This window comes from Azospirillum brasilense (assembly GCF_007827815.1).
Taxonomy (GTDB): domain Bacteria; phylum Pseudomonadota; class Alphaproteobacteria; order Azospirillales; family Azospirillaceae; genus Azospirillum; species Azospirillum brasilense_C.
The window spans coordinates 109,904-165,895 of sequence record NZ_VITH01000008.1 but is presented as its reverse complement, the minus strand read 5'-3'; the positions used below and the strand labels follow the sequence as shown (position 1 = coordinate 165,895).

Genomic DNA, 55,992 nt, shown 5'->3' with positions numbered 1-55,992 from the left:
AAGTTCGTCGCCGACCCGCACGGCGTCGTCCCGGCGGTCGAGCAGATGATGGCCTACGCCAAGGAGATCGGCTCGGCCGAGGGCACCATCCCGGTGGCGGAGGCCTTCGACTTCCGCTTCTACGACGCGGCCGCCGGCAAGTAAGCGCGATGCGTCAACCGCTGAAGCTTCACAGCTCCATCGCCCTGTCGGCGCTCGGTGTCGGCGCTTTCCTGCTCGCCTGGGAAGCGCTGGCGCGCAGCGGCGTCGTGCCCGCCGGGCTGCTGCCGTCGCCCAGCGCGGTGCCTGGCGCCTTCCTGGCGGAGTTCCGGTCCGGCACCTGGCAGGCGATGGTCTTCGCCAGCCTGTCGCACTATCTGTCGGGGCTGGCGCTCGGCACCGTCCTGGGCATCACCTTCGGCACGGCGGCGGCGACCTGGGGCGTCTGGGACGCCTTCCAGGCCTGGGTGGTGCGCATGCTGCGTCCCATCCCGTCCATCGCCTGGATTCCTTTCGCGATCATCTGGTTCGGCGTCAGCAAGTCGGCGGCGACCTTCCTGATCGCGCTGACGGTCTTCTGGATCAACTACTACGCCACCTACAGCGCGGTGCGCGGGGTGGACAAGGACCTGATTGAACTCGGGCACGCCTTCGGGCAGGGCGGGCTGATCCCGCGCCTGTTCAAGATCGTCCTGCCCGGCGCGCTGCCGGGCATCCTGTCCGGCGTGCGCGCCGGGCTGGGGCAGGGCTGGATGACCGTGGTGGCGGCGGAGCTGTTCGGCATCTCCGGCCTGGGCGCGCGCATGTCCGACGCCTCCGGCCTGCTCGCCACGCACATCGTCGTGCTCTACATGGTCACCATCGCGGCGCTCTACGGGGTGTGCGACTTCCTGTTCATGCAGGTTCAGCAGCGGGTGCTCGCGTGGCAAAAGTGAACGGCGCAAAAGTGAACGGCTCCGCTGTGATCGATTTGAAGGGCGTCGCCATCGGCTACGGCGCCGAGGCCCCGCCGGTCCTGGTGGACGTCGATCTGTCCATCGAGCGCGGCAGCTTCGTCGCCATCGTCGGGCCGTCCGGCGTCGGCAAATCCACGCTGCTGCGCGTCGTCGCCGGGCTGCACACGGCGCGCGCCGGTGCCGTCACCATCCACGAGACGAAGAAGCCCGGCCACCGCCCGGTCAGCCTCGTCTTCCAGGACGCCCGTCTGCTGCCTTGGCGGCGGGTCGCCAAGAACGTCCGCTTCGGGCTGGAGGGTCTGCCGATCTCCACCACCGAGCGGGAGGAGCGGGTGGCCGCGGCGCTGCGCCTCGTCCGTCTGGACGATTACGGGCGGCGCTGGCCCTACGAGCTGTCGGGCGGCCAGCGCCAGCGCGTCGGCATCGCCCGCGCCCTGGCCGTCGATCCCGACATCCTGCTGATGGACGAGCCGTTCGGCGCGCTCGACGCCATCACGCGGCACGGCCTGCAGGACGAGTTGCTGCGCATCCACCGCGAGACGGGCAAGACCGTGCTGTTCGTCACCCACGACCTGGAAGAGGCGGTTCATCTCGCCGACCGCATCATCGTGCTGGGCGGCAGCCCGGCGCGCATCGTCCAGGACGTCCGCAACGAGCCGGGCCGCGAGAGCGGCGGCTTCCGCGAGCAGGTTGAGCAGCTGCGGTCGGGGATCGCGGACAATTACAGCATTTGAGGGTAGGGGTGGTCGTGTCGAGCCCCCCTCCCGGCCTCCCCCCGCTCCGCAGGGGGAGGAGAAAAAGCCCTCCCCTGCGAAGCGGGGGAGGGTTTGGGTGGGGGCTCGACGCGACCACTTACGGTCTACGGTGCCACCCTTCTCACATCCCGCGCCGTCAGATGCACGTTCGCATCCGGGTCGAGCTTGCGGTCCATGATGCGGGCCTCCACTGCCTTGTCGAAGACCGGGCGGTTCAGGCAGACATACTGAAGCGCCTCGTCTGGCTTCGGCAGATGGCCGGCGAGGGTTTGCAGGGCGCGGCGCGGGACGAACACCCGCCCGTGATACTCCCCGACCTCCACCGCAAACTCCACGGCGTCGGCTTCCTCGTTCCAGGACGGGTCGTCGGGGAACACGAACAGCGGCATCACACCCTCACGCAGAACACGTCTCAGTCCAGAATGTAGGTAACATCGTAGCCGCTGCGCTTGAAGCGGGTCTTCAGCAGCGTGCCCTGCGCGTCGAACCACAAATCGCGCTCCACGTCGCCGGAAATACGGTGATGCTGCGCCGGCACCGCCCGCCCGCCGACCGTCAGCGTCTCGGTGCCGACGAGGTCGGTGCGCACGCGGTAGGGCTTGCCGTCGATGACCGAGAACAGGGTGGGGCGCTTCAGCACCTCCGGTGTCCACAGCGTGAGGGGCAGGGCGTCGGCGCCGGCTTGGTCAACCTTGCCGTCCACCGTGACGGAATAGCCGCCGCCGGTCCGCATCATGCGGATGGCGTGAGGCGTGCCGTCATCGTCGGTCTGGGCGCTCATCGATTCGAGCGTCCGGCCTTTCCAGACCTCCTCCCGCTTGTGGTCGTAGCGGAAGTTGATGAACAGCACCTTCACGCGCGTCGAGGCGGTGACCGCGACCTTGGTCACGTCACCCTGCGGCTCCAGCCGGACGGTTTCCGACCCTACCGGATCGTCGCCCATCAAAATCCGGTAGGTCAGCGTGCGCGGCTCGGCGGCGTGGGCTGCGGCCGTGGACAGCAGCAGGCCGGCGGTCGCCAGCGCCGCGCGCAGGGCGTGCGTCATGAATCGTTCCCTCCCTGTGTTCGCCCTTTGTGGTCGTTGTGCGGCGGCGGCTTATGGTGCCGCCGTCCGTTGCCTTCGCTCAGTCGTCGAGAAGCTGCGCCAGCTTCATGGCGACGCCCATCGAGCCGTCCACCTTCAGCTTGCCCATGGTGAATGCCAGCATCGGGTTCAGCCTCCCGTCCATCAGCTTCTTCAGATTTTCGGCGGAGATGCGGATGGTGCAGTCGGGATCGTCGTCCCCGGCCCCCTCCCGCGCGATGGCGACGGGCGTCTCGCGGGCGTTGACCCGCACCGCCTCGCCGTCCTCCAGCGCGAAGCGGACGTCGGCCTTCAGGCTGCGGAAGCTGGTGGAGCGGGACTGGAGTTCGCGCAGGATGTCCTCAACCATGGATCCGTCTCTCTCCCCTGGATTCGTGTTCGTCGGATCTTGACAGTAGGCGGAGTTTACGTTTACGTCAACGTCATAACCAAAAGGTTTCCGGCGCCTCAACGATCCGGAAACCATCAAATCAATCGAGGGGAGTGAAACCATGCAGACCGCCGCCGCGCCCGGACTCCGAACCCCCCGCACCGCCTACCGCCGTCGCTTGTCCTGACCGCCGCGCAGCCGGGAGGATCGGAGATGACCGAGAATCTTGCGCGCCGGGGCAGCATCGGCGACGACACGCCGGCCCATCCCTGGCTGGCCCGTTACCCCGAGGGCATCGCCTGGGACCAGCCGATCGCCGTGACGCCGCTGGCCGAGCTGTTCGAGGAGGCCGCCCGCCGTTACGCCGACCGTCCGTGCCTGGACTTCCTCGGCCGCCGCTACCGCTACGCGGAGGTGCTGGGGCTGGTGAACCGGGCGGCCAAGGGCTTCGCGGCGCTGGGGGTGAAGCCGGGTGTTCGGGTGGGGCTGTGCCTGCCGAACACGCCGACCTACGTGATCGCCTATTTCGCGATCCTGAAGGCCGGCGGCACGGTGGTGAACTACAACCCGCTCTACGTCGAGCGGGAGCTGGAGCATCAGATCAAGGATTCCGGGACCGAGATCATGGTCACGCTCGATCTGAAGCAGATCCACCCGCGCATCGAGGCGATGCTGGACCGCACGCGGCTGAAGACGGTGGTGGTCTGCCGGATGGCCTCCATCCTCTCTCCGGTGAAGAGCGTGCTGTTCCGCGTGCTGAAGCGCAGCGAGCTGGCCAGCATTCCCCAGGACGGGCGGCACGTGGATTTCGACGCGCTGCTGGCCAACGACGGGGCGATGCCGCCGGTGCGGCTGGACCCGCGGCGCGACGTGGCGGTGCTGCAATACACCGGCGGGACCACCGGCGTGCCCAAGGGGGCGATGCTGACCCACGCCAACCTCGTCGCCAACGCGCGGCAGGTGCAGGCTTGGTTCCCCGGCATGGCGCTGGGGGAGGAGCGGATGCTCGCCGTCCTGCCCTTCTTCCACGTCTTCGCCATGACGGTGATCCTGAACATGGGGCTGGCGGCGGGGGCGGAGCTGGTCATGCTGCCGCGCTTCGACACGCTGCAGGTGCTGAAGACCATCGCGCGGCGCAAGCCCACGCTGCTGCCCGGCGTGCCGACCATGTACAAGGCGTTGCTGGGCCATCCGGACGTGGCGCGCTATTCGATGCGGTCGATCCGCTACTGCATCTCGGGCGGGGCGCCGCTGCCGATGGAGTTGAAGCGCCAGTTCGAGGAGGCGACCGGCTGCGTGCTGGTCGAGGGCTACGGCCTCAGCGAGGCGTCGCCGGTCTGCGCCTGCAACCCGCTGACCGGGGTCAACAAGGAGGGCTCCATCGGCCTGCCTCTGCCGGGGATCATGGTGCAGATCCGCGCGCTGGACGATCCCGACCGCGTGTTGCCGCCCGGTGAGAAGGGGCAGGTCGCGCTGTCCGGTCCCAACGTCATGGCCGGTTACTGGAACCAGGATGAGGAAAGCCGGCGCACCGTCGTCGGCGGCTGGCTGTTCACCGGCGACGTCGGGGTGATGGACGAGGACGGCTACGTCTTCCTGCTCGACCGGCTGAAGGACCTGATCCTCTGCGGCGGCTACAACGTCTATCCGCGGGTGATCGAGGAGGCCATCTACCAGCACCCCGACGTGGTCGCCGTCTGCGTCATCGGCATCCCCGATGACTACCGCGGCCAGAGCCCGAAGGCTTTCGTCCAGCTCCGGCCCGGCGCCAGCCTGACCGCGGAGGAGTTGAAGGATTTCCTGCGCGACAAGATCTCGCGGATCGAGATGCCCAAGCGGATCGAGTTCCGCACCGAGTTGCCCAAGACGGCGGTCGGCAAGCTGTCGAAGAAGGAACTGATCGCCGAAAGCCTGCAGAATCCGGAGGAGTGACGGAGGAAAGGCGCGCGGCTTTGTCACATCGCGGCGTGTGTGGTAGGAACGGAGACGCCGTCCGGCGGCGTGGAGCGAGCGGCCTTCGCTTCCCACACGCCGCCGCGGCGCGACGTGACGGAAGGCGTGCCCCCCACCATGGAACAGCTCTACACGGTCAATCAGTTGGCGGAGGAACTGGGCATCACGCCGCGCGCCCTGCGCTTCTACGAAGTGAAGGGGCTGCTGTCGCCCAACCGCCTGGGCAACAACCGGGTCTACACCAAGCGCGACCGCGCCCGGCTGAAGCTGATCCTGCGCGGCAAGCGGCTGGGCTTCTCGCTGGCGGAGATCCGCGAGTATCTGGACCTCTACACCGTCGACGGCGGGGTGGAGCAGCTGAAGGTCCTGCAGAAGCGCATCGACGCGCGGCTGAAGGATCTGGAGCAGCAGCGCCAGGACCTCGAAGCGACCGTGGGCGAACTGCGGGAGATCGAGGCCCAGGTGCAGGCCGCGCTGGACGAGCGCGGATTGGCGTCCAAGAGCGCCTGAGCCGGTGCGGTCCCATCCGCCCGGCCAAGCCGGAGGGGGTGGGGTTATGAATCTGCTGTTCCGCCTGATCGCCGTCATCCTGGCCGCCCTTGCGAGGCGGGCGGTGGGGTTCCTGGAACCGGCGCGGCTGCGCTTCCGGGTCTGGCCGACCGATCTCGACCTCAACCTGCACATGACCAACGCCCGCTATTTCAGCGTCATGGACCTGGGGCGCGTCGATCTGATGCTGCGCTCCGGCATGGGGCGGTCGATCCTGCGCCACCGCTGGCAACCGGTGATCGGTGCCGCCAACGTGCGCTTCCGTCGCCCGCTGGCGCCCTTCCAGCGCTTCGAGCTGGCGACCCGCGTGCTGTGCTGGGACGATAAGTATTTCTTCATCGAGCACCGGGTGGAGACCGCCACGGGCACGGCGGCGCTGGCCGTGGTGCAGGGCGCCTTCGTGGCGCGCGGCGCCGTGGTTCCCCCGGCGGACATCCTGGCGATCCACGGCGAGCACCGGGACTCGCCGCCCATGCCGGATGCCGTGGCGGCGTGGCGCGAGCGGCCGCTGGCGCCCTGACCCTTGCATCCCGCCATCCCGTTGCACTATGGCTGGCCGGACGCGGAAAGCGAAAAGCCGGCAAAGCGGAAGGGCAAGGGGCATGGGCGCACACGGAATCAACGGCATCGACCATCTCGTCATCGTCGTCCGCGATCTGGAGAAGGCGCAGGACGCCTACCGCCGCATGGGCTTCACCATCGCGCCGAAGGGCCGGCATGGCGAACTGAAGTCGGCCAACCACACCCTGATGTTCGGGGCGGGCGACTATCTGGAACTGCTCGCCATCGAACAGCCGCACCCCTTCACGGCCTTTTACAGCGACGTGCTGAAGACCCGCGAGGGCATCGCCGCGGTGGCGCTGAAAACCGACGACGCGCGGGCGGCGCAGCGCCTCCTGGTCGAGGCCGGCTATCCGGCGGGCGAGCCTGTGGAGTTCGGCCGTCCTGTCGAGCTTCCGGGCGGTGCGCAACCGGCGCGCTTCACCACGACCGCGATCGACGGTGTGCCGGACTGGGGCGGGCGGGTCTTCCTGTGCCAACACCACACCCCCGACGTGGTCTGGCGGCCGGAGCTGATCCAGCACGACAATTCGGTGACCGGCCTCGCCGCCCTGGTCGTCGCCGCCGACGATCCCGACACCACCGCCGCCTCCTACGCCCGACTGTTCGGCACAGCGGTGGAGACGCGGGGGCCGGCGCGCGTCGTGCCGACCGGCAGCGCCCCCATCGTGGTGGCCGATCCCGCCGCGCTGCATTGGGGCTGGACCGGCGACCCGGCGCTGACGGTCAAGCGCCCCTTCCTGGCCGGGATGGTGCTGACGGTGGCCGATCTGGAGCGCGCCCAGCAGGCGCTGCAAAAGAGCAAGTTTCCGACCGTCGTCGGCAACGGCGTGCTGCGCGTCTCGTCCGCCAGCGCCTGCGGCGCCATGCTGGCCTTCGCCAAGGAGTTCGACCTCGGCGCGCTGATCCCGTAAACCCGCCGTCCGGTTGTCATAACGGAATCATATTGCTGCACTGCGTCCGCTCCGTTGGACAGGACGCCGTCGCGGGCGCACATTCCCTTCTTGCGTGCATGTTGCGGCGCATCATGGGGACGGACCGACGTGGCGGACGGCGATTTCGGCAGGGTTCAGATCGAGCCGGCGGGGCAGGGTGCGGCTGAACCGGGAATGGCGGCGGGCTATCTCGTCGCCGGGACGCCCGCCTACAAACGGGCGAGCCGCATCCTCTTCGTTGCCGGCTTTTCCACCTTCGCCGCGCTCTACTGCGTGCAGCCGCTGATGCCTGAGTTCACGCGGGACTTCGGCGTCACGCCGGCGCAGTCCAGCCTCGCTTTGTCGGTGTCCACCGGCGTCCTCGCCTTCGCGCTTCTGATCGCCGGGGCGGTGTCCGACCGCTTCGGGCGCAAGGCGATCATGGCGCTCTCGCTTCTCGCCTCCGGCACGCTGGGCATCAGCGGCGCGATGGCGCCGGACTGGGCCTCGCTGCTGCTGGTGAGGGCGCTGGAAGGGATGGCGCTCAGCGGTCTTCCCGCCGTCGCCATGGCCTATGTGTCGGAGGAGGTGGACCCGCGCTCCGCCGGGGTCACCATGGGTCTGTACATCGGCGGGACGGCGCTCGGCGGCATGTCGGGGCGGGCGCTGACGGCGCTGGTCGCCGACGTCGCGTCCTGGCGCATGGCGATGGGGGTGATCGGCACGCTGGGAATCGCCGCCGCACTGGCGGTGTGGTTCGCGCTTCCCGCCTCGCGCCATTTCCAGCGCCGGCCGGCGGGCATGCGGGAATTGGCGGAGGCGTGGCGTGGACATTTGATGGACCGCGGGCTGCTCGCCCTGTTCGCCATGGGGTTCCTGTCCATGGGGGCCTTCGTCACCGTCTTCAACTACATCGGCTTCCGCCTGCTGGCGCCGCCCTTCGACCTGCGCCCGGCGGCGGTCGGTGCCGTTTTCACGGTCTACCTCTGCGGAGTCGTCAGTTCGCCGCTGTTCGGCGGGCTGGCGGTGCGGCTGGGGCGGAGCAGGGTGCTGGCGGCGGCGGCGATGATGATGGCGGCCGGTCTGGCGTTGATGACTCCGGACAGCCTGTGGACCATGACGCCGGGAATCGCCCTGTTCACCTTCGCCTTCTTCGGGGTCCACACCATCGCCTCCGGCTGGATCGGGCAGCGGGCGCCGGTCAACCGCGGACAGGCCTCGGCGATCTACCTGTTCTGCTACTACATGGGTTCGACCATCGCCGGGACGCTGGGCGGCGTGTTTTGGTATGCCTTCGGCTGGGCCGGAGTCGGCGGATTCGTCGGGCTCCTGCTGGTGGTCGGACTGGTTGTTTCGCTGGGCTTGGCGGTCCGCCGCTGATTCATTCAATGCGCGCATACCGAGGTATGGTTTCAACCGTTTCGGTTGCGCCGCGCGCCGCTTCGTCCCATGCTGGGTGCATCTGCACAGCGAGGCGGCCATGGCCCGTTTGTCCGTCTACAGCGACACCGATCCCACCGTTACCGAACTCTCCTCCGCTGACCCGGCGCTGGTCACCGCGCATCTGGCGCTGGCCGGGGTGCTGTTCGAGCGCTGGCCGGCGCCCCAACCCATTCCCGACGCCGCCGACACCCGGACGGTTCTGGAGGTCTACGCCGCACCGGTGGCGGCCCTGAAGGAGGCGCGCGGCTTTCAGTCCGCCGACGTGGTTCGGATGCCGCGCGGACTTCCGGACGCGGCGGACCGCCGTGCCGCCTTCCTCGCCGAACACACCCATGACGAGGACGAGGCCCGTTTCTTCGTGCGGGGTGGCGGCGCCTTCTACCTGCACATGGACGAGAAGGTGTTCCGCATCGTGTGCGGGGCCGGCGACCTGCTGAGCATCCCGGCGCGGACGAAGCACTGGTTCGACATGGGGCCGGACCCGGAATTCACCGCCATCCGCTTCTTCACGCGCCCGGACGGCTGGGTGGCCTCCTTCACCGGTGACGTGATCGCCGACCGTTTCCCGAAGTACGAGCCGGAAACCGGTGCCGTTCCATGACGCGCCCCCGATGACCCGGCCGCCGTTACCTTTCGCCGCAGCCGGTTGCGGGCGAAAAGCGACGCTGTTACAAGGCCTTCGGTATCGGCGCCCAGTCGTTGGCCGCTCGTCCCCCGCTTCGGAGGCTCCATGACCACGGATGGCCACTCCGTCCCGTGCACGGGCAACGGCTTCATCGACGCGGCCCACAGGTCGCTGATGGAGCATGTCGTGACCATCCGCAGCGCCTGCGCGGCCGGCGCCACCCGCGACTCCATGGTTCCCCGCTTCAACCGCTTCGCGGACGAGATGCGCATGCATTTCGACCATGAGGAGGTCATCATCCGCGCCGCCGGATTCGCCGCGTGGGAGGAGCACGCCGGCCATCACGCGATGCTGGACCAGCAGTTCGGCCGCCTCATCGACTATGTGCGCGACTGCGACGTCACCACCGATTTCCTGTGCACGGTGGCGGGCACGCTGGACGCCGCGCTGTGCGGGCATGAGATCCGGCACGATGGCGATTACACCGCGCTGGTGCGCAACGCGTCCTTGGCCCCGGAGGGACGGACCCTGATCGCCTGGAGCAGCGCCTTCGAGGTCGGGGTGGGGCCGCTCGACGCGCAGCACCGCCAGCTCGCCGACCTCATGAACGAGCTGGACGCGATGAGCCGCCACGGCGCTCCGACCGCCGAATCGCTGGACCTCCTGGGGCTGCTGCACGACCATGTGCACGCCCATTTCGCCATGGAGGAGGGTGTGCTGCGCCGGGTGGCGCCCGGCCGCTTCGTGGCCCACCGCAACCATCACCGGCTGCTGGAGGGTCAGTTCGCCCGCATCCGCCAGCAGGTGGAGAGCGGCCGGCTCGACACCGGCGTCGCGGTGCGGGGATTCCTGCGCTTCTGGCTGATGGACCATGTGCTCGGCTCCGACCGTCCGGCTTTCGCCGAGACGGCGGACGCGGCGCCGCGCTGACCGCCGCCATCGTTGCGATCCCGGGCCGATCCCGGGCCAATCCCGACCTGTCATCAAAAAATCACTTGAATCGCTGGGGAAAAAGCGTAATTCATCGGGGACGACGCACTCGCACGTGCCAATGGCCCTCTGTGGTTATGCAACGACGTACCGCGTCCTTTTTGGCAGAACCGGTCATCAGTGGGCCGGTCCCGAGAGGGAGGTAGGCATGTTGGCTCTCCACGGCAGGGCTCTCAGACGGTAGCCCATAGCCGGACATCGACGCTTTGAACCTGCGGAGCTGTTAGCCCGCTCGTGAGCGTTTGACCCGGCTTTTCCCCGTCGCCTTTCACCACAACCCGAATTCCGATCCGCGGCTTTGATGGCCGTGATGGATTCCCGTCTGTTCGCTGGACCGCCCCGCGCCGGGTGGCCCAGGGTAAGGAGTGCGCCATGGGCTTCATCCGTTCCCGTTCCGCCGTCGCCCCGCTGCGCCGCGGCGTTTCCGTTTCCGCCCCGTCCTTCGGCGCTTCGCCGGTGTCGGACCGCCGCACCTCCGTCCATCAGGCGGTGGCGCTGGCCCGGCCCGAGGAGCCGATGCACTGCATCCGTCCGGGCGTCCTGGCCGACACCGCGTCCAGCTTCGTGGCCGCCTTCGACGCCGCGGTGTCGGGCGACGTGCTGTACGCCGTGAAGTGCAACCCGGAGCCGGCGGTGCTGCGCGCCCTGTGGGCCGGCGGCGTGCGCCACTTCGACGTGGCTTCGCCCGGCGAAATCCGCCTGATCCGCCAGATGTTCCCGGACGCGGTGCTGCACTACATGCACCCGGTGAAGGGGCGCGAGGCGATCCGCACCGCCTACCAGCAGTACGGCGTGCGCGACTTCGTGCTCGACAGCATGGAGGAGCTTCAGAAGATTCTGGAGGAGACGGGCGACGCCCAGGACCTCGGCCTCGTCGTGCGGCTGGCCCTGCCGAAGGGGAACGCGGTCTACGACCTGTCCGGCAAGTTCGGCGCCCCGGCGACGGAGGCGGTCGAGCTGCTCCAGGCCGTGCGCATGGTCGCCCCGAAGGTCGGCGTGTCCTTCCATGTCGGCTCGCAGATGCTCGACCCGTCCGCTTACGAGCGGGCGCTGGAGCTGGCCGGCCGCATCATCGCGGAGTCGGGCGTGGTGATCGACGTTCTGGATGTCGGCGGCGGCTTCCCCGTCTCCTACCCGGGCGTCACCCCGCCGCCGCTCGGCGACTTCATGGAGGCCATCGCCCGCGGCGTGGCGAAGCTCGACCTGCCGGCCCACTGCCGCGTCTGGTGCGAGCCGGGCCGCGCGCTGGTCGCGCCGGGCGTGTCGCTGGTCGTGCAGGTGGTGAAGCGCCGCGGCAACGAGCTGTTCATCAACGACGGCGTCTACGGCGCCCTGTCGGACGCCGGCGTTCCCGGCTTCCGCTTCCCGGCCCGCATGATCCGTCCGTTCGCGCCGATGGGCGACGAGCCGGTGGAGGCCTTTGCCTTCTACGGCCCGACCTGCGACAGCGCGGACCGCATGAACGGCCCGTTCCACCTGCCGGCGGACATCCGCGCCGGCGACTGGATCGAGCTGGGCCAGCTGGGGGCCTACGGCTCCTGCCTGCGCACCGCCTTCAACGGGTTCGACCAGGCCCGCGTGGTCGATGTTTCGGACGCGCCGCTGCTGGAAACGCCCGGCTACGTCCTGAAGAGCTGCGTGGCATAAGTCCCGCATCGCGGGAAAGCTGTGGATATCCCTAAAAAATCACCGTAAACCATCGTTGGTCCGACACCCTCCGCCTTTGCAAGAGGCGCGGGGGTGTCGGGCTGTATTTCTGTCACGCCAACCACGGGGGACCGTCTTAGATGACCCTGGACACCAAGCACATCACCTTCACCGGCCGCATGGTCATTGTCGGCTTCGGATCGATTGGCCAGGGAGTGTTGCCCCTGATTTTGCGCCACATCGGAATCACGAAGGACCAGATCACCATCGTCACCGCCGAGGAGCGCGGTCATGCCGAGGCGGATGAGCTTGGCGTCAAATTCATCAACCTGCCGCTGACGAGGGAGAACTACGCCCAGGTGCTGGAGCCCATGCTGGGCAAGGGCGATTTCCTGGTCAACCTGTCGGTGGACGTGTCGTCCGTCGCCCTGTTCGAGTTCTGCCACAAGGTCGGCGCGCTCTACATCGACACCTGCGTCGAGCCGTGGGCCGGCGGTTACACCGATCCGTCCCTGTCGCCGTCGCTGCGCTCCAACTACGCCCTGCGCGAGACTGCGCTGTCGCACCGCGCCACCTATGAGGGCGGACCGACCGCCGTCCTGACCCACGGCGCCAACCCCGGCCTCGTCTCGCATTTCGTGAAGCAGGCGCTGCTCAACGTCGCCGCCGACACAGGCGAATCGACGGAGGTCCCGAAGGACCGCGCCGGCTGGGGGGCCCTGGCCGCCAAGCTGGGCGTCAAGGTGATCCACATCGCCGAGCGCGACACCCAGGTGTCCAACGAGCCGAAGAAGGTGGGCGAGTTCGTCAACACCTGGTCGATCGACGGCTTCGTCGGCGAGGGTTGCCAGCCCACCGAACTCGGCTGGGGCAGCCACGAGAAGCATTTCCCGGCCGACGGCCGCCGCCACGAGTTCGGCTGCGACGCCGCCATCTACCTGATGCGTCCGGGCGCTTCGACGCGCGTGCGCACCTGGACCCCGCTGGAGGGGCCGTTCCACGGCTTCCTCATCACCCACAGCGAGGCGATCTCCATCGCCGACTACTACACCCAGCGCGATGGCAACCACGTCACCTACCGCCCAACCGTGCATTACGCCTATCACCCGTGCGACGACGCGGTGAAGTCGGTGCACGAACTGGCCGGCAAGAACTGGTACATGCAGCCGAGCCAGCGCCTGATGATGCACGAGATCGTCAGCGGCACCGACGAGTTGGGTGTGCTGCTGATGGGCCACAAGAAGGGCATCTACTGGTTCGGTTCCCGCCTGGGCATCGACGAGGCGCGCGCCCTGGTGCCCTACAACAACGCGACCTCGCTCCAGGTCACGGTGGCGGTCCTCGCCGGCATCGTCTGGGCGCTGGAGAACCCCAACCGCGGCATCGTCGAGCCGGACGAGATCGACTTCCAGCGCATCCTGGAAATCGCCAAGCCCTATCTCGGCGAGCTGGTCGGCGCCTACGGCGACTGGACTCCGCTGCAGGACCGCGAGCGGCTGTTCCCCGAGGACATCGATCACGACGATCCCTGGCAGTTCAAGAACTTCCGGGTCGCCTGAGGCCAGGTTGCCTGAGGCCAGGTTGCTTGAGGACGGTTCGTCTGAACAGGAAAGGGGCTCTTCGGAGCCCCTTTTCCTTTGGCGCGGTCAGAGCGTCAGCGCCAGCAGCAGCGCGCCGGCCACCAGGGCGATGCAGGCCCGCCGGTAGAGGTGAAGGGCGCGGGTGATGTCCTGCGCGGTCGCGGCGGTGCGGCCCGGCCCCATCCAGGCGTCCTCGATCCGCACATCGCCATAGACCCGCGGCCCGCCGAGCCGGAGGTCGAGCGCCCCGGCCATGGCCGCTTCCGGCCAGCCGGCGTTGGGCGAGCGGTGGCGGTGGGCATCGCGCCGCACCGACCGCCAGGACTCGGCGGCGTCGGCCCCCTCGGTGAAGCGGGCGGCGACCCAGATCAGCAGCGCCGACAGGCGGGAACCGGGCAGGTTGACCAGATCGTCCAGCCGCGCCGCCGCCCAACCGAACGCCTCGTGCCGGGGGGTGCGGTGACCGATCATGCTGTCCGCGGTGTTGATCGCCTTGTAGAGCGCGATCCCCGGCAGCCCGCCGACCAGCAGCCAGAAGGCCGGGGCGACGACCCCGTCCGAAAAATTCTCCGACAGGCTTTCGATGGCGGCGCGGCTCACCCCATGCTCGTCCAGGCTTGCCGGGTTGCGGCCGACGATGCGCGACACCGCGTCGCGCGCCGCCTCCAGCCCGCCCTCGCGGAAGGCGGCGGCGACCGCGGCGACATGGTCGTGCAGGCTGCGCTGCGCCAGCAGCGTGGAGGCCAGCGCCGCCTCCAGCAGGCCGCCGAGCGGCAGATACCGGCACAGCCCGGCCACCGCCGATGCCGCACCGCCCACCACCAGCAGCAGGACGACCAGGGCCAGCACCCCTGCCGCCTTGCGGACGGCGAAGGAATCGCGACCGCGGTTGAGCGCGCGGTCGAGTTGGGCGATAAGCGCCCCGATCCACACCACCGGGTGGCGGATTTGGGCGTAGAGTGCGTCCGGGTAGCCGGCGGCGGCCTCGATGAGGAGAGCGGCGGCGAGCACGGACGGATGAAGCTCCACGGGATGGAATCCTCTGGGGAAGGGAAGGGGCGGGATGATGGCGGAATCGGCGGCGGGGTCCAAGAGGATCGTCCAGGAGAGGATCGTCCGGATGGAAATCATTCATGGCGGCGACCTCGACGCCGCACGGGCAGCCTTTCCCGGCGCGCCAGAGCCCTGGCTGGACCTGTCCACCGGCATCAACCCCTGGCCTTACCCGCTGCCGCCCATCTCGGCCGAGGCCTGGGCGCGCCTGCCGGGGCGGGCCGCCGAAACGGCGCTGCGCGAGGCCGCCGCCGCCTTTTACGGCGCGCCGTCGCCGGACCGCGTCCTGGCGGCGGGCGGCTCCCAGGCGCTGATCCAGATTCTGCCGCGCCTGCGCCGTCCGGGAGCCGTCGTCGTGCTCGGGCCGACCTACGCCGAGCACGCCGCGGGTTGGGTCAAGGCCGGCCATCGCGTGACGGAGGTGGAAACGCTGGACGCCTGCGACGGCGCCGACGTGGTGGTGATCGTGAACCCGAACAACCCGGACGGCCGCATCGTCCCGCCCGAAAGGCTGCTGGCGCTGGCGGAGCGGCAGGCGGCGCGGGGCGGCTGGCTGGTGGTGGACGAGGCCTTCGCCGAGGTCGCCCCGGAGTGCAGCGTGGCGTCGGTGGCCGGACGGCCCGGGCTGGTCATCCTGCGCTCCTTCGGGAAATTCTTCGGGCTGGCCGGGGTCCGGCTCGGCTTTCTCCTTGGCGAACCGGCGCTGCTCCGGGACGCGCGCGCCGCCGTGGGACCCTGGGCGGTGTCGGGGCCGGCGTTGGCCGTCGCCACCGCGGCGCTGTCCGATGCGGAATGGATCGCCGCCACCCGTCGCTGTCTCGCCGACGCCGCGGCCCGCTTCGACGAGTGGTTGGTGGATGCCGGCTTGCGCGTCGCCGGAGGGACGCCGCTCTTTCGTCTTATAGACGATCCGCGGGCGGCCGGGCTTTACAACGCGCTGGGCCAAGCCGGGATTCTGGTCCGCCGGTTCGACCATCGGCCGGAGTGGCTGAGGGTGGGACTTCCGGCGGACGGGGCGGCGGAGGGGCGTGTGAAAGTTGCATTGGAAACATTCGAAAATTGATGGATTTTGCGCTCAAAATAGGCGATCACCACCATAGCGCGACAAGATGGCACACAGGGGCAAAAAGGCGCATCGGCTAACGTACTCCTGGTTTGCCCTATCGTGGCGCAAGAATCTTCCATGACGCTGTGGGGGCCATGCTGGATTCGGTCGGTTCAATGAGTCCTTCTGGGGATGCGGAGGAAGCCCGGGCAACGCTGTGGCGTGCGTTCGACACGCTGCCGTCGGGGGTCTGCGTCACCACGGACACGGGGACCATCCTGTATGCCAATCCGGCTCTGCACGCTCTGTTGCGCTATGCGCCCGGTGGCCTGACCGGCTGCGACCTCGTGGCGCTCGAACCGGAGGAGGCCATTCTTCCGGCTTTGCCGGACGCGTCGGGGGAAAGGCCGCTGCGGTGCCTGGATGGCCGAACCGTCTGGGTGTCCGAGTCGGTCGGCCCCCTGACCAGCCCGCTGGGCGAGCGGCAGTCGCTGCGCGTCTTCACGGACGTCACCCACCACCGGCAGGCCCAGGCCGCCCTGCGCGACCAACTCCTGATGAAGGAGGTGCTGTTCGAGACGCTGCCGGTTCCCGTCTTCGTGAAGAACGCGGCGGGCGAATACACCGATTGCAACGACGCCTTCGAACGCTACACCGGGCTGGAGCGCCGCAGCATCGTCAGCAAGACCGCCTTCGCGGTGATGGACCCGCGCATCGCCGGGGCGCACGCCGACCAGGACCGCGAACTGACCGTCACCTGGGGGCAGCGCAGCTACGAGGAGGCGGTTCCCTTCGTCGGCGGCACCACCCGCCTGTCCAGCCTGACCAAGGCGGTCTTCTGCGACAGCGCCGGAAACCTCGGCGGCATTGTCGGCGTGATCCACGACCTGACCGAGGGGCTGCCCAGCGAGGAGCGGCTGCAGGCCATCCTGGAGCAGAGCCCGATCGGCGTGTCGGTGTCGCGCCGCGACGACGGCAAGATCATCTTCGTCAACACCCGCTTCGCCGAACTGATCGGTTTGACCCGCGAGGACCTGATCGGCCGGCAGGCCCGCGACTATTATCTCGACCGCCACCAGAGGGAGCGGGTGATCGATCGCCTGCGCTCCTTCGGGTCGGTGACCAACATGGAGGTGCAGTTCCGCCGGGCCGACGGATCGTCCTTCTGGACGCTGTTCACCGTCAATCAGGCGGTGATCCAGGGCGTACAGGTGAATCTGGCCTGGATCTACGATTACACCGACCGCCGGAACATGGAGGAGGCGCTGCGGGACATGGCCTCCCGCGATCCGCTGACGGGCATCTACAACCGGCGGTCCTTCATGGAGCTGGCGCGTTCGCAGCTCGCCCGCGCCCACCGCTTCAACGAACCGCTGTCGGTGTTCGTGCTGGACGTCGACCATTTCAAGCGCATCAACGACAGCTACGGCCACGCCACCGGAGACGACGCCCTGCGTATGGTGGCCGGCGGCTGTCAGGCCATCCTGCGTGAGTACGACATCCTCGGCCGGCTGGGCGGCGAGGAGTTCGTGGTCGTCCTGCCCGGCGCCACCGCGGAGGAGTCCCGCGTGGTCGCGGAGCGGGTGCGCCGCCACCTGTCCCGCATGGCGATTCCGGGTCCCGAAGGCCGCTTCCACCTGACCAGCAGCATCGGCATCGCCGCTCTGGACAGTGCTTACGACACCCTGGAAAAGGCGATTCACCGCGCCGACCTCGCCCTTTACCGGGCCAAGCGCGAGGGGCGCAACCGCGTCGTCGTCTACGAACCGGGCATGTGAGCCGCTGTATTCCCGGCGGTGAGTGGTACAATTTGTCGCAGCTGGCGACGGTCCGTTTTTAAAGCCAACCGATTATTACGTACGCTATGAGTCATTAGCAAAACTTATTACCAACGGTCGGGTTGGTGACCTGTTTGTCAGGTGTTTGAGAGGCGGACGGTCATGGCGGTCGGCATAGACGGCACACACGGTGGCTTGACCGGGCAGGAGCGGACCTTTCACCGCGACGAGATCATCGTCTCGAAGACCGATCTCAGGGGCTGCATCACCTACGCCAACGATGTGTTCCTGCGCATCAGCGGGTACGGCGAGGCGGACCTTTTGGGACGGCCGCACAACATCGTCCGCCATCCGGACATGCCCCGCTGCGTCTACAAACTGCTGTGGAGCCGCATCGAGGCCGGGACCGAGATCTTCGCCTATGTGATCAACCGGGCGAAGAACGGCGACCATTACTGGGTGTTCGCCCACGTCACGCCGGTCTTCGGCAATCCCGACAACGGGAACGGGCGGACCATCACCGGCTACCATTCCAGCCGGCGCGTTCCGACGCGGCCGGCGGTGGAGGCGGCTGCTGGCCTTTACGCCGCGCTGCGCGCGGAAGAGGCGCGGCACGCCGACCGGAACGCGGCGATGACGGCCTCCGGCGCCATGCTGGAAAAACTCCTGCGCGACAAGGGCACGAGCTATGACGAGTTTGTCTTCAGTCTCTAAATCGCTCGCCGTCATCGCTCTGGTCGCCCTGCTGTCGGCGGCGCAGGCGGTGCACGGTCTTGCCACCGGCAACGCCGCCGCCGCCGCGCTGGGCCTGCTGGCGCTCCTCCCCTGTCTTGCCGCGATCCGCTGGCTGAGGCTCACCAACCGGACCATCCGGAAGGCCATGACGGTGATCGCCGCGGCGGAGAAGGGCGACCTTCAGCCGCGCATCCTGAACATCCACGGCAACAGCCCCATCGCGGACATGCTGCGCACCATCAACCGCCTGCTGGACCGTGTGGAGTCCTTCGGCAAGGAGGCCAACGCCGCCATGCAGCACGCGGCGGAGGGGCAGTATTACCGCCGCATCGTGATGACCGGCATGGTCGGCGAGTTCGGGGCCTATTCCCGCCAGATCAACGACGGGCTGGCCGCGATGGACAGCAAGAGCCGCGAGTTCGTGGAAAGCGCCACCCGCATCGGCGCCAACATCAAAGAGGTCGCGCAGAGCCTGTCGGCCAGCGCCGCCCAGCTCGAAGCCTCCTCCACCGCCATGACGGCGACCGCGGCCACGGCCAGCGAGCAGTCCTTCTCCGCGGCCTCGGCGGCGGAGCAGGTGTCGTCCAACGTGGACGGGGTGGCCGCGGCGACCGGAGAGGTGTCGGGCGCCATCGGCGAGGTTGCCCAGGGCGTGTCCCGCACCGCCGATCTCGCACGCAGCTCGGTGGAGAAGGTGCGGGAGGCGGACTCCACCATCCGCTCGCTGCTCGCCGCCTCCGACCAGATCGGCGCGGTCGTCCAGCTCATCAACGACATCGCCAGCCAGACGAACCTCTTGGCGCTCAACGCGACGATCGAGGCGGCGCGCGCCGGCGAAGCCGGGAAGGGCTTCGCCGTGGTGGCGACCGAGGTGAAAAATCTCGCCAACCAGACGGCCCAGGCGACCGAGGACATCACCGCCCAGATTTCCCAGGTCCAGTCGGTGACCCGCGCCACGGCGACGGTGATCCAGCATGTCGGGGGCATGATCCACGACATCGACGAGATCGCCGTCGGCATCGCCAGCGCCGCCGAACAGCAGAGCGCGGCCATCGACGAGATCAGCCGGTCCATCCGCGAGGCGTCGGCCGGCGTGCGCACCGTGGCCGACGCGGTGACCAGCGTGTCCTCGGGCGCCCAGGACGCCAGCGCCGCCGCCAGTCAGGTGCTTTCGTCGGCCGGCGAGCTGGCGCGGCGCGCCGTGACTCTCAACGGCGACATCGACAGCTTCGTCGCGCGTGTCTGCGGCGGTCAGCGCTGAGCAACGGCGAGGTCGGGCGGCGAGGTCGGGCGACGCGGCCGTCAATGCAACCGGCCACTTGGGCGAGTCGCGTATCTGCAGGAATTGAGGGCAGCGGCCCGACGACCCTAAGCCACACTCCGGATGTTTCGGGGGGGTCAGGTCGTCCCGGAGCCGCCCGTCCGAGGTCCGCCCTTCCAAGGTCCAATCGTCTCCAGCGCCACCCGGTCATCCTCCGTCGAGGCGGCGGCGCGCGCGCTGTCCTTGGCGGCATCCCTGGCGGCGTCTTTCAGGGCGGCCTCCAGACGCTGGATGCGATCGCCGTCGATGCCGGCGGCATCCCGGCGGCGGGCGGCGGCGACCAAGTCGTCGGCCAGCGTCGAAGCCTCGGCAAAGCCCACATTGCCGGCCGAACTCTTCAGGATGTGGGCCGAGCGCTCCACCGTCGTGAAGTCGCGATTCCGGGCCGCCACCCGGAGCTGGTCGAGATGGCCCGGCGTCTCGCGGCGGAAGATGTCCATCAGCAGCGCGAAGCCTTCATCGCCGATCGCGTCGCGCAGATCCCGGCGCTTGGCATGGTCGATCCGCGGCGGTGGGCCCGTCTCCGGGCGCGGCTCCGGCGGGTCCGGCTCGTCCGGTTCCGGGACATTGGTCCACCGGGCGACGGTGTGCAGAAGCTGTTCGGCCACGATGGGCTTGGCCAGGTAATCGTTCATCCCGGCGGCCAGGCAAACGGCCTGATCCCCCTCCATGGCGTTGGCGGTCATCGCGACGATCGGCACGACCGCCGCCGGTCCGCCCATCCGGCGGATCGCCATCGTCGCCGCCAGCCCATCCATTTCGGGCATCTGGACATCCATCAGGACGAGGTCGTAGGGCAGGGCGGCGACGGCGTTGACCGCCTCCAGCCCGTTCGACACCGAATCGACCGCGTGGCCACCCCGGCGCAGCAGGGCGAGGGTCACCTGCAGGTTCACCGGATTGTCCTCCGCCACCAGGATGCGGCGCCGGAGGGGACCGGAAAGAGCCGATCCGGACAGGGCCGCGGCGGGCGCTGCCCGCCCGTTGCCTGGGGGGGGCGCCGCGGTCCGTGCCTTCTGCGGGAATGCCTTGGGCGGCGAGGCGAACAGGCGTGAGATGGCGGTGCGCAACGCCGTCGCGCGGATCGGCTTGACGATCCGCACTGTCACGCCGGCGGCGTTTCCCTCCGCGTCCCCCATGCGGTGGGAGGTGGCCAAGGCCAGGGGCAGGCCGGCCAGCGCCGGTTCGGCGCGAATGCGGACGGCCAGCTCCGGCCCGGTCAGGCCCGGCATGCAATGATCGAGAATGGCGGCGTCGAACGGGCGCCCCTCCGCGCTGGCGTCCAGCAGCCGGCGCAGGGCGTCTCCTCCCGTGGCGACGGCTTCGGTTTCCAGCCCCAGCGCGGCGAGTTGGCGGGCCAGAAGGTCGCGGTTCACCGCCAGATCGTCCACCAGAAGAACACGCCGTCCGGCCCAGGCGCCCGGCTCTTCCGCCTTGGGTGCGGTTTCCGCCGCCGCGCCGCGCCACAGGGGAATGACGGCCCAGAACACGCTGCCCTCTCCGGGCATGCTGTGGACGCCGATCCGTCCGCCCATCAATTCGGTGAGGCGTTTGCAGATGGCGAGGCCCAGCCCCGTGCCGCCATGGCGCCGGGCCGACGAGCCGTCCACTTGGCTGAACATGGAGAACAGACGCTTGTGGTCGGCCGCGGCAATGCCGATGCCGGTGTCCCGAACCTCGAAGCGGACGGTCACCGGCCTGTCCTGCGGAGTTCCGCCTCCGCTGTCGCCCGCGTCCGCTCCGTCCGCCTCGGGAAACAGGCTGTTCGGCTCGACCGACAGCACGATGGTGACGCTGCCCTGATCGGTGAACTTGACCGCGTTGCCGGCGAGATTGATCAGGATCTGGCGCAGCCGTCCGGGATCGCCCCGCAGCGGGCCGTGCAGGGCCGGCGGGACATAGCTTGCCAGCTCCAGCCCCTTGGCGGCGGCGCGCGGGGCCAGCAGTTCCACGACGCTCTCGACCAGCGGCACCGCTTCGAAGTCGGTGATCTCCAGCGTGAGGCGACCGGCGTCGATCTTGGAGAAGTCGAGGATGTCGTTGATGATGGTGAGCAGCGATTCCGCGGAGTCGCGAATGGTGTCGGCGTAACCGCGCTGCTCCTCGTCGAGGCTGGTTTCCTGGAGAAGCCCGGCCATGCCGATCACCCCGTTCATGGGTGTTCGGATCTCGTGGCTCATGGTCGCCAGGAACTCCATCTTGCTGCGCTGCCCGGCCTCGGCCTTCTCCTTGGCCTCGGTCAGCGCCCGCTCCACCCGCTTGCGCTCCGACAGGTCGCGGAAGAAGGCGGCGAAGACGATGCCGTGCTGCGTCTGCACCTCGGCCAGGGACAGGTCGAGGGGAAACGCCTCCCCGTTCATCCGCAGGCCACTCACCTCGCGGGAGAAGTTCGGACCGATCCGCCGGGCGCCCGCGGCGATGGCCTCCATGATGCGGTTGTGGGCCGTGTGGTGATGCGGCTCCATCAGCTCCTGGACATGGCGTCCGAGCAGGCCGCCGGGCGGGTAGCCGAAAATCCGGTGGGCCGCGCTGTTGGCGGATTCGATGACGCCGTCCGCGCGCACCGTCAGGATGCCCTCCACGGCGGTTTCCAGAAGCGCGTTGAAACGGGCGTTGCCGTCCTCCAATTGCGCGTCCTTGCGGCGCAGCAAGGTCAGCACGGCGGTGAACAGCAGGATGACCAGCCCGGAGCCCAGCGAGACGACCGCGATCTCGAGCTGGTTGGTCCACCAGCCGGCCAGTTCCTCGTCCTCGCTGCGGCTGACCACCAGCACCAGCGGCCAGACCGGTGTGGCCCGGTAGGCGGTGATGCGCTCGACCCCGTCCGGGGTGGTTTCGTGGAACACGCCGCCTTCCGACACCGGAAGCTGGGTCCGGAACAGCTCCATCCCCGCCATCGGCGTGCCGGTGCCGTCCGCCCCGTCCGCCCCATCTTGGGGAAACCGGGTCAGCAGCAGGCCGTCGCGTCGGTAGAGCGACACCGTTCCGTGCAGCCCGTTGCGCACCGCACGGAAGACGCCCTGCAGATACTCGGGGTTGACCGAGGCGACCGCGACCGCAAGAAGCGTCCCATCCGCGCCACGGATGGCCCGGCTCATCGGCAGGACCCATTTGCCCGAGCGGTCCTCGGCGGCCCCGGCCGGGGTCAGGAAACGCCCCCGCACCGGGCTCCCGACATGGAGGCTCCTGCTCTGGCCGGACAGGTGGGCGCGGAACAGGTCCGTCTCCGCGAAGGAGGTGCCGAGCAGGCGGGAATCCTCGGTGGTCGCCACCAGGACGCCCCGGCGATCGAGGACCGAGAAACCGCGGATGTGCGGCGACCGGCGCAGCCGGTCCTGAAGCAAGGGGCCCAGCGCGCCATCTTCACGGCCTTGGACCGGTGGGCCATCGAGCAGTTGCCCGAGGATCACCGCGTCGCCCACCGACGCGAGCGTGATGTCAACCGTCTGCACGGTGCGGCTGACCGAAGCTTCCAGGGCGCTTGCCAGATTGTCGATGTTTTCCGCAGCTTTCTTCAACGTCAAGCTGCGGTCGGCATGAATGTCATAGGTGAACTCGAACAAAAGAGCCGTCAACGATAAGAAAGCCAATGCAAGAAGGGCGCCCCGATGCTGCAGCAGGGCAAGCTTGGCCATCACGCGCGGCTCCGTGGGGAGTGATGAGTTCGCGCGAATCTTAACAGCGGGCGGGCGAAGCGCAAGCCCGCGCTGTGCAGACGGGGGGCAGGGTGCTATCCTGCCGCAGTGTGAGCCGGATTTCGGGGGGATAGGGCTGTGCGGCGTCTTTCCATCGCACTGTCGGCGGTGGCGTTCCACGCCGCCCTCCAGTCCATGATCCTGTTGGGCGGCACGGTGCCGGCCCGGGCAGAGGCGCGGTTCGACCGGGTGCAGCGCACAGGATTGATGCGCGTGTGCATCTGGCCGGACTATTACGCCATTTCCTTTCGCAATCCGTACAGCGGCGAGTTGCAGGGCCTGGATGTCGACATGGCGCGGGCCTTCGGCCAGGACCTGGGCGTGCGGGTCAGCTTCGTGGAAAGCGGTTTTTCAACCGTCGCCGCCGACCTGCTGGGCGACCGCTGCGACATCGGCATGTTCGGAATCGGCGTCACGACCGAGCGCTCTGAACGGATCGCGTTCAGCCAGCCCTATCTGCGCAGCGGCATCTACGCCGTATCCTCCCAGACGCACCCGCGCATTCTGCGCTGGGACGATCTGGACCAGGACGGCATGGTGGTGGCGGTTCAGAAGGGCACCGTCATGGACGACTACGCCAGCCGATCCCTCCGCAAGGCCAGCATCCGCATCGTGTCCGGCCCCCAAGAGCGGGAGGAGGAGGTGCAGTCGGGACGCGCCGACGCCTTTTTGACCGATTATCCCTACGGCCGCAGGGTGCTTACCGTCCACCAATGGGCCCATCTGATCACGCCGGACGTGCCGGTCCAGCCCACGCCCTACGCCTATGCGGTGGCGCCGGGTGACCCGGTGTGGCTGGACCGGGTCAATCGGTTCGTCGAGGCGGTCAAGCGCGACGGGCGGCTGGAGGCCGCGGCCGCCCGGTTCGGCCTCACCCCCATCGTGGCGCGGGACTGACGGTCAGATCTCGACCTGGGTGCCCAGCTCCACCACCCGGCCCGGCGGGATGCAGAAGAACTCCGTGGCCGACAGGGCCGTCTTCGACAGCAGGATGAAGGCGGGTTCGCGCCAACCCGGCAGGCCGGTCGACCGCGATGGGATCAGAGTCTCGCGGCCGAGGAAGAACGACGTCTCCATCATGTCCAGATGCAGGCCGAAGCGGCGGCACCGCTCCAGCGCGCGGGGAATGTGCGGCTGCTCCAGATAGCCGAAGCGCAGGACGACCCGAAAGAAGCCCTTGCCCAGCTTCTCCACCAGAACGGCGCGGTCCGGCGAGACGCGCGGCACCTCCTCCATGATGACCGTCATGACGACCACCCGCTCGTGCAGCACCCGGTTGTGCTTGATGTTGTGAAGCAGGGCGTGGGGGACGACGTCGGGGTTGCCGGTCATGAAGACGGCCGTCCCGGCGACGCGCTGCGGCGACTGCGGCGTGACGCGCTGCAGGAACAGGTCCATCGGCAGGGCGTCGGCGTAGAGCCGTTCCGCCAGGATGCGGCGGCCGCGGCGCCACGTGGTCATCAGCGTGTAGACCGCCGCCGCGATCAGCAGCGGGAACCAGCCGCCGTCCGGCACCTTCAGCAGGGTCGCCCCGAACAGCGCGAGGTCGATCACCAGCAGCAGGGAGAAGGCGGTCACCACCAGCAGGGGGTTCCAGCGCCACAGCCGCCACGCCACCACCGCGGCCAGGATCGTGTCGATGGCCATGGCCCCCGTCACCGACACGCCGTAGGCGGCGGCGAGGTTGCTGCTGGAGCCGAAGCCGATCACCAGGATCACCACGCCGATCAGCAGCAGCCAGTTGTTGCGCGGGATGTAGACCTGCCCGACCTCATGCTCGGACGTGTGGCGGATCTCGCGGCGCGGCAGGTAGCCGAGCTGCACGGCCTGCCGGGTCAGCGAGAAGGCGCCGGAGATCACCGCTTGGCTGGCGATGACCGTGGCCGCCGTCGACAGCAGGACCAGCGGGAGCTGGGCCCAGTCCGGCGCCAGATGGAAGAAGGGGTTCTCCAGCGTCTCCGGCTGGTGCAGCAGCATGGCGCCCTGTCCGAAGTAGTTCAGCAGCAGCGCCGGCAGGACGAGGTAGAGCCAGGCGATGCGGATCGGCGCCCGCCCGAAATGGCCCATGTCGGCGTAGAGCGCCTCGGCCCCGGTAACGGCCAGCACGACGGCGCCCAGCGTCAGGAAGGCCACCCAGCCGTGGTCGACGAACAGCGCCGCCCCGTACAGCGGGTTGAAGGCGCGCAGCACGTCCGGCCAATGCATCACCTGCATCAGCCCCAGCACCGCCAGTGTGGCGAACCACACCCCCATGATCGGGCCGAAGAAGATGCCGACCCGTCCGGTGCCCTGCCTCTGGAACAGGAACAGCAGGGTCAGCACCGCCAGCGTGATCGGGACGATGTAGGGCGACAGGGACGGGGTGACGACCTTCAGCCCCTCGACCGCGCTCAACACCGAAATGGCCGGGGTGATCAGGCTGTCGCCGTAGAACAGCGCCATGCCCAGGATCGCCAGGGCCATGATGGCCCGGTTGCCCGCTCGGGAGCTGAGCCCGCGGTGGGCCAGGGTTCCCAGGGCCAGCACGCCGCCCTCGCCCTTGTTGTCCGCCCGCATCACGAGCAGGACGTATTTCAGCGTCACCACGATGATGAGCGCCCAGGTCGCCAGCGACAGGATGCCGAGGATGGTGGGCTCGTCGAGCGGCAGGCCGGTGTGGGTGAAGGACTCCCGCATGGTGTAGAGCGGGCTGGTCCCGATGTCGCCGTAGACGACGCCCAGCGCCCCCAGGACAAGGGCGGGCATGCGGTTGGCCTGAGGGGAATGGCCCGGGGGAGCGGGAGCGGAGGTGGGGGCGGTGGCCGGAGCGGCGCCGTTCGGTCCGTCGCCGGTTTGCTGATTGGCGCTGTCCATGGTGGTCCGTTCGTTCGGATCGCGGTCCGGTGTTGGAAGTCCCTCCTTGCGGGCGGAACGCTTCGGCCGCGAACCTTCTCCTTACATCAACCGCTCACCACAAGACCATATGGTTCCGGTGGTGCAGGGGTGCCAGCCGCAGCGTGCAAGGCGGCGCCCGCCGTCGCCACTGATCCTCCCCCAGAGCCGTGTTAGCCGGTTCTGAGTGGAACAAAAAATGAACATCGTCCTTGTTGTTCATGTTTTGTTCTGTTAGGTTTTTCTCCATCGGCGAAGACGTCGAGCGTTTCACCGGCGCCCGTCGCGGCGCGGTCCACCGACCAAGGGAGAGTGCCATGTCGATCCTGGTTTTCCTGCGTGAGCTTGCCGGCCTGACGGCCCTGTTCGGCACCCTGTTCGTCTGGACTCTGCTGGGACACGCCGCCGGCTTCTGAAGCACGGGACCACCCGAAAGGAGTCGCCATAAGGGTGGGACCTCCTCCGGATAATAATCCGAAATCCCAGGCAGCCCTTGGCGACGCATCGCTTACATCCGGAATGCGTTCACCGCAGCCGCCGGGCACCTTCACCGGGGCGGGGCGGGCGGCGCGATCAGACCACCGGCCTCGGCCGGCTGGTGACGACAACGCGGAATTCTGGGATCGGGACGGATGCGAAACTTCTTTCGGAAGCGGCGGGCGACCGCCGATGCGGATGACCGGATGTCCATGGGTGGCGGCATCACGGGTGGTGGAGCGGCCGGACCGGGCGCCACCCCGGGCAATGCGGCTCACGGCCATCCGCCGATGCAATCCCAGAGCCCCCTCGCGGGCCGTCCGGCACCGCATCTGCGCCCGGTCGGCGGAGCGGCGGGCACCGGGACTGGTGGCGGGCTGGGCGGTGGGCTGAGCGAGACGATGCGCGGCCCGTCGGGGCTGCGGCACGATCCGCTGAACAGTCCGCTCGGTGGCGGTTTGGGTGGCCAGCGCGGCCAGGCTCCCGCCGACACGGATCTTCCACGCTTCACCATGACCGTCAACGGCGGCCTGCGCGGACCGGGGGCGGTCGGTGCGCCGGCCATGCTGAAGGGGCTCACCCCCGAACTCAACGGTCTGCTGCGCGAAGCCTTCACGCCGACACGGCCAAAGCAGCAGCTCAACTCGCTGTTCATCGGCCGGACCGACACGCTGAAGCGCATCATCTCCGCCATCGAGGAGGAGCGGGCGCACGTCATCCTGTTCGGTGACCGCGGCCGCGGCAAGACCTCCGTCGCCAACGCCATCGAGAAGATCGCTGGCCAGGCCGGCTACCTCTCGCTGAAGCTGACCTGCAGCGCGGAGCTGAGCTTCGAGGACATCTTCCGCCATTTCCTGAAGAAGATCCCCTCGACCTATTACCGGTCGGGGATCGACAACCCCTTCGCCTCGCGCCGCAGCTTCACCAGCTTCAACGAGCTTCTGCCCGAGGGCGGGTTCAGCGTGACGGAGCTGAACGAGGTCCTGTCGGGCATCCACGCCACCCATGTGTTGCTGATCCTCGACGAGTATGACCGCGTCACCGACGAGGACTTCCGCAACAAGCTGGCGGAGCTGTTCAAGAACCTGACCGACAGCTCGATCCCGGTGACCTTGCTGGTGGTCGGCGTCGCGGAGAATCTGGACCAGCTTCTGGGCAAGCATCCGTCGATCCAGCGCTCGCTGGTGCCGGTGCATCTGCCGCTGATGACCGATGTGGAAATCGGCCGCCTCATCAACGCCGGGGCCGAGAACGCCGGCATCGCCTTCGCGCCGGAGGCCGTGGACCGCGTCTGCGAGTTCGTCCGCGGTCTGCCCTACTACGCGCAGCTTCTCGGCCTGCACGCCGCGCGCAGCGCGGTCAGCCGCGGCTCGACGGTGGTGGAGCGGGACGACCTTGCCTACGCGGTCACCCGCTGCCTGCAGGAGGCGGAGCGTGGCATCGTCGACTCCTACGCCCGCGCGCTGGCCGCCGAACGCCGCGCCGAGCTGGAGGACGTGCTGCTGGCCTGCGCCCTGTGCCCGGCGGACTCCTACGGGACCTTCGACCCCAAGGAACTGGCCGGCCCGAACGGCGCTCCGCCGACCAAGGAGGCGCTCGGCATCCTGGAACGGCTCTGCCGTGAGGAGTACGGCGGCGTGCTGGCTCCGGTGGTCGAGCCGGGCTGGACCCGCTACCGCTTCCGCAACCAGATGATGCGCCAGTATGTGCTGATGCGTCAGGCCCACGAGCGCGGCCAGATCTGACCGTCCATCCACGGCAGTCCGGTCCGGGGAGGCCCCTTTCCGCCGTCAGGCGGGGAGGGGCCTTCGTGCGTTTGGGCGTGCGTTTGGGCGTGCGTTCGGGCACGCGGTCCGGCGCCCGGCGGCCGCAGGGTCGTCAGCGCGAATCGAGCAGCATCGCGGCGAGGACCGCGCCGGCGACCAGCGCGCACAAGGCGAGCACGATGGCGAGGCTGCGCAGGAACTGGCGCATCTCCCCCTGCTTCCAGGCGCTTCGGGCAAGAAGCAGCAGGTAGCCGGCCGCCGCCGCGCCGATCATCGTCCACATCGAACCACGCACCGCGTCCATCAAGAAGCTTCCCGCCGCATGGTGTTATGACCTACGGCGAAGGGGCGGTGGCGATCATAGGACGGGCATGGCAAGGGGCGGATGCGCTTCTTCGGCATGAGTGCCTCCTGCCCGTTTGGGGTCGGGAACTTTTGGCAACTCCCATGAACCGGCCCGTCCCCATGCGCACCCAAAACGTGCGCGCTCCCGCAAGAAAGTGGTAGAGAAATCCTCAAAGTATCCATTCGATTGGGGATGCTGTGTACTTTAAAAGAGATGCAGTAATCCATGATTAAAAGTAGCTTTGCGCATATGTCCAATGCGTTCTTCTTTTAATCCCACAGAGTGGTACCGTGTTGCACGACACAGGGGTAAGGTCATCCAAAATATCGGCACGTCAATGCCATCGGTGGGGCACGGGTGGGGAAACCTCGGGTGATTGGTAACCTACAAGATTGCCCAGGGAGTCAGAGCAATTTTCCAAAAATCGCGGGAGCTGACCAATGGAACCAGTGCGTGCTTTTCTGATCGACTCCAATAAGCTGTTCCGCGAAGGCCTGAAGAGGCTTCTCGACGATTCACCCTTCCAGATCGCCGCCGAGGCGGGGAACCTGCGCGAAGCGCTGAACTCCGTGGAGAACGGCCTGCGGCCGCAGCTCATCCTGCTCGATCTGGTGAATGGGGGTGAGGAGGAGGCCGACGGCATGCGCCGCCTGCGCGCCCAGCTTCCCGATGCGCGCATGGTCATCCTGACCAGCGACCTGTGCACCCGCCGCCTCGCCAACGCGCTGGAGGCCGGGGCCGACGGCTACCTGATGAAGGACTTGTCGTCCGACGCGCTGGCCCAGTCGCTGCGCCTGGTGATGATGGGCGAGAAGGTCTTCCCGACCCATCTCGCGGCCCTGCTGATCTCCGGCCGGGTGAACGGGAACGGCACCGACATGCCGGTGTCGCGCAAGGGCCTGTCGCAGCGGGAGGTCCAGATCCTGCGCTGTCTGCTGAACGGCGACAGCAACAAGATGATCGCCAACCATCTGAACATCACCGAGGCGACGGTGAAGGTCCACCTGAAGAGCCTGCTGCGCAAGATCAACGCCTCCAACCGCACGCAGGCGGCGATCTGGGCGCTGAACAACGGCATCGGCGGCGAGTTGGCCGGGGCCGGCGCGGTGACCGCGGCGGCGGCCCACCAGTAACCGCTCTCCCGCGGTCATCTCCACCGGTGCAAGACGCCGGACCGGCCCGCCACACCCGTTTCGGGAGGCGGGCCGGTCCGGCGTTTGCGCGTCTGGTCGCCACCACGGCCGGCTCTGAGGAGGGCTCGGGTCGCGTTGGCAAGGTGGGGCCCGGAGAGACGCCGACAGGCGGACAGAAAATATCCCGGCACGGTGGCCGGGATTCTTTCGGTTTCAGGGGTGAAGCGCGTCTGACGTGACGTCAGGACGTGCCCGTCCGGTGGGCCGGGGCCGCGTGCATGTGCGGCGGAACCATGCCTTCCCGGGCGGATTGCAACGCGCCCTGCTGTCGCGCGGCGAAGACGCCGGCTTCCGTTCTGTTGCGGAAGTGCAGCTTGGACAGAACACTGCGCACCATCGACTTGATGACCGCCTCGGACAGATCGAGCTGGTTGGCGATCGTCCGGTTGTTCAGCCCCTGGCCGAGCAGGCGCAGGGTCTCGAACTCCGGTTCCGACAACCGCGGCAGCAGCGTCAGCCGGATCTCATCGACGCCCAGCCGGGACAGGAACTGCTTGGGCATCAGACAGTGCCCCTCCAGCCCCAGGTCCAGCAGTTCGTTGATGCGGTCCACGTTGATGTCCTCGAACACCCACGCATCGGCGAAGGCCAGGATGTGTGCGGCGTCCAGCAATTCCCGCGACGACAGCACCACGACGATCCGCGACCGGCGTGACAGCCGCAGATAGACCATCGGTTCGTTCTCGCGCAGCGCGGTGAACTGCTGAAGGCCGATCAGGATCGCATCGGGCGTCAGCGTGCTCTGCGTCAGTTCCGATATGTCGTGGAAGACGGTCACACGATGGCGACCGGCCCGGTCGAGCGCCTGCACCACGGTGTCGGTGAGGGAATTGTTGTCGAGAATCAGGCAGACGTGCATTGGGGTCACCGCGTTGCGGGTCGAGTGCGATGCTTTCTCTTGGGCGTACTCATGGTTCATGTGCATGGGTCAGCTCTGTTTGGAGGAGGCATCCACGGCAAGCCCTTGTCGGGCATTATCGCCGCCTGTGTTTTAGGCTTGTCTCGTGCTCTCTATCCGTCGGCGCTCTGTGTCTTCGCTTAAGTGATTTCGTTTAAAGACTGCATCGAATTTCTGGTATATATCCATCAAACCTGGAAAAAAACTTGACACTGTGACAAACAGTTTATAAATTAGTCGTGTAACACGTAAATCAAACGATAGATGATCACTCAAGATCGTCAAGCGCATCTGAATGGCGACCGGATCGCTCCAAGCGATAACTCTTTTGTGACGAGCCACACTGAAAGGCCAGTACAGGTGTGTGTCGCAAAGTGGGGCATTCGTGCAGGAAAAGCGCCGGCCATTCGTACAAGATGACGCACCGATCGGGTAGGTTTTCACGCAATTCGATCATTGGTGCTAACCCTCTGCGCGTAATGGGTGTTTTGTCACCGGTCGTCACTGCCGTCCTCGTCTCGAACAACCAAAGCTGGAAAAAATTCCGCTGCCGCTTTCTTTCGTGCAGAGATATAGACGCAAGGTCATAGTTCGTGTTTTGTTCAGTCGGCCTTCGCTGTAGGGGGCGGCGGTTCCCGGCCGCAAATGACCTATGGCCCTTGTCCGGATATTGCCCCTCTTCCGAATGTGGTAGCAGTTCTTCAAGCCACAGGGCGAAAGGGTTGGTGGATCGCCAATGGGGTGGCCCGGTTAGTCCGGGTTGGGCTGATCCGAAGCAACGGGAAAAACGAAGGCGGACGGGGCCATGAAAATTCTGATCGGTGACGACCATCTCCTTTTTCGTGAAGGCCTGCGCCGTCTTCTGGAGCAGCTTCACGGGGACGCGATCTTTGTCGAGGCAGGCACTTTCGACGAGGTGCTGCAGCAATGCAGCGTTGGAGGCGGGTTCGACGTGGTGCTGATGGACCTGCACATGCCGAACTGGCCGGGCTTCGACGGGCTGCGCGAGGTGCAGAGCCGCCAGCCGGGCGTTCCGGTGGTGGTGATCTCCGCCTCCGAGGCGCTGAGCGACATCCGTGGCGCGCTCGACCATGGGGCCACCGGCTACATTCCGAAGTCCAGCAGCGTCAAGGTGATGATGGGCGCGCTGAACCTCGTCTTCTCGGGCGGCATCTATGTGCCCCCCGGCGCGCTCACCGCCGCGACCGCGGCCTCCGACGCGGCACCGCGCCGTGGCCGCCTGGACGGGGCGGACCGCAGCGCCTACGGCCTGACCCAGCGCCAGCGCGAAGTCCTGGATTGTCTGCGGGCCGGCAAGTCGAACAAGCAGATCGCCTATGAACTCGGCCTGTCCGAGGGCACGGTGAAGATCCATGTCACGGCGATCTTCAAGTCGCTGGGCGTCAAGAACCGCACGCAGGCGGTGATCGCCGCCGCCGCCATGGCCTCGTAAGGGACCGGAATCGAACGCAGCGGGGCAGGGCAGGGCACAAGAAAAACGGGTTGGGGACCGGCAGGGCCGCGAGCAGGCACGAACAAGGTGCCGCCGCGGCCTTTTCGATTCCGGCTTTCGCCTCACCTCTTATACTCGCGTTCAAAGCCGCGCCAGCGGCGTGCCCATACGGGCCCAAACGGAGGACAGACAGCGATGGCGGCGGAAACCCCGGTGTGCGACTTCGGCCGGAAGGCGGAGGATTTCAGCCTGAAGGGAACCGATGGAAAGACCTACAGCCTGGCCGACGTCCAGGGGCCGAGCGGCACGCTGGTCATGTTCATCTGCAACCATTGCCCGTACGTGAAGGCGGTGATCGGGCGGATCGTCGAGGAGGTCGACGCGTTGCGGCCTCACGGCATCGGCGCCGTCGCCATCATGTCGAACGACACCGACGCCTATCCCGACGACGGCTTCGAGAACATGAAGCGCTTCGCGGCGGAGCACGGCTTCACCTTCCCCTACCTGCTCGACGAGACCCAGGAGGTCGCGCGGGCCTACGGTGCCGTCTGCACGCCCGACTTCTTCGGCTTCAACGCCGACCTCTGCCTGCAGTATCGCGGCCGGCTGGACGCCTCCAAGCGCGAGCCGATCCCCGACGCGCCGCGCGAGCTGTTCCACGCGATGGTCCGCATCGCCCAGACGGGGCAGGGGCCGACCGACCAGATCCCCAGCATGGGCTGCTCGATCAAATGGCGGAATCCGACCTGATTCCGCCCAAAGCGCGGCCTTAATACCCGGAGGGCCGCCGTTGCGCCTTGACCGCGTGCGGCACCCAGTGCTATCCGGCCCTTTGAACCATCAGAACCGCCCGCCGCAGCCGCGCGCGGGCGCAATCCCCGCTGTAACGGTTTTCGTGCCGTAGGATGCCGCTGTAGAGCCATGAGCGATATTTTCCGCGAAGTCGACGAGGATCTGCGCCGCGACCGCATGGAGCGCGTCTTCAAGCGCTACGGCGGCATCATGCTGGCGGCCGCGCTGGCGGTCGTCGCCGCGACGGGCGGCACGGTCGCCTGGCGCAACTGGCAGCAGTCGCAGAAGGAAAGCGGGACGACGGCCCTGGCCGCCGCCCTGTCGCAGGCCGCCCAGGGGCCCGACAAGGGCGTCGAGGCGCTGGCCGCCTTCGCTGGCAAGGCCGATCCCGGCATGGCCGCGCTCGCCCAGCTGAACGCCGCCGCCCTGCTGGCCCGCGAGGGCAAGACGGCGGAGGCCGTGGCCGTCTACGACAAGCTGTCCGGCACCGCCGGCGCCGCTCCGGTCTACCGCGAGCTGGCGGCCCTGCTCTCGGTGATGCACCAGCTCGACTCCGGCGATCCGGCCCAGCTCCAGGCGCGGCTCCAGCCGCTGACCGCCGACGCCAACCCCTGGCGCTTCTCCGCCCGCGAGATGAGCGCCGTGCTGGCCGCCCGTGCCGGGGACAAGGACAAGGCGCGGACCCTGTTCCAGCAATTGGCCGACGACTCGCAGGCTCCGGCCGGCGTCCGGTCGCGCGCCTCCGATCTCGCCACCCTCTACGGCAAGAGCTGATGACCCGCATTCCCATGGCCGCCCCGGCCGCGCGCCCGACCGCGCACCCCACGGCGAAGCGCCGCTCCCTGCGCACCGCCCTGCTTTCCGCCCCGCTGCTGGCCGTGCTGCTCAGCGGCTGCGACACCGTCAGCGGGTGGTTCGGCAAGACCCCTGATCCGCCCCTGCCGGGCGAGCGGGTGTCCGTCCTGACCCGCGAGCGCAAGGTCGAGGTCGACCAGCGGCTGGTCGGCACGCCGGTCGCCCTGCCGACCGCCGTGGCCAACCCGGCCTGGGCGCAGCCCGGCGGCACGCCGGAACACGGCGGCGGCAACCTCGCTCTGTCGGCCACGCCGGCCGAGGCGTGGCGCGGCGACGTCGGCACGGGGGCCAGCAGCTCCCGTTCCCTGCTGGAGACGCCGATCATCGCCGACGGCCGCATCTTCGCCATGGACGCCGACTCGCACGTCGCCGCGCTCGATGAGCGGACCGGGCGCCAGCTCTGGCGGATCGATACCAAGCCGGAGAAGGAGCGCGGCGGCGCCAGCGGCGGCGGCGTCGCCTACGCCGACGGGCGCGTCTTCGCGGCCACCGGCTTCGGCGAGGTGGTGGCGCTCGATCCCGCCAACGGCTCGATCATCTGGCGCAAGCGCGTTCCGGGTCCGGTGCGTGGCGCACCGACCGTGGAGGGCGGGCGTGTCCTCGTCCTGACGCTGGACAACCAGCTCACCGCCCTGTCCGCCTCCGACGGCGCCGTCCAGTGGTCGCATCAGGGCATCCTGGAGACGGCGGGCCTGCTGGGCGCCGTCAGCCCGGCCGCCTCGCCGACCCTGATCGTCGCCCCTTACTCCTCCGGCGAGCTGTACGGTCTGCGCCCGGAGAACGGGCGCGTGGCGTGGCAGGAGAGCCTGGCGGCGATCCGCCGCAGCGGCGCCCTGAGCAGCCTCGCCGACATCCGCGGTCTTCCGGTGATCGACCGCGGCGTCGTCTATGCGATCGGCCATTCCGGCCGCATGGTCGCCATCGATGAGCGCATCGGCATCCGCCTGTGGGAAGCCGAGATCGGCGGCACCCAGACCCCGTGGCTCGCCGGTGACCATCTGTTCGTCGTCACCAACGATTCGGAGCTGGTCGCCCTGACCCGTCAGGCCGGCCATGCCCGCTGGGTCACCCAGCTCGCGCAGTTCACCGATCCGGAGGACAAGAAGGGGCCGATCACCTGGTCCGGTCCGGTTCTGGCGGGCGGCAAGCTCTACGTCACCGGGTCGAACGGGCAGATGCTCGCCCTGTCACCCGCCGACGGGCAGGTTCTGACCCGCTATTCGCTGCCGGCCTCCACCTATTTGCCTCCGGTCGTGGCGAACAACACCCTATATGTCCTGGGCGAGAACGGTACGCTGGTGGCGTACCGCTGATCGCCGCCCCTGGTTCTTTATAAGGCCCCCGGCCCGATGTCCTTTACCGTTGCTCTCGTCGGTCGGCCGAATGTCGGCAAATCGACTCTCTTCAATCGTTTGGCCGGCAAGAAGCTGGCGCTGGTCGACGACACGCCCGGCGTGACGCGCGACTGGCGCTCGGCCCCCGCCCGCGTGGGCGGGCTGTCCTTCACCGTGGTCGACACCGCCGGCCTGGAGGACGTCACCGACGACAGCCTGGAGGCGCGCATGCGCCGCCAGACCGAACGCGCCCTGGAACGCGCCGACGTGGCGCTGTTCATCGTCGATGCCCGCACCGGCATCACGCCGCTGGACCGCCACTTCGCGGCCCTGCTGCGCAAAAGCAAGACGCCCGTCATCCTCGTCGCCAACAAGGCCGAGGGCAAGGTGGGGATGACCGGCCTCTACGAGGCTTTCGAGCTTGGCCTGGGCGATCCCCTCGCGCTGTCGGCGGAGCATGGCGAGGGCATGGCTGATCTGGTCGAGGCCCTGCTGCCCTACGCGCCGCCGGAGCCGGTGCCGGTCGAGACGGCCCCGGCCCCCCTCAAGGGGGAGAATGGCGAGGAACTGCCCGTTGGCGACCAGCCGGAAACCGACGAGGAGCGTGCCCGCCCGATCCAGATCGCGATCGTCGGCCGCCCGAACGTCGGCAAGTCCACCCTGCTCAACGCCCTGATCGGCGAGGAGCGCGTGCTGACCGGCCCCGAGGCCGGCATGACGCGCGACGCCATCAGCGTCGATTGGGAGTGGCGCGGCCGCAAGTTCCGTCTGGTCGACACCGCCGGCATGCGCCGCCGCGCCCGCGTCGACGCCAAGGTGGAGAAGCTGGCCGTCGCCGACGCCCTGCGCGTCGTCCGCATGGCGCAGGTCGTTCTCCTCGTGGTCGATGCCAACCAGATCCTCGACAAGCAGGACCTGACCATCGCCCGCACGGTGGTGGAGGAAGGCCGCGCCCTGGTCATCGCCCTGAACAAGTGGGACGCCGTGGACGACCGCGCCATGGCCCTGCGTCAGGTCGAGGACAAGCTGCAGGCCGCGCTGGCCCAGATCAAGGGCGTCGAGGTCGTGACCATCTCTGCCCTGCAGGGCAAGAAGCTGGACACGCTGCTCGATTCGATCCTGTCCACCTACGCGCAGTGGAACCGCCGCATCCCGACCGCCCAGCTCAACCGCTGGATCGAGGGCGTGCTGGATCACCACCCGCCACCCTTGGTCGAGGGCCGCCGCGTGAAGATCCGCTACGCGACGCAGGTGAAGACGCGCCCGCCGACCGTGGCGCTGTTCGTGAACAAGCCGCTGGACCTGCCGGAAAGCTATCAGCGCTACCTGATCGCGCATCTGCGCGACACGTTCGAACTGCCGGGCGTGCCGGTGCGGCTACTGCTGCGCAAGCAGAAGAACCCGTACGCGGACGACTGAGCCGTCGCTCACGGCCCCCACCCAAACCCTCCCCCGCTGACGCAGGGGAGGGCTCAAACTTCTTCACCCCTGCGCCGACACGACCTCTCCGTGGCGGGTGCAGGATGCCTCCGCCAGAGCCACGAAGGCCTCGGCGACGTCGTCCGGCTGGGCCAGCTTGGTCTGGTCCTCGCCGGGGAAGGCCTGCATGCGCAGCTTGGTCGCCACAATGCCGGGATCGACCAGATTGACGCGCAGGTTCGACGAGGCGATTTCCATCGCATAGGTCTTCACCATCATCTCCAGCGCCGCCTTGCTGGCCCCGTACGGGCTCCAGTAGGGGTAGGGCGCGTTCGCGGCGCCCGACGTCACGAAGATGGCGCGTCCCGCGTCGGACGCGCGCAGCAGGCGGTCGAAGGAGCGGATCAGGCGGAAGTTGGCCGTGACGTTCACGTCCATCACGCGCTGCCACAGCTTCGGATCGTAATGGGCGACCGGCCCGAGCGCTTCCAGAACGCCGGCGTTGCTGACCAGGATGTCGAGCTTCCCGAAGCGCTCGAAGATCGAGTAGCCGAGCTGGTCGATCTTGTCGAACTGGCGCAGGTCCAGCGGGACCAGCGTGGCGTTGCGGCCGGTGGCCTGGAAGATCGCGTCGTCGGTCTCCTCCAGGCCGCCGACGGTGCGGGCGGCGAGGATGACGTGGGCGCCTTCGGCGGCGAAGCGCTTGGCGACGGCGGCGCCGATGCCGCGCGAGGCGCCGGTGATGAGGGCGGTGCGGCCGGAAAGACGGGACATGGCGGCGACTCGACGATGTTCGGTAGCGGGATTGGCAAACGGGCCGGTCCGCTGGGTTGCGGCCGGCCCGTCGCGGCGGTGGTCAGGCGGTCAGGCGCGGATGCGGACGTTCGCCTCGACCGGCGGATGGTCCAGCGCGTCGGTCAACGCGATGGGGTAGTCGCCGGTGAAACAGGCGTCGCAGAAGGTTAGCTTCTGGGGGTCGCGGCGCTCCGCGCCCATGGCGCGGTAGAGGCCGTCCAGCGAGATGAAGGCGAGGCTGTCGGCCTGGATGAAGTCGCGCATCTCCTCCACCGACATGCGGTGGGCGAGCAGCTTGCTCTGCTCCGGCGTGTCGATGCCGTAGAAGCAGGGGTGCGAGGTCGGCGGGCTGGAGATGCGCATGTGCACCTCCTTCGCCCCGGCGGCGCGCACCATCTCGACGATCTTCTTGGAGGTCGTGCCGCGCACGATGCTGTCGTCCACCAGCACCACCCGCTTGCCCTCGATCATGGCGCGGTTGGCGTTGTGCTTCAGCTTCACGCCCAGATGGCGGATCTGGTCGGTCGGCTCGATGAAGGTGCGGCCGACATAGTGGTTGCGGATGATGCCCAGCTCGAAGGGCACGCCGCTCTGCGTGGCGTAGCCGAGGGCCGCCGGCACGCCGCTGTCGGGAACCGGCACCACCACGTCGGCCTCGATCCCCGATTCGCGGGCCAGCTCGGCGCCGATCCGCTGGCGCGCGTTGTAGACGGAGGAGCCCTCCATCACGCTGTCGGGCCGCGCGAAGTAAATGTATTCGAAGATGCAGAAACGGCGGCCCTGCGGCTGGAAGGGGCGCAGGCTCTGCACGCCCTGCTCGTTCAGAACGACCATCTCGCCCGGCTCGACGTCGCGCACGTAATCGGCGCCGACGATGTCGAGCGCGCAGGTCTCGCTGGTCACGATGTAGGTGTCGCCCAGCTTGCCCAGGACCAGCGGACGGACGCCCAGCGGGTCGCGCACGCCGATGACCTCGTTCGGGGTCAGCGCCACCAGGGAGAAGGCGCCCTCGACCTGCCGCACCGCCTCGATCAGCCGGTCGACCGGCGAACCGCCGCGGGCGATGGCCATCAGATGGACGATGGTCTCGGTGTCGGTGGTGGACTGGAACAGGCAGCCGCGGCGAACAAGCTGGCGGCGCAACGTGTGTGCGTTGGTCAGGTTGCCGTTGTGGGCCAGCGCGAAGCCGCCGAACTCGAAGTCGGCGTAGAGCGGCTGGACGTTGCGGATCGTCGTGTCGCCCGTGGTGGCGTAGCGGACGTGGCCGATGGCCTGCGGGCCCTTCAGCTTGCCGATAATCGCTTCCGACGAGAAGTGATCGCCGACGAGGCCCAGGGTGTGCTCCAGATGGAAGCGGTCGCCGTCGTGGCTGACGATGCCGCAGGCTTCCTGGCCGCGATGCTGCAGCGCGTGCAGGCCGAGCGCGGTGATGGCCCCCGCCTGCGGATGGCTGTGGATGCCGAACACGCCGCACTCCTCGCGCAGCTTGTCGTCGTCGAACGGATGCGTCGTCAGCATCGGAAGATCCTCGTCATACACAGCATCACCAAAGGGCATTGCCCCGGCGGCCTCTTTGCCAGCGGGGCGTTACTCACAGGCACTCTGCACCATGCGGCGTTCAGCGTGCGTTCTGGATCAGTCGCTCAAGGTCGCCGCGGTCCCGGTCCTTATAGCCGGTATCGGATGGCGACGCACCACCGGTCTTCGGCGCGCCGGGAACCGGCGTGGACAGGCGGTCCAGGGCCTCCTTGGCCTCCACCGCCTGCCGCGCGCGCTCCCGCGCCATGTCCATCTGGCCCAGCCCGTCCTTGCGCAGCGAGTCCGGCATCACCTCGTAGATCATGGCGGCGCCGGACACCAGCATCGGCCGGGTCTTGGCGCTCTGCAGCCACGCCGGATGCTCCGCCGGGTTCGGCACCAGCCAAGCGAAGAAGAGATAGGCGACGGAGGCGAGGATTGCACCCTTGAGCAGGCCGAAGACGAAGCCGAGCGAGCGGTCGAGCGCCGAAAGGCCGGAATTCTGCACCCCGCGCGACACGACGCGGCCCAGGATTGTCAAAACCACAAGGCTGACGACGAACAGCGCCACCGCCGACGCGGCGTAGGCGGCCATCTCGACGTGGATGTAGGTCTGGGCGATGGGCAGAACGTGGGGCAGGGCGTTCAGCGTGATCAGCGCGGCACCGACCCAGGCGGCAACCGACAGCACCTCGGCCACCATGCCGCGGGTGAAGGCCAGCAGGGCCGAGAGCAAAAGCACCACGATGACGGCCAGATCCGCCGGGTTGATCGGGAAGGTGTCCATAACGCCGCTACGCCTCGTGCGCTTTCGCTTTAGATTCTTGTCTCAATCCCGGCCGCGTGGCGGACGGGGTCCCGATCCGGCCTGGAACAGCGGCAGCAATTCGCTGAGCTGCTGCAACTCGACCGATTTCAGGCCGGTGTCGCCGCGCCCCGGCTTCTTGCCGTTCCGTCTAGCCGGAAAGATCGCCGTTGAAAACCCCAGCTTCGCGGCTTCCTTCAGCCGGGCGTCGCTCTGGCCCACGGCGCGCACCTCGCCCGACAGGCCGATTTCGCCGAAGACCACGGCGTCGGCGGGCACCGGCTCCCCGGTCAGCGAGGAGACCAGCGCCGCGGCGACCGCGAGGTCGGCCGCCGGCTCGGTGATGCGCAGCCCGCCGGCCACGTTGAGATAGACGTCGTTGGCGCCGATCTGCACGCCGCAACGCGCTTCCAGCACCGCCAGCACCATGGCGAGCCGCGCCGAATCCCAGCCGACCACCGCGCGCCGCGGCGTTCCGAGCGGGGAGGGGGCGACCAGCGCCTGGACCTCGACCAGCACGGGGCGGGTGCCCTCCATGCCGGCGAAGACCGCGGCGCCCGACACGTCGCCGCGCCGCTCCGCCAGGAACAGGGCGGAGGGGTTGGCGACCTCGCCGAGCCCGCCGTCGGTCATCTCGAACACGCCGATCTCGTCCGTCGCGCCGAAGCGGTTCTTCACCGCGCGCAGGATGCGGAACTGGTGGCCGCGCTCGCCTTCGAAATAGAGGACCGTGTCCACCATGTGCTCCAACACGCGGGGGCCGGCGATGGTGCCTTCCTTGGTGACGTGGCCGACCAGCAGCAGGACGCAGCCGCGCCGCTTGGCGACGCGGATCAGCTCCTGCGCGGAAGCCCGCACCTGGGCGACGGTGCCGGGGGCGCTGTCCAGATTGTCCACATACATGGTCTGGATCGAGTCGATGACGACCACCTCCGGCCCATCGGTGCCGTCCAGCGAGGCGACGATGTCGCGCACGCTGGTCGCCGAGGCGAGTTGGACCGGTGCGGCGGCGCAGCCCAGGCGGACGGCGCGCAGGCGGACCTGATCCACCGCCTCCTCGCCGGAGACGTAGGCGCAGCGGTGTTCCTGCGACAGCCGGGCCATGGCCTGGAGAAGAAGGGTCGACTTGCCGATTCCAGGGTCGCCGCCGATCAGGATCGCCGATCCGGGGACGAGGCCGCCGCCGCAGACGCGGTCGAACTCCTCAATGCGGGTCATGCGGCGCGGCGGCGCCTCGCTGGACCCGGCCAGCCCGACGAAGTCCAGCCGGCGCCCGCGCGCCACGCCCAACCCCTTGGGGGCGGCCTCCGGCGCGGCTTCCTCGACGAGGGTGTTCCATTCGCCGCAGGCGTCGCAGCGGCCCGCCCATTTCGGGAAGGAGGCGCCGCAGGCCTGGCAGACGTAGCGGGTGGTTGGCTTTGCCAAAGGTCCAGCGATGAGTTGGGCGATGGAATGGGGTAAGCGCCCCACATATAGCAAGCTGACGTTCTAAATCCTATGGCAGAGGTGATAAAAAGCTGGGGCTTTTCTCGGCCGTTCCGGTGATAGGTTCTGTCCCGGAATTCACGATGAACAACGGATGTGAGGTGACACGGTGGCGGACAAGGACGCGCGGAAGATCCCGCTGCACGGCCCGGAGGAGTTCGAGGCGATCCGCAAGGCCGGGCGGCTGGCCGCGGCGACGCTCGACCACATCACGCCCCAGGTGGTGCCGGGAGTCAGCACGGGCCATCTCAACCGGCTGATCGAAACCTTCATGCGGGACAACGGCGCCATCCCCGCGACCCTCGGCTATCAGGGCTATCCGGCGGCGAGCTGCATCTCGCCGAACCATGTGGTGAATCACGGCATTCCGTCCGACGACAAGACGCTGGTCGACGGCGACATCGTGAACGTCGACGTGACGGTGATCCTCGACGGCTGGTACGGCGACACCAGCCGCATGTTCTTCGTCGGCGACAAGATCGGGGTGAAGGCGCGCAAGCTGGTCGACATCACCTACAAGGCGATGATGGCCGGAATCGCTCAGGCCAAGCCGGGCAACCACCTCGGCGACATCGGCCACGCCATCCAGACGCTTGCGGAATCCCACCGCTACGGCGTGGTGCGCGACTTCGGCGGGCACGGCATCGGCCGGGTGTTCCACGACGCCCCCCACGTCGACCATTTCGGCAAGCGCGGCACCGGCGTGCTGCTGGTTCCGGGCATGGTCTTCACCATCGAGCCGATGCTCAACGCCGGCAAGCCGGACGTGAAGATCCTGTCGGACGGCTGGACCACCGTCACCCGCGACCGCTCCCTGTCCGCCCAGTTCGAGCATCAGGTCGGCATCACCGAGACGGGCTGCGAGATCTTCACCCTGTCGCCGGCCGGCTACACCCAGCCGCCCTACGAAACCGCGGCCGGAGCCGCTGCGGCATGAGCGGAGAAGAGCTGAAGCCCTGGACCGTGCTGGACCGCCGCACCCTGCTCGACGCCGGCCCCTTTGTCCGCGTGCACGCCGAAACCATCGAGACCCCGGACGGTCAACGGGTCGAGAACTATTACCAGGTTGAACAGGGCGATTTCGTTCAGATGTTCGTCGAGGACACGGACGGGCGTGTCCTGATGCTGCGCCAGTACAAGCACGGCCCACGCCGCGTCACCCAGACCTTTCCGGCGGGCGGGATCGATCCTGGGGAGGCGCCCCTGGCGGCGGCCAAGCGGGAGCTGCTGGAAGAGACGGGCTATGTCGCGGAGGAGTGGACCGCGCTCGGCTCCTACGTGGTGCAGGCCAACCAGCGCGGCTGCGTCTGCCACCTGTTCCAGGCCCGCAACGCCCGGAAGGTGGCCGAGCCGGATTCCGGCGATCTGGAGGAGATGCGGCTGGAGCTGCTGACCCGCGCGGACCTGATCGCCGCGGCGGCAGAGGGCGACTACGCCCTGCTGCCGGTCATCGCCCTGCTGGGTGCCGTCCTGCTGCCGGAACTGCGCGACAACCTCGCGCGGTCGGCGGCCCGTCCGGCGCCGTAAGGTTCAATTCCCGTCGGTCGGGCCGGCGAAGAAATGGGCGAGCGCGTCGGCCCCTTCGAGCGACAGCTGGTTGTCGTTCTTGAGGAGCTGCTCGTGGGCGTTCTTGATGGTCTGCACCGTCTCTTCGTTGGTCAGCAGACCCTTGGCCTGGAGCGTCTCCAGAATCTTGGCGCTCAGCATGAAGCTCGCGAAGGCCAGTCCGTTCGTGGTGATGTCCGCCATGCTCGTCTCTCCGATGGGGCGCCGGCCTGCGATGGCCGGCGGTCTTCGTGGCCGACCCTACCGGGCGGCAGGTTAATTTTGCACAAACCGGCGTCGGGTCCCGCTGGTCGGGCGCGTCACAGCGCCCGCACCTGCATCTTGATCGGCCCTTCGCCCCGGCCGTGGACGAACTGGTCCACGTAGGGGTTGCCGGAGTTGTCGATGTCGTTGGCGTGGCCGGTCCAGATGATCCGGCCCTGATAGATCATCGCCACGCGGTCGGCGATCTTGCGGGCCGAGGCCATGTCGTGGGTGATGGTCACGGCGGTGGCGCCGAGGTCCTTCACGCACTTCACGATCAGCTCGTTGATCACGTCGGCCATGATCGGGTCGAGGCCGGTGGTCGGCTCGTCGAAGAAGATGATCTCCGGCTCGTCGGCAATGGCACGGGCGAGACCGACGCGCTTCTGCATGCCGCCGGACAGCTCCGACGGGAACAGCTCGCCCACCTCGGGGCCGAGTCCGACCGCGCCCATCTTGGCGATGGCGATGTCCTTGGCCTTGGCGCGGGGCATGTGCTCGCCCTGGATCAGGCCGAAGGCGACGTTCTCCCAGACCTTCAGGCTGTCGAACAGGGCGGCGCCCTGGAACAGCATGCCGAACTTGTGCAGCAGCTTCTCCCGCTCGCGCGGGCGCAGCCTCGTCGTCTCCTCGCCGTCGACGCGGATGGAGCCGCTGTCCGGCGACAGCAGGCCGAGGATGCACTTCAGCATGACCGACTTGCCGGTGCCCGACCCGCCGATGACGACCAGCGATTCGCCGCGCCCGACCTCCAGGTCGATGCCGTTGAGCACGACCTTCTGACCGAACGCCTTGTGCACGTTCTTCAGCGAAATCTTCGGCGGATGAGCGGGGGGAACCTGGGACATGGGGTCGCTCACTTCGTCGAGAAGAAGATGCCGGTGATGAGGTAGTTCCACACCAGGATCAGGATGGAGGCCGAGACCACGGCGTTGGTCGTCGCAGCACCCACGCCCTGGGCGCCGCCGCGCGAGTGGTAGCCGTGGTAGCAGCCCATCAGCGACACCATGAAGCCGAACACCGCCGCCTTGACGAGGCCGGAGATGACGTCGACCGGTTCCAGGAACTCCCAGGTCCGGCCGATGTAGGAGGCCGGGTTGAAGTCCAGACGGTAGACGCCAACCAGGAAGCCGCCGAACACGCCGATGATGTCGGCGACCAGCACCAGCAGCGGCAGCATGGCCAGACCGGCGATCAGGCGCGGTGCCACCAGATACTTGAAGGGGTTGGTCGACAGGGTGGACAGCGCGTCGATCTGCTCGGTCACGCGCATGGTGCCGATCTCGGCGGCCATGGCGGCGCCGATGCGCCCGGCAACCATCAGGCCGCCCAGCACCGGCCCCAGCTCCCGGGTCACCGACAGGGCGACCACCGTGGCGATGGCGCCCTCCGCCTGGAAGCGGGAGAAGCCGGAATAGCTCTGCAGCGCCAGCACCATGCCGGTGAACAGCGCGGTCAGCCCGACCACCGGCAGCGAGTAATAGCCGATGTCGACCATCTGGCGCAGGATCTGCCGTGGATAGAACGGCGGGCGCACGCAGTGCGACAGGGCGGCGCCGGTGAACATGGCGAGCTTTCCGGTGGCTTCCAGAAAGATCAGGAAGGCCCGTCCGGTGGCGGCAAGGAAACCCATCAAGCGACCTCAGGCGGCGGCGGGTCGCGGTAGACCCTGTGGTAACGCGCGCCCAGCGAGGTCAGGATCTCGTAGCCGATGGTTCCGCCCTCGCTCGCCACGGTGTCCACCGGGCGGTTCGGGCCGATCAGCTCCACCAGCCCGCCGGGCGTCACCGCCTCGTCGGGAAGATGGCTGACATCCACCGTCACCAGATCCATCGAAACACGCCCAACCACCGGAGCGGCCACGCCGTTGACGAAGACATGGCCGCGCCCGCTGAGCGAGCGCAGATATCCGTCGGCATAACCCACTGCGATGGTTGCGATTTTTCCTCTCGCCGCAACGCGGTGCGTGGCACCGTAGCCAACGGTCATAGGGCTGTCAACGTTGCGCACCTGAAGCAGCCGGGCGTCGAGCCGGATCGTGCCCCGCATCGGGTTCGCCGCGGCGGGGGTCGGATTGACGCCGTAGAGCGCGCAGCCGGGCCGCACGAGGTCGAAATGGAAGGCCGTTCCGTGGAAGATTCCGGAGGAATTGGCGAAGCTCGCCTCCGCCGCCGGCAGCCGTCCGATCGCCGAACGGAAGCGCCCGAGCTGCTGGCTGTTCATCACCGAATCCTCGTCGGCGCAGGCGAGGTGGGTCATCCACACCCGGACATCCACCCCCTCAAGCCGGGAGAGGTCGCCGACCAGCGTGTCCAGCTCGTCCGGGCCGAGCCCGAGTCGGTTCATGCCGGTGTCGATGTGGACGACGGCGGGCAGGGCCGTTCCCTGCGCCCTGGCGTGGGCCTGCCACGCCGCGATGTCGCCCAGATGGTTCAGCACCGGCAGGATGCGCTGGGCCGTGAAGTCCGGAGCGGTGCCGGCGGGCAGGCCGCCCAGCGACAGCACGCGGGCGTGGGACGGCGCCACGGCGCGCACGGCCAGCGCCTCCTCGAACTGGGCGACCACGAAGGTCCGGCAGCCGGCGGCGGCGAGCGCCGGGACGACGCGCTCCACCCCCAGGCCATAGGCGTTTGCCTTGACCACGGCGGCGCATTCCGCGGGCGCCACCCGGTCGCGGAGCTGCGTCCAGTTGGCGACGACGGCGCCGAGGTCGATGGTCAGGACGGCGCCGGCGCGGGCCAGCGGATCACTCAGTGGGGCCGAAGTCATGGGTCGTGTCGAGGTCGCCGAATTTCGTGAACTGTCCGTCGAAGAACATACGGACGCTGCCGATCGGGCCGTGGCGCTGCTTGGCGATGATCGCCTCCGCGGTGTTGTGCACCTCGGCGTAGCGCTTCTGCCAGTTGGCGTAGCGGTCGTTGTACTTGTCTTCCGTCTCCTCCGGCCGGCGGGCCGGCTCGGCGCGCTCAAGATAGTACTGTTCGCGGTAAACGAACATCACGACGTCGGCGTCCTGCTCGATCGAGCCCGATTCGCGCAGGTCGGCGAGCTGCGGCCGTTTGTCCTCGCGCATTTCCACGGCGCGGCTGAGCTGGGACAGCGCCAGCACCGGCACCTCCAGCTCCTTGGCGATGGCCTTCAGGCCGCGGGTGATTTCCGAGATTTCCTGCACGCGGTTCTCGTTGCCCTTGGTCGAGCCGCCGCGCAGGAGCTGGAGATAGTCCACCACCACCATGCCCAGCCCGTGCGTGCGCTTCAGCCGGCGGCAGCGGGTGCGCACCGCGGCGATGGTCAGGGCCGGCGTATCGTCCACGAAGAAGGGGACCCGGCTCAGCTCCTGGCTGGCCGCCACGAATTTCGGGAAATCGCTGTCCTTGATCTCGCCGCGGCGGATCTTGTCGCCCGACACCTCGGCCTCGCCGGCCAGGATACGGGTGGCGAGCTGCTCCGCCGACATTTCCAGCGAGAAGAAGCCGACCGGCGCGCCCTCGCCGCCGTTGCTGCGCATGTGCGCCTTGGCGGCGTTGAAGGCGATGTTGGTGGCCAGCGCCGTCTTGCCCATCGAGGGGCGCCCGGCCAGGATGATCAGGTCCGACGGGTGCAGGCCGCCCAGCTTGCGGTCCATGTCGCGCAGGCCGGTGGTGACGCCGGTGACGTGGCTGGAGCGGCGGAAGGCCGTCTCCGCCGTGGCGATGGCCGCCTTCAGCGACTCGGAGAAGGCGATGAAGCCGCCGCGCACGTCGCCGGTCGAGGCGAGGTCGAAGAGCTGCTTCTCCGCCGTCTCGATCTGGTCCATGGCGTCGATGTCGAGGTCGTGCTGGTACGCCTCGTTCACCATGTCCGTGCCGACCTCGATCAGCTGTCGGCGCAGGAACAGGTCATGGATCGTCTTGCCGTAATCGCCCGCGTTGACGACCGTCACGACGTTGGCGGCGAGCTGCGCCAGATAGCCGGCACCGCCGTCCGGAGCCAGCTCGACGTCGTTGTCGAAATAGGCCTTCAGAGTCACCGGATTGGCGATCTGGCCGCGCTCCACCATCTTGGCGATGGCCGAATAGATGCGCTGGTGCGCCGGGTCGTAGAAATGCTCGGCGCGCAGGAACTCGCCGACCTTCTCGTACGCCTTGTTGTTCACCAGGATGGCGCCGAGGAGCGCCTGTTCGGCCTCCTCGTTGTGCGGCGGCGTGCGGTATTCCGCCGTCGGCTTCGCGGCACCGGCACGGGACAGCCCGCCGTCGAGGGGGCGCGGCTCGAAAAGCTGGGTGGTCTTGTCATCCATAGCGGCACTTTAGCAAAGGGCGGGGCGCAAAGCTGTGCGATCGGGGTAAATCTACCCACATTCCTGTGAGTAACTTTTGCCCACAGCCGGTGAAAGCTGGGGGTAAGCGGGAAACTTAAAGCTCTGTCAATGGCTTGTACCAGAGCAAAAGCTGTGGGTCGATGCGGCGCGGACCGCTCTGGTCAAGCGTTGCTGGCGCCCACGTTCCGGCCGGTGCGCAGCGGCCGCGGCGCGGCGTCGGCCAGAGCCGCTTCGGTGCGCTGCATGTAGTCGCGGACGAGCGGAACGGCGCCCAGCGAGCGGGCCAATTGCATCTGGAACACCATGTGCCCCTGGTAGCGGAAGCTGATCTCCGCCCCCGCCAGATAGAACTCCCACATCCGGCAGAAGCGCTCGTCGTACATGGCGCGGGCCTCCTCCCGCCGGGCGGCGAAGCGTTCCCGCCAGTGGCGCAGCGTTTCGGCGTAATGCAGCCGCAGGATTTCGACGTCCGTGTTCCACAGCCCGGCCTTCTCCACCGCCGGGATCACCTCCGACAGGGCGGGCGAGTAGCCGCCGGGAAAGATGTATTTGCGGAACCACGGGTTGGTGGAACCCGGCCCGTCCGACCGACCGATGGCGTGAAGCAGTGCCACCCCGTCCTCGGTCAGCAGGTCACGCAGCTTGGCGAAGAAGGCCGGATAGTGGGGCACCCCGACATGCTCGAACATGCCGACCGAGACGATGCGGTCGAAGCGACCCGCCATCTCCCGGTAGTCGCGCAGTTCGAACCGCACCTGCCCGGCCAGCCCGGCGTGGGCCGCCCGCTCGCGCGCCACGGCGAGTTGTTCGCGGGACAGGGTGATTCCGGTGACCTGGGCGCCGGTCATGCGGGCGAGATAGAGCGCCATGCCGCCCCAGCCGCAGCCGATGTCCAGGACGCGCATGCCCGGCTGGAGGAGCAGCTTCGCCGCGATGTGCCGCTTCTTGGCCTCCTGCGCTTCGTCCAGCCCGGTGTCGGGGGTGGGGAAGTAGGCGCAGGAATATTGCAGGTCGCGGTCGAGGAACAGCTCGAAGAAGGCCCGCGACAGGTCGTAGTGATGGGCGACGTTGCGGCGCGAGCGTCGCAGGGGATTGCTCTGCTGGACGAGCCGCAGCGCCGGGGAGACGGCTTCCCGGAGATTGCCCAGGACGCCCTGGACGTTGTCCGAGCCGGCGCTCAGCAGAGCCAGGAAATCATAGACCGAGCCCCCGTCGATGGTCAGGCGTCCGTCCATGTAGGCTTCGCCAAAGCGCAGCCGCGGATTGACCACGAGGTCGCGGTGCAGCGCCTTGTCGTGCAGGCGGAGCGTCAGCGAGGGGGCGCCGGCACCCACCCGGTGCCGCCGTCCGTCCGCACCGACGATCTCCAGGGCCCCGGCGGTCAGGGCCGGGCTGAGCAGGCGGGCAAGCAGCATCGCGCGTCTCCGCATCCGTCGAACACGACTCGGTCCGGTTTCATCGCCGCGGGCGAATCACCGGGAACGAGAGTCGGGGAGCGGTGCGGGGGGAGGCAATCCGCCGGACGGGGCAGGCGGCGGGGCGTCCGGCGCATCCGGATGGGGGAGGGTCGGACGATGCGGAGTGCCGAACGCGGAAAAGCCGCCTCGCCCCCTGGGGGGCGGGCGGCTTCCGGACGAGCGGACTGGTCTCGTTGAGCGGGCGGTCAGCCCTCCTCGGAAACCTCGGCCTCGGCGGCCTCGGGGGCCTCCTCGATCTCGTCCTCGTCGTCGTCGCGCAGGTCGGCCGCGGTGACCATGCCACCACGGGACAGCTGCAGCTCGGCCTCTTCCTGCGAGCGGGCGACATTCACCGTGACGGAGATGCTCACCTCGGGGTGCAGGACGACGCGCAGCTTGAACAGGCCCAGCGTCTTGATCGGGGTCTCGATCGACACCTGCTTGCGGTCGACCTTGTAGCCGGCGGCGTCAAGGGCGTCCGCGACGTCGCGCGGCGTCACCGAACCGTACAGCACGCCGGTTTCGCCGGCCTGACGGATCACGACGACCGTCACGTCGTTCATCTTGGCGGCAACCTGCTCGGCGTCCTTGCGGCGCTCGAGGTTGACGGCCTCCAGGTGGGCCTTCTGCTTCTCGAAGAACGCCATGTTTGCCTTGGTGGCGCGCATGGCCTTCTTCTGCGGCAGCAGATAGTTGCGGGCGAAGCCGGGACGCACCTTCACGACCTGGCCCATCTGGCCGAGCTTCTCGACCCGCTCCAGCAGAATAACTTCCATCACTCGTCCTCCTGATCGGGGCCGGCGGGCCGGAGACGGCGACGCAGCCCAATCCATTGCTCGATCATGCCCAGACCGACCATCAGCACGATCGGCCAACCGAAAAGAAACAGGAACATGTAGAACCCGATGAGGATCGGCAGCTTGGCCGATCGGCTTCGGGCGAACACATGCACCACCGAAAGCCCGGCAAAGGCGAATGGCAGGGACAGGATCAGCGCGGCGTTGACCGCGAGGAACCCGACCGGGTCCGACGCCAGCGAGGCGGCCACCATGGTCAGCAGGAACGCGGTGGCGAGCCACCGGGGCAACTCCACATCGTCCAGCCGCATGGCGGGGCGCCGGTTGCGGCCGAACCGCATCAGGACGCCTTGCGCCAGGGCTCCGTTGACGATCGTCATGACGAGCCATGAGATCACCGCGAAGCCCGGCAACACCTCGGCCATCCAGATGTCCTGCGGGTCCGGGGCCGGCTGGCCCTGCGCGGAGAACATCTGGTCCGCCATGCGGCTCAGCGTTTCCCGCACCGCGCCCTCCAGCCCGCCGGGCTGATCGAGCGTCAGAACCGCAGCACCCAGAAGGCCCGCCAGTCCCATTCCGGTCAGCGCCATCAGGAGCCGGCCCGGAGGATACCATTCCACACTCCCGTCGGCCGCCGCCCGCGCCAGCAGCGCCTGCCGCACCACCAGGATGACCGGGACAGCCGCGGTCACCAGATAGGCGAGAGACACCAGGACGCTGGACGACACCGCCAGGACCGCCACCGTTCCCGCCGCACCGGCGAGTAGGGAGGCGGTGGAGCCGAGCCACAGTCCCGCGAGGAACAACGGCAGCGGCGCCAGATAGCCCAGGATCAGCGCTCCGAACCCGCCGAACAGAACGGCGAGGTAGAAGAAAGCGCTGACCACGCCGACACCGATGGCAGCCGCCAGAGGGGCGGCCAGGGGCGAGGCCATGGGATTACCTTTGCCTGTTGTCCGCTTTGGTCCTTACTTCACCACGTAGGGAAGCAGGGCCAGGAAGCGGGCGCGCTTGATGGCGCGGGCGAGTTCGCGCTGCTTCTTCGCGGAAACCGCGGTGATGCGGCTCGGCACGATCTTGCCACGCTCGGAGATGAAGCGGGACAGGAGCTTGACGTCCTTGTAGTCGATCGCCGGGGCGTTCGCGCCCGAGAACGGGCAGGTCTTGCGGCGGCGGAAGAACGGACGGCGGGGACCGCCACCGGTGCGGGCCGGAGCGCCCGAGGTCTGCTTGTCGGACATTTAGGCGTTCTCCCCTTCGGCAACGGTGGGCTCCTGGCGACGCGGCGGGCGCGGGCCACGATCGTCGAAGCGGCGCGGGCCGCGGTCGCCGCGATCGCCGCGGTCACCACGCTCGCCGCGGCTCTGCATCATCACCGACGGGTTGGCGTCCAGCGCATCGACGCGGACGGTCATGAAGCGCAGCACGTCCTCGTTGATGCCCATGTTGCGCTCCATCTCGAGGACGGCGGCGGCGGGGGCGTCAAGGTTGAACAGGGTGTAATGACCCTTGCGGTTCTTCTTGATCTTGTAGGTGAGCGTCTTCAGACCCCAGTATTCGGTCTTGGCGACCTGGCCGCCGTTGTCGCGAATGATCTGGGCGAACTGCTCGCCGAGCTGCTCGGCCTGGGCGGCCGAAATGTCCTGGCGCGCGATCAGCACGCACTCGTAAAGAGCCATTGTACTCCCCATGGCTGTTCATGGTCCGGCGCTGCGCTCCATCCCCTATGGACAGAATCAGCCGCCCGGGCCTAGCCGACGGCACGCGGGCCACCGGCAAGGAGTTATGAAGCGGCGCAGTATGCACAAAAGCCCTATCCCGACAAGCGGAAACACGAGCCGGCGGGCGATTCCGCCGCCGCCGCTTTCAAAAGGGCATGGAAAGGCCCTTTTCTCCGTTCGCCTTTGCATCGCAGCAATGAAAAAATGCCGGAAATGCAACAGAAAGGCACCAATTCCAGCCCGACAACGTTGAGCATCGCTTGACTTGCCCGAAAGGCTGGTTATGACTGTCGCCGAATTCAACGGCAGCGCCGCGGGTGGCGCGCCTTTTTACTAGGGTTCCCAGACAGCATGACCAGGGCGTTCGTCTTTCCGGGCCAGGGCAGCCAAGCCGTCGGCATGGGCCGCGAGCTGGCCGAGGCGTTCGAGGTCGCGCGGCTCACCTTTGAAGAGGTGGACGACGCGCTGAACCAGCGCCTGTCCCGCCTGATGTTCGAAGGCCCTGAGGCCGACCTGACGCTGACCGAGAACGCCCAGCCGGCCCTGATGGCCGTCAGCGTCGCGGTCATGCGGGTGCTGAAGGATCAGGGCGGGCTTGATCTGACCAAGCACGCGGCCTTCGTCGCCGGCCATTCGCTCGGCGAGTATTCGGCCCTGTGCGCCGCCGGCGCCTTCACGCTGGCCGACACCGCACGCCTGCTGAAGCTGCGCGGCCAGGCCATGCAGAAGGCGGTGCCGGTCGGGCAGGGCGCCATGGCCGCGCTGCTGGGCGCCGAACTGGAGCAGGCCCAGGCCATCGCCGATGCCGCCGCCAAGGCCCCCAACGGCCAGAGCGAGGTCTGCACCGTCGCCAACGACAACTCGTCGGGGCAGGTGGTGATCTCCGGTCACGCCGAGGCCATCGAGCGCGCCATCGTGATCGCGGCCGAGCGCGGGCTGAAGCGCACCGTGCGCCTGCCGGTCAGCGCCCCCTTCCATTGCCCGCTGATGCAGCCCGCCGCCGACGCCATGGCCGAGGCCCTGGCCACCGTGACGATCAACGCGCCGGCGGTCCCGGTGGTCGCCAACGTGACCGCGTCGGCCGTGTCGGACCCCAACGAGATCCGCCGCCTTCTGGTCGAGCAGGTGACCGGCATGGTTCGCTGGCGCGAGAGCGTGCTCTATATGAAGGGGCAGGGCGTCGACACGCTGGTCGAGTTCGGCTCCGGCAAGGTGCTGTCGGGTCTCGCCAAGCGCATCGACAAGGAATTGGCCGGCACCTCCGTGCAGGGCCCGGCCGACGTCGAATCGTTCCTGAAGACCCTGTGAGGCATTCCATGTTCGACCTGACCGGAAAGAAGGCGCTGGTCACCGGCGCCTCGGGTGGCATCGGGGCGCAGATCGCCCGCGCGCTGCACGCGCAGGGCGCCACCGTCGCGCTGTCCGGCACCCGCGTCGCCCCGCTGGAGGCGCTCGCCGCCGAACTGGGCGAGCGCGCCCTGGTGGTGCCCGGCAACCTCGCCGACGCCGCCGGAACCGAGCAGCTCGCCAAGGACGCGGAGGCCGCCCTCGGCCAGATCGACATCCTGGTGAACAACGCCGGCCTGACTCGCGACCAGCTCGCCATGCGCATGAAGGACGACGACTGGCAGTCGGTGCTGGACGTCAACCTGACCGCCGCCTTCCGCCTGTCGCGCGCCGTGCTGCGTGGCATGATGAAGCGCCGCTGGGGCCGCATCATTGGCATCACCTCGATCGTCGGCGTCACCGGCAACCCCGGCCAGGCCAACTACGCCGCCTCCAAGGCCGGCATGATCGGCATGTCGAAGTCGCTGGCCGCGGAGGTCGCGTCGCGCGGCATCACCGTGAACTGCGTCGCGCCGGGCTTCATCACCACGGCGATGACCGACGCCCTGAATTCCGAGCAGAAGGACAAGCTGCTCACCGCCATTCCTTCCGGCCGCATGGGCGAGCCGGGGGAAATCGCCGCCGGAGTCGTGTACCTGGCGAGCGATGAGGCCGCCTATGTCACCGGCCAGACGCTGCACATCAACGGCGGCATGGCCATGATCTGAGGCGGATTCGCTGCCTGAACCAGAGGTTCCGACCGGCTCCCGCGGGCGCTGGTCAAGGCTGTAAAAATGTGTTATCGGACGGGGCTTTTTGTGGCAGGAAGGCACGCAGCCGCGTGTTGAGCCGGCCGAATTCGCCCGAGCGGTCTCAAGGATTGGAAGGTCTTAAAAAATGAGCGATGTCGCCGAGCGCGTTAAGAAGATCGTTGTGGACCACCTCGGGGTCGAGGAGTCGAAGGTGACGGAGAACGCCTCCTTCATCGACGATCTCGGCGCCGACAGCCTCGACACGGTCGAGCTGGTTATGGCTTTCGAGGAGGAGTTCGGCTGCGAGATTCCGGACGACGCCGCCGAGAAGATCCTGACGGTGAAGGACGCCATCGACTTCATCAAGGCGAACGCCGCCGCCTGATCAGGCGCTGGCGTGAAAGGCCAGGCAGCTTTCCAAAGTGGCCTGGCCGTCGCTGAGTTTTCCGAGGAAAGGTCAAGGAATACCCCATGAGACGTGTCGTCGTTACCGGCCTTGGTCTGGTCACGCCGCTCGGTGTCGGCCATAAGCTCAACTGGGAGCGTCTGACCGCCGGCCAATCGGGCATCCGCGCCATCACGGGTTTTGACGCCTCCGATCTGGCCTCGAAAGTTGCCGGGCAGGTCCCGCGCGGCGATGGCGAGGGGTTGTTCAACCCCGACGTCTTCGTCCCGCCGAAGGACCAGCGGAAGATGGATGATTTCATCATCTTCGCCATCGCCGCCGCCCACGAAGCGATCAAGGATTCCGGCTGGGTCCCCCAGACCGAGGAAGAGCGCGAACTCACCGGCGTCATGGTGGGCTCGGGCATCGGCGGCCTGCCGGGCATTGCCGATGGTGCGGTCACGCTGGCCGAAAAGGGCCCGCGCCGCATCTCCCCCTTCTTCATTCCGGCCTGCCTCATCAATCTGGCGTCCGGTCACATTTCCATCCAGCACGGCTTCAAGGGCCCCAACCACGCTGTGGTCACGGCCTGCTCGACCGGCGCGCACGCCATCGGCGATGCCTCGCGCCTGATCATGCTGGGTGACGCGGACGTGATGGTCGCCGGCGGCACGGAAGCGGCGGTCAGCCGCCTGGGCGTCGGCGGTTTCGCCGCCATGCGCGCCCTGTCGACGAATTTCAACGACACGCCGGAAAAGGCGTCGCGCCCCTACGACAAGGACCGCGACGGCTTCGTCATCGGCGAGGGCGCCGGTGTCGTCGTCCTTGAGGAACTGGAGCACGCCAAGAAGCGCGGCGCCCACATCTACGCCGAAGTGATCGGCTACGGCATGTCCGGCGACGCCTACCACATCTCCGCCCCGGCGGAGGATGGCAACGGCGGGTTCCGCGCCATGCGCAACGCGCTGAAGCGGGCCGGGCTGCAGCCGTCGGACATCGATTACGTCAACGCGCACGGCACCTCGACGCCGCTGGGCGACGAGATCGAGCTGGGCGCGGTGAAGCGTCTGTTCGGCGAGGCGATGAACAACGTCGCCATGTCCTCCACCAAGTCGGCCATCGGCCATCTGCTGGGGGCCGCCGGCGCGGTCGAGGCGATCTATTCGATCAAGGCGATCAACCACAGCCTGGTTCCGCCGACCCTGAACCTTGAGAACCCGTCGGAGAGCTGCCTCGGCGTCAACCTCGTTCCGAAGGTTGCGCAGGAGCGCCGCGTGCGGGCCGCGCTGTCGAACTCGTTCGGCTTTGGCGGCACCAACGCCTCGCTGATCTTCAAGGAATTCGCCTGAGCGGCGAAGCATCGCGGAGACCGCCGATGGGTTGGGGCCTCCGAATCGCGGCGGGGGCGTTGACCGTCCTCACCGCGGGCAGCGGCGTGGCGTTCTGGGGTGCCCTCCGTGTGATGGCCCCCGGACCGCTTGAGCATGCCGAGACGGTGGTCATTCCGCGCGGCAGCGGGCTGGAAGCGATCGCGCTGACGCTTGAGGATGCGGGGGTCGTCGAGTCCCCGATCCTGTTCCTCTTCGCGGCCAAGCTCCAGGGGCCGTTGAAGGCCGGGGAATATGCCTTTCCGGCGGGAATCAGCGTCGACGGGGTTCTGGAGATGCTGCGCCAGGGCAAGACCGTGGTCCGCCGCTTCACCGTGCCGGAGGGGCTGACCTCCGCGCAGGTGGTGGCGCTGCTCGACGCCGAGCCGGCGCTGACCGGCGAGTTGAAGACGGTTCCGAAGAACGGGACCGTACTGCCTGAAACCTATCACTATTCCTATGGCGATTCGCGCTCGGCCCTGGTCGAGCGGATGCAGCACGCCATGACCCAGGCGCTGAACGATGCCTGGAAGAACCGTGGTCCGGACCTGCCTTACGAGACTTCGCAGCAGGCGCTGACCATGGCGTCCATCGTGGAGAAGGAGACGGGCGTGGCGGCCGAGCGCGCTAAGGTCGCGGGCGTCTTCGTCAACCGCCTGGAGACCGGCATGAAGCTCCAGTCGGACCCGACGGTGATCTACGCGCTGACCGATGGCAGCGGGGAGTTGGGGCGGGCCCTGACCCGCAACGATTGGAAGTTCGAGTCGCCCTACAACACCTACGTCGCCGCGGGACTGCCGCCGGGGCCGATCGCCAATCCGGGGCGGGCGTCCATCCAGGCGGCGTTGCACCCGGAAAAGCACGACTTCCTGTATTTCGTCGCCGATGGCACCGGCGGGCATGTCTTCGCGAAGACCTTGCCGGATCACAACCGGAACGTCGCCAAGTGGCGCGAGGTGCAGCGACGGCAGTCCGGCGGCGCGGGCAACGGGGACTCGCCGCAGGACTAGCGGTCCCCTGTTCCCGAGCGAAAGGCCT

Annotated in this window: 53 protein-coding genes (1 of these 53 running past the window's edge); 31 read left to right on the top strand and 22 right to left on the bottom strand. The window is 68.1% G+C overall.

What is annotated here, in order from left to right:
- The 3 genes in view from FBZ83_RS17925 to FBZ83_RS17915 are tightly spaced (at most 11 nt apart) and all read left to right on the top strand, a layout consistent with a single transcriptional unit that may run on beyond the window.
- Positions 1-144 carry the end of an ABC transporter substrate-binding protein gene (locus FBZ83_RS17925; RefSeq protein ID WP_145686426.1) on the top strand. Its footprint begins 903 nt before the window's first position, so the window shows 144 of its 1,047 coding nt (coding positions 904-1,047); its start codon lies beyond the left edge, outside the window; the stop codon is at positions 142-144.
- A 5-nt stretch (positions 145-149) separates the two neighbouring features.
- Entirely contained in the window at positions 150-914 is a 765-nt protein-coding gene (locus tag FBZ83_RS17920) for an ABC transporter permease (protein WP_186452926.1), read from the top strand.
- A gap of 11 nt (positions 915-925) precedes the next feature.
- Entirely contained in the window at positions 926-1,669 is a 744-nt protein-coding gene (locus FBZ83_RS17915) for an ABC transporter ATP-binding protein (RefSeq protein WP_432612494.1), read from the top strand.
- Positions 1,670-1,794: 125 nt separating this feature from the next.
- Here the strand turns inward: FBZ83_RS17915 and FBZ83_RS17910 are convergent, their stop codons facing one another.
- The 3 genes from FBZ83_RS17910 to FBZ83_RS17900 all read right to left on the bottom strand — a co-directional run bounded on the left by FBZ83_RS17910 (position 1,795) and on the right by FBZ83_RS17900 (position 3,123).
- Entirely contained in the window at positions 1,795-2,079 is a 285-nt protein-coding gene (locus FBZ83_RS17910) for a DUF1488 family protein (RefSeq protein WP_038527656.1), read from the bottom strand.
- A gap of 23 nt (positions 2,080-2,102) precedes the next feature.
- A complete protein-coding gene (locus FBZ83_RS17905) occupies positions 2,103-2,735 on the bottom strand; it encodes a DUF6134 family protein (protein ID WP_145686423.1) in 633 nt (210 codons plus the stop codon).
- A gap of 79 nt (positions 2,736-2,814) precedes the next feature.
- On the bottom strand, positions 2,815-3,123 hold the full coding sequence (locus FBZ83_RS17900) for an SCP2 sterol-binding domain-containing protein (RefSeq protein ID WP_119508228.1): 309 nt from the start codon (positions 3,121-3,123) through the stop codon (positions 2,815-2,817).
- 234 nt (positions 3,124-3,357) lie between these two features.
- Here FBZ83_RS17900 and FBZ83_RS17895 point away from each other — a divergent pair, with 234 nt between their 5' ends.
- The 9 genes from FBZ83_RS17895 to FBZ83_RS17855 all read left to right on the top strand — a co-directional run bounded on the left by FBZ83_RS17895 (position 3,358) and on the right by FBZ83_RS17855 (position 13,385).
- A complete protein-coding gene (locus tag FBZ83_RS17895; RefSeq protein ID WP_145686421.1) occupies positions 3,358-5,076 on the top strand; it encodes a long-chain-fatty-acid--CoA ligase in 1,719 nt (572 codons plus the stop codon).
- 138 nt (positions 5,077-5,214) lie between these two features.
- On the top strand, positions 5,215-5,607 hold the full coding sequence (locus FBZ83_RS17890) for a MerR family transcriptional regulator (protein ID WP_145687001.1): 393 nt from the start codon (positions 5,215-5,217) through the stop codon (positions 5,605-5,607).
- A gap of 46 nt (positions 5,608-5,653) precedes the next feature.
- Complete coding sequence (locus FBZ83_RS17885) at positions 5,654-6,166, top strand: thioesterase family protein (protein WP_145686417.1); 513 nt, start codon at positions 5,654-5,656, stop codon at positions 6,164-6,166.
- An 82-nt stretch (positions 6,167-6,248) separates the two neighbouring features.
- Complete coding sequence (locus FBZ83_RS17880; RefSeq protein ID WP_145686409.1) at positions 6,249-7,121, top strand: VOC family protein; 873 nt, start codon at positions 6,249-6,251, stop codon at positions 7,119-7,121.
- Positions 7,122-7,250: 129 nt separating this feature from the next.
- Positions 7,251-8,501, top strand: a complete 1,251-nt coding sequence (locus FBZ83_RS17875) for an MFS transporter (RefSeq protein WP_145686404.1) — start codon at positions 7,251-7,253, stop codon at positions 8,499-8,501.
- Positions 8,502-8,601: 100 nt separating this feature from the next.
- Entirely contained in the window at positions 8,602-9,165 is a 564-nt protein-coding gene (locus tag FBZ83_RS17870) for a 1,2-dihydroxy-3-keto-5-methylthiopentene dioxygenase (RefSeq protein ID WP_145686402.1), read from the top strand.
- Positions 9,166-9,294: 129 nt separating this feature from the next.
- A complete protein-coding gene (locus FBZ83_RS17865) occupies positions 9,295-10,119 on the top strand; it encodes a bacteriohemerythrin (RefSeq protein ID WP_145686399.1) in 825 nt (274 codons plus the stop codon).
- Between the two features lie 432 nt (positions 10,120-10,551).
- Entirely contained in the window at positions 10,552-11,826 is a 1,275-nt protein-coding gene (locus FBZ83_RS17860) for a type III PLP-dependent enzyme (protein WP_145686397.1), read from the top strand.
- A 140-nt stretch (positions 11,827-11,966) separates the two neighbouring features.
- A complete protein-coding gene (locus tag FBZ83_RS17855; RefSeq protein WP_145686395.1) occupies positions 11,967-13,385 on the top strand; it encodes a homospermidine synthase in 1,419 nt (472 codons plus the stop codon).
- An 87-nt stretch (positions 13,386-13,472) separates the two neighbouring features.
- On the opposite strand, the gene cbiB is transcribed toward FBZ83_RS17855, so the two are convergent.
- Complete coding sequence (gene cbiB / locus FBZ83_RS17850; protein ID WP_145686393.1) at positions 13,473-14,435, bottom strand: adenosylcobinamide-phosphate synthase CbiB; 963 nt, start codon at positions 14,433-14,435, stop codon at positions 13,473-13,475.
- A gap of 91 nt (positions 14,436-14,526) precedes the next feature.
- On the opposite strand from cbiB, the gene cobD reads away from it, so the two are divergent.
- From cobD to FBZ83_RS17830, 4 genes are all read left to right on the top strand, one after another.
- Entirely contained in the window at positions 14,527-15,522 is a 996-nt protein-coding gene (cobD, locus tag FBZ83_RS17845) for a threonine-phosphate decarboxylase CobD (RefSeq protein ID WP_247888349.1), read from the top strand.
- Positions 15,523-15,680: 158 nt separating this feature from the next.
- On the top strand, positions 15,681-17,282 hold the full coding sequence (locus FBZ83_RS17840; protein WP_247888348.1) for a sensor domain-containing diguanylate cyclase: 1,602 nt from the start codon (positions 15,681-15,683) through the stop codon (positions 17,280-17,282).
- 162 nt (positions 17,283-17,444) lie between these two features.
- Entirely contained in the window at positions 17,445-17,996 is a 552-nt protein-coding gene (locus FBZ83_RS17835) for a PAS domain-containing protein (RefSeq protein ID WP_145686387.1), read from the top strand.
- The gene (locus FBZ83_RS17830) at positions 17,971-19,278 is read left to right on the top strand and encodes a methyl-accepting chemotaxis protein (RefSeq protein ID WP_145686385.1); all 1,308 of its coding nucleotides are present in this window, start codon (positions 17,971-17,973) and stop codon (positions 19,276-19,278) included. The genes FBZ83_RS17835 and FBZ83_RS17830 overlap by 26 nt, the downstream gene beginning before the upstream one ends.
- 137 nt (positions 19,279-19,415) lie before the next feature.
- Here the strand turns inward: FBZ83_RS17830 and FBZ83_RS17825 are convergent, their stop codons facing one another.
- Positions 19,416-22,973 (bottom strand): response regulator, encoded by a 3,558-nt coding sequence (locus FBZ83_RS17825; protein ID WP_145686383.1) that lies wholly within the window; start codon positions 22,971-22,973, stop codon positions 19,416-19,418.
- 138 nt (positions 22,974-23,111) lie between these two features.
- On the opposite strand from FBZ83_RS17825, the gene FBZ83_RS17820 reads away from it, so the two are divergent.
- On the top strand, positions 23,112-23,930 hold the full coding sequence (locus FBZ83_RS17820; RefSeq protein ID WP_247888347.1) for an ABC transporter substrate-binding protein: 819 nt from the start codon (positions 23,112-23,114) through the stop codon (positions 23,928-23,930).
- Positions 23,931-23,933: 3 nt separating this feature from the next.
- On the opposite strand, the gene FBZ83_RS17815 is transcribed toward FBZ83_RS17820, so the two are convergent.
- On the bottom strand, positions 23,934-25,886 hold the full coding sequence (locus FBZ83_RS17815; RefSeq protein WP_186466119.1) for a potassium transporter Kup: 1,953 nt from the start codon (positions 25,884-25,886) through the stop codon (positions 23,934-23,936).
- Positions 25,887-26,671: 785 nt separating this feature from the next.
- Here FBZ83_RS17815 and FBZ83_RS17810 point away from each other — a divergent pair.
- A complete protein-coding gene (locus tag FBZ83_RS17810) occupies positions 26,672-28,126 on the top strand; it encodes an ATP-binding protein (protein WP_247883201.1) in 1,455 nt (484 codons plus the stop codon).
- Between the two features lie 133 nt (positions 28,127-28,259).
- On the opposite strand, the gene FBZ83_RS17805 is transcribed toward FBZ83_RS17810, so the two are convergent.
- Complete coding sequence (locus tag FBZ83_RS17805) at positions 28,260-28,451, bottom strand: hypothetical protein (protein WP_145686381.1); 192 nt, start codon at positions 28,449-28,451, stop codon at positions 28,260-28,262.
- Between the two features lie 482 nt (positions 28,452-28,933).
- On the opposite strand from FBZ83_RS17805, the gene FBZ83_RS17800 reads away from it, so the two are divergent.
- Positions 28,934-29,626, top strand: coding sequence for a LuxR C-terminal-related transcriptional regulator (locus FBZ83_RS17800; RefSeq protein ID WP_038527688.1), 693 nt, complete (start codon positions 28,934-28,936; stop codon positions 29,624-29,626).
- Between the two features lie 241 nt (positions 29,627-29,867).
- On the opposite strand, the gene FBZ83_RS17795 is transcribed toward FBZ83_RS17800, so the two are convergent.
- A complete protein-coding gene (locus FBZ83_RS17795; RefSeq protein WP_247874139.1) occupies positions 29,868-30,611 on the bottom strand; it encodes a response regulator transcription factor in 744 nt (247 codons plus the stop codon).
- A 778-nt stretch (positions 30,612-31,389) separates the two neighbouring features.
- Here FBZ83_RS17795 and FBZ83_RS17790 point away from each other — a divergent pair.
- The 5 genes from FBZ83_RS17790 (at position 31,390) to der (ending at position 36,437) form a co-directional block, all read left to right on the top strand.
- Positions 31,390-32,037: a response regulator transcription factor gene (locus FBZ83_RS17790; RefSeq protein WP_145686378.1), complete on the top strand. Its 648-nt coding sequence runs from the start codon at positions 31,390-31,392 to the stop codon at positions 32,035-32,037.
- 195 nt (positions 32,038-32,232) lie between these two features.
- On the top strand, positions 32,233-32,787 hold the full coding sequence (locus FBZ83_RS17785) for a thioredoxin family protein (protein WP_114856817.1): 555 nt from the start codon (positions 32,233-32,235) through the stop codon (positions 32,785-32,787).
- A gap of 171 nt (positions 32,788-32,958) precedes the next feature.
- Entirely contained in the window at positions 32,959-33,603 is a 645-nt protein-coding gene (locus FBZ83_RS17780; protein WP_145686376.1) for a tetratricopeptide repeat protein, read from the top strand.
- Entirely contained in the window at positions 33,603-34,997 is a 1,395-nt protein-coding gene (locus tag FBZ83_RS17775) for a PQQ-binding-like beta-propeller repeat protein (protein WP_247888346.1), read from the top strand. Before FBZ83_RS17780 ends, FBZ83_RS17775 begins: the two co-directional genes overlap by 1 nt.
- Positions 34,998-35,033: 36 nt before the next feature.
- On the top strand, positions 35,034-36,437 hold the full coding sequence (gene der / locus FBZ83_RS17770) for a ribosome biogenesis GTPase Der (RefSeq protein ID WP_145686374.1): 1,404 nt from the start codon (positions 35,034-35,036) through the stop codon (positions 36,435-36,437).
- A 63-nt stretch (positions 36,438-36,500) separates the two neighbouring features.
- Here der and FBZ83_RS17765 read toward each other — a convergent pair whose 3' ends face one another.
- From FBZ83_RS17765 to radA, 4 genes are all read right to left on the bottom strand, one after another.
- Positions 36,501-37,211 carry an SDR family NAD(P)-dependent oxidoreductase gene (locus FBZ83_RS17765; RefSeq protein WP_014240364.1) on the bottom strand — a complete coding sequence of 237 codons (711 nt, stop codon included), beginning with the start codon at positions 37,209-37,211 and terminating at the stop codon, positions 36,501-36,503.
- Positions 37,212-37,301: 90 nt separating this feature from the next.
- Positions 37,302-38,750, bottom strand: a complete 1,449-nt coding sequence (gene purF, locus FBZ83_RS17760) for an amidophosphoribosyltransferase (RefSeq protein ID WP_014240365.1) — start codon at positions 38,748-38,750, stop codon at positions 37,302-37,304.
- A gap of 100 nt (positions 38,751-38,850) precedes the next feature.
- Positions 38,851-39,537 (bottom strand): CvpA family protein, encoded by a 687-nt coding sequence (locus tag FBZ83_RS17755; protein WP_114856813.1) that lies wholly within the window; start codon positions 39,535-39,537, stop codon positions 38,851-38,853.
- A 42-nt stretch (positions 39,538-39,579) separates the two neighbouring features.
- On the bottom strand, positions 39,580-40,980 hold the full coding sequence (radA, locus tag FBZ83_RS17750; RefSeq protein WP_041811042.1) for a DNA repair protein RadA: 1,401 nt from the start codon (positions 40,978-40,980) through the stop codon (positions 39,580-39,582).
- 169 nt (positions 40,981-41,149) lie between these two features.
- On the opposite strand from radA, the gene map reads away from it, so the two are divergent.
- Together map and FBZ83_RS17740 are read left to right on the top strand one after the other, a co-directional pair.
- A complete protein-coding gene (gene map / locus FBZ83_RS17745) occupies positions 41,150-41,977 on the top strand; it encodes a type I methionyl aminopeptidase (protein ID WP_145686373.1) in 828 nt (275 codons plus the stop codon).
- On the top strand, positions 41,974-42,567 hold the full coding sequence (locus FBZ83_RS17740; RefSeq protein ID WP_145686371.1) for an NUDIX hydrolase: 594 nt from the start codon (positions 41,974-41,976) through the stop codon (positions 42,565-42,567). The genes map and FBZ83_RS17740 overlap by 4 nt, the downstream gene beginning before the upstream one ends.
- Positions 42,568-42,570: 3 nt before the next feature.
- Here the strand turns inward: FBZ83_RS17740 and FBZ83_RS17735 are convergent, their stop codons facing one another.
- The 10 genes from FBZ83_RS17735 to rpsF form a co-directional block, all read right to left on the bottom strand.
- Entirely contained in the window at positions 42,571-42,789 is a 219-nt protein-coding gene (locus tag FBZ83_RS17735; RefSeq protein ID WP_145686369.1) for a hypothetical protein, read from the bottom strand.
- 116 nt (positions 42,790-42,905) lie between these two features.
- Entirely contained in the window at positions 42,906-43,697 is a 792-nt protein-coding gene (locus FBZ83_RS17730) for an ABC transporter ATP-binding protein (RefSeq protein WP_145686367.1), read from the bottom strand.
- Positions 43,698-43,705: 8 nt separating this feature from the next.
- The gene (locus tag FBZ83_RS17725) at positions 43,706-44,482 is read right to left on the bottom strand and encodes an MlaE family ABC transporter permease (protein ID WP_145676552.1); all 777 of its coding nucleotides are present in this window, start codon (positions 44,480-44,482) and stop codon (positions 43,706-43,708) included.
- Positions 44,482-45,618 carry an alanine racemase gene (gene alr / locus FBZ83_RS17720; RefSeq protein ID WP_145686365.1) on the bottom strand — a complete coding sequence of 379 codons (1,137 nt, stop codon included), beginning with the start codon at positions 45,616-45,618 and terminating at the stop codon, positions 44,482-44,484. The genes FBZ83_RS17725 and alr overlap by 1 nt, the downstream gene beginning before the upstream one ends.
- Positions 45,596-47,128 carry a replicative DNA helicase gene (locus tag FBZ83_RS17715; RefSeq protein WP_145686363.1) on the bottom strand — a complete coding sequence of 511 codons (1,533 nt, stop codon included), beginning with the start codon at positions 47,126-47,128 and terminating at the stop codon, positions 45,596-45,598. Before FBZ83_RS17715 ends, alr begins: the two co-directional genes overlap by 23 nt.
- A gap of 182 nt (positions 47,129-47,310) precedes the next feature.
- Positions 47,311-48,564 carry an SAM-dependent methyltransferase gene (locus FBZ83_RS17710; protein WP_145686362.1) on the bottom strand — a complete coding sequence of 418 codons (1,254 nt, stop codon included), beginning with the start codon at positions 48,562-48,564 and terminating at the stop codon, positions 47,311-47,313.
- A gap of 248 nt (positions 48,565-48,812) precedes the next feature.
- Positions 48,813-49,382, bottom strand: a complete 570-nt coding sequence (gene rplI / locus FBZ83_RS17705; RefSeq protein ID WP_145686360.1) for a 50S ribosomal protein L9 — start codon at positions 49,380-49,382, stop codon at positions 48,813-48,815.
- A complete protein-coding gene (locus FBZ83_RS17700) occupies positions 49,382-50,338 on the bottom strand; it encodes a DUF2232 domain-containing protein (RefSeq protein ID WP_145676545.1) in 957 nt (318 codons plus the stop codon). The genes rplI and FBZ83_RS17700 overlap by 1 nt, the downstream gene beginning before the upstream one ends.
- Before the next feature lie 33 nt (positions 50,339-50,371).
- Entirely contained in the window at positions 50,372-50,644 is a 273-nt protein-coding gene (gene rpsR / locus FBZ83_RS17695) for a 30S ribosomal protein S18 (protein ID WP_014240379.1), read from the bottom strand.
- The gene (gene rpsF, locus FBZ83_RS17690; RefSeq protein WP_035673612.1) at positions 50,645-51,082 is read right to left on the bottom strand and encodes a 30S ribosomal protein S6; all 438 of its coding nucleotides are present in this window, start codon (positions 51,080-51,082) and stop codon (positions 50,645-50,647) included.
- A gap of 393 nt (positions 51,083-51,475) precedes the next feature.
- Here rpsF and fabD point away from each other — a divergent pair, with 393 nt between their 5' ends.
- From fabD to mltG, 5 genes are all read left to right on the top strand, one after another.
- Complete coding sequence (gene fabD / locus FBZ83_RS17685) at positions 51,476-52,432, top strand: ACP S-malonyltransferase (RefSeq protein WP_145686358.1); 957 nt, start codon at positions 51,476-51,478, stop codon at positions 52,430-52,432.
- Positions 52,433-52,440: 8 nt separating this feature from the next.
- Positions 52,441-53,178: a 3-oxoacyl-[acyl-carrier-protein] reductase gene (gene fabG, locus FBZ83_RS17680; protein ID WP_014240382.1), complete on the top strand. Its 738-nt coding sequence runs from the start codon at positions 52,441-52,443 to the stop codon at positions 53,176-53,178.
- Positions 53,179-53,347: 169 nt separating this feature from the next.
- Positions 53,348-53,587 (top strand): acyl carrier protein, encoded by a 240-nt coding sequence (locus tag FBZ83_RS17675; RefSeq protein ID WP_014240383.1) that lies wholly within the window; start codon positions 53,348-53,350, stop codon positions 53,585-53,587.
- A gap of 86 nt (positions 53,588-53,673) precedes the next feature.
- Entirely contained in the window at positions 53,674-54,936 is a 1,263-nt protein-coding gene (gene fabF / locus FBZ83_RS17670; protein ID WP_145676542.1) for a beta-ketoacyl-ACP synthase II, read from the top strand.
- Positions 54,937-54,962: 26 nt separating this feature from the next.
- Entirely contained in the window at positions 54,963-55,964 is a 1,002-nt protein-coding gene (gene mltG / locus FBZ83_RS17665) for an endolytic transglycosylase MltG (RefSeq protein WP_145686356.1), read from the top strand.
- Positions 55,965-55,992: the final 28 nt, after the last annotated feature.

Bases quoted from the DNA above. Each gene is read 5' to 3' on its own strand.
- rplI (WP_145686360.1), bottom strand. From the start codon at position 49,382: ATGGAAGTTATTCTGCTGGAGCGGGTCGAGAAGCTCGGCCAGATGGGC.
- fabD (WP_145686358.1), top strand. From the start codon at position 51,476: ATGACCAGGGCGTTCGTCTTTCCGGGCCAGGGCAGCCAAGCCGTCGGC.
- FBZ83_RS17805 (WP_145686381.1), bottom strand. From the start codon at position 28,451: ATGGACGCGGTGCGTGGTTCGATGTGGACGATGATCGGCGCGGCGGCG.
- FBZ83_RS17870 (WP_145686402.1), top strand. From the start codon at position 8,602: ATGGCCCGTTTGTCCGTCTACAGCGACACCGATCCCACCGTTACCGAA.
- FBZ83_RS17890 (WP_145687001.1), top strand. From the start codon at position 5,215: ATGGAACAGCTCTACACGGTCAATCAGTTGGCGGAGGAACTGGGCATC.
- cobD (WP_247888349.1), top strand. From the start codon at position 14,527: ATGGAAATCATTCATGGCGGCGACCTCGACGCCGCACGGGCAGCCTTT.
- FBZ83_RS17725 (WP_145676552.1), bottom strand. From the start codon at position 44,482: ATGGGTTTCCTTGCCGCCACCGGACGGGCCTTCCTGATCTTTCTGGAA.
- FBZ83_RS17865 (WP_145686399.1), top strand. From the start codon at position 9,295: ATGACCACGGATGGCCACTCCGTCCCGTGCACGGGCAACGGCTTCATC.
- FBZ83_RS17835 (WP_145686387.1), top strand. From the start codon at position 17,445: ATGGCGGTCGGCATAGACGGCACACACGGTGGCTTGACCGGGCAGGAG.
- FBZ83_RS17785 (WP_114856817.1), top strand. From the start codon at position 32,233: ATGGCGGCGGAAACCCCGGTGTGCGACTTCGGCCGGAAGGCGGAGGAT.
- FBZ83_RS17715 (WP_145686363.1), bottom strand. From the start codon at position 47,128: ATGGATGACAAGACCACCCAGCTTTTCGAGCCGCGCCCCCTCGACGGC.
- FBZ83_RS17775 (WP_247888346.1), top strand. From the start codon at position 33,603: ATGACCCGCATTCCCATGGCCGCCCCGGCCGCGCGCCCGACCGCGCAC.
- FBZ83_RS17755 (WP_114856813.1), bottom strand. From the start codon at position 39,537: ATGGACACCTTCCCGATCAACCCGGCGGATCTGGCCGTCATCGTGGTG.
- FBZ83_RS17675 (WP_014240383.1), top strand. From the start codon at position 53,348: ATGAGCGATGTCGCCGAGCGCGTTAAGAAGATCGTTGTGGACCACCTC.
- FBZ83_RS17800 (WP_038527688.1), top strand. From the start codon at position 28,934: ATGGAACCAGTGCGTGCTTTTCTGATCGACTCCAATAAGCTGTTCCGC.
- FBZ83_RS17790 (WP_145686378.1), top strand. From the start codon at position 31,390: ATGAAAATTCTGATCGGTGACGACCATCTCCTTTTTCGTGAAGGCCTG.
- FBZ83_RS17825 (WP_145686383.1), bottom strand. From the start codon at position 22,973: ATGGCCAAGCTTGCCCTGCTGCAGCATCGGGGCGCCCTTCTTGCATTG.
- FBZ83_RS17910 (WP_038527656.1), bottom strand. From the start codon at position 2,079: ATGCCGCTGTTCGTGTTCCCCGACGACCCGTCCTGGAACGAGGAAGCC.
- mltG (WP_145686356.1), top strand. From the start codon at position 54,963: ATGGGTTGGGGCCTCCGAATCGCGGCGGGGGCGTTGACCGTCCTCACC.
- purF (WP_014240365.1), bottom strand. From the start codon at position 38,750: ATGCTGACGACGCATCCGTTCGACGACGACAAGCTGCGCGAGGAGTGC.
- FBZ83_RS17735 (WP_145686369.1), bottom strand. From the start codon at position 42,789: ATGGCGGACATCACCACGAACGGACTGGCCTTCGCGAGCTTCATGCTG.
- FBZ83_RS17740 (WP_145686371.1), top strand. From the start codon at position 41,974: ATGAGCGGAGAAGAGCTGAAGCCCTGGACCGTGCTGGACCGCCGCACC.
- FBZ83_RS17730 (WP_145686367.1), bottom strand. From the start codon at position 43,697: ATGTCCCAGGTTCCCCCCGCTCATCCGCCGAAGATTTCGCTGAAGAAC.
- alr (WP_145686365.1), bottom strand. From the start codon at position 45,618: ATGACTTCGGCCCCACTGAGTGATCCGCTGGCCCGCGCCGGCGCCGTC.
- FBZ83_RS17905 (WP_145686423.1), bottom strand. From the start codon at position 2,735: ATGACGCACGCCCTGCGCGCGGCGCTGGCGACCGCCGGCCTGCTGCTG.
- FBZ83_RS17700 (WP_145676545.1), bottom strand. From the start codon at position 50,338: ATGGCCTCGCCCCTGGCCGCCCCTCTGGCGGCTGCCATCGGTGTCGGC.
- FBZ83_RS17815 (WP_186466119.1), bottom strand. From the start codon at position 25,886: ATGGACAGCGCCAATCAGCAAACCGGCGACGGACCGAACGGCGCCGCT.
- FBZ83_RS17885 (WP_145686417.1), top strand. From the start codon at position 5,654: ATGAATCTGCTGTTCCGCCTGATCGCCGTCATCCTGGCCGCCCTTGCG.
- FBZ83_RS17810 (WP_247883201.1), top strand. From the start codon at position 26,672: ATGCAATCCCAGAGCCCCCTCGCGGGCCGTCCGGCACCGCATCTGCGC.
- FBZ83_RS17860 (WP_145686397.1), top strand. From the start codon at position 10,552: ATGGGCTTCATCCGTTCCCGTTCCGCCGTCGCCCCGCTGCGCCGCGGC.
- FBZ83_RS17710 (WP_145686362.1), bottom strand. From the start codon at position 48,564: ATGCTGCTTGCCCGCCTGCTCAGCCCGGCCCTGACCGCCGGGGCCCTG.
- FBZ83_RS17895 (WP_145686421.1), top strand. From the start codon at position 3,358: ATGACCGAGAATCTTGCGCGCCGGGGCAGCATCGGCGACGACACGCCG.
- FBZ83_RS17765 (WP_014240364.1), bottom strand. From the start codon at position 37,211: ATGTCCCGTCTTTCCGGCCGCACCGCCCTCATCACCGGCGCCTCGCGC.
- FBZ83_RS17795 (WP_247874139.1), bottom strand. From the start codon at position 30,611: ATGCACATGAACCATGAGTACGCCCAAGAGAAAGCATCGCACTCGACC.
- fabG (WP_014240382.1), top strand. From the start codon at position 52,441: ATGTTCGACCTGACCGGAAAGAAGGCGCTGGTCACCGGCGCCTCGGGT.
- FBZ83_RS17830 (WP_145686385.1), top strand. From the start codon at position 17,971: ATGACGAGTTTGTCTTCAGTCTCTAAATCGCTCGCCGTCATCGCTCTG.
- FBZ83_RS17900 (WP_119508228.1), bottom strand. From the start codon at position 3,123: ATGGTTGAGGACATCCTGCGCGAACTCCAGTCCCGCTCCACCAGCTTC.
- fabF (WP_145676542.1), top strand. From the start codon at position 53,674: ATGAGACGTGTCGTCGTTACCGGCCTTGGTCTGGTCACGCCGCTCGGT.
- FBZ83_RS17780 (WP_145686376.1), top strand. From the start codon at position 32,959: ATGAGCGATATTTTCCGCGAAGTCGACGAGGATCTGCGCCGCGACCGC.
- FBZ83_RS17920 (WP_186452926.1), top strand. From the start codon at position 150: ATGCGTCAACCGCTGAAGCTTCACAGCTCCATCGCCCTGTCGGCGCTC.
- der (WP_145686374.1), top strand. From the start codon at position 35,034: ATGTCCTTTACCGTTGCTCTCGTCGGTCGGCCGAATGTCGGCAAATCG.
- rpsR (WP_014240379.1), bottom strand. From the start codon at position 50,644: ATGTCCGACAAGCAGACCTCGGGCGCTCCGGCCCGCACCGGTGGCGGT.
- FBZ83_RS17855 (WP_145686395.1), top strand. From the start codon at position 11,967: ATGACCCTGGACACCAAGCACATCACCTTCACCGGCCGCATGGTCATT.
- rpsF (WP_035673612.1), bottom strand. From the start codon at position 51,082: ATGGCTCTTTACGAGTGCGTGCTGATCGCGCGCCAGGACATTTCGGCC.
- FBZ83_RS17880 (WP_145686409.1), top strand. From the start codon at position 6,249: ATGGGCGCACACGGAATCAACGGCATCGACCATCTCGTCATCGTCGTC.
- FBZ83_RS17840 (WP_247888348.1), top strand. From the start codon at position 15,681: ATGAGTCCTTCTGGGGATGCGGAGGAAGCCCGGGCAACGCTGTGGCGT.